The organism is Bacillus sp. AFS041924, assembly GCF_002577195.1.
Lineage (GTDB): Bacteria > Bacillota > Bacilli > Bacillales > Bacillaceae_G > Gottfriedia.
The window spans coordinates 57,672-115,342 of record NZ_NULG01000025.1 but is presented as its reverse complement, the minus strand read 5'-3'; the positions used below and the strand labels follow the sequence as shown (position 1 = coordinate 115,342).

Annotated in this window: 41 protein-coding genes and 1 riboswitch (2 of these 42 cut by a window edge); of the genes, 35 read left to right on the top strand and 6 right to left on the bottom strand. The window is 33.1% G+C overall.

What is annotated here, in order from left to right; translation table 11 throughout:
* On the bottom strand, nt 1-247 hold the beginning of the coding sequence (gene secA2 / locus COC46_RS09270; protein ID WP_098809429.1) for an accessory Sec system translocase SecA2. The gene continues 2,138 nt to the left of window position 1, outside the view; the window shows 247 of its 2,385 coding nt (coding positions 1-247); the start codon lies at nt 245-247; the stop codon falls past the left edge of the window.
* A gap of 478 nt (nt 248-725) precedes the next feature.
* On the opposite strand from secA2, the gene COC46_RS09265 reads away from it, so the two are divergent.
* The 3 genes from COC46_RS09265 to COC46_RS09255 all read left to right on the top strand — a co-directional run bounded on the left by COC46_RS09265 (nt 726) and on the right by COC46_RS09255 (nt 6,049).
* Nucleotides 726-3,389, top strand: a complete 2,664-nt coding sequence (locus tag COC46_RS09265; protein WP_098809428.1) for an Ig-like domain-containing domain — start codon at nt 726-728, stop codon at nt 3,387-3,389.
* Nucleotides 3,390-3,588: 199 nt separating this feature from the next.
* The gene (locus COC46_RS09260; RefSeq protein ID WP_098809427.1) at nt 3,589-5,235 is read left to right on the top strand and encodes an outer membrane protein assembly factor BamB family protein; all 1,647 of its coding nucleotides are present in this window, start codon (nt 3,589-3,591) and stop codon (nt 5,233-5,235) included.
* 220 nt (nt 5,236-5,455) lie between these two features.
* Entirely contained in the window at nt 5,456-6,049 is a 594-nt protein-coding gene (locus tag COC46_RS09255) for a YARHG domain-containing protein (protein WP_255294856.1), read from the top strand.
* 172 nt (nt 6,050-6,221) lie between these two features.
* On the opposite strand, the gene COC46_RS09250 is transcribed toward COC46_RS09255, so the two are convergent.
* On the bottom strand, nt 6,222-7,607 hold the full coding sequence (locus COC46_RS09250; RefSeq protein WP_098809426.1) for a M48 family metallopeptidase: 1,386 nt from the start codon (nt 7,605-7,607) through the stop codon (nt 6,222-6,224).
* Between the two features lie 202 nt (nt 7,608-7,809).
* Here COC46_RS09250 and COC46_RS09245 point away from each other — a divergent pair, with 202 nt between their 5' ends.
* From COC46_RS09245 to COC46_RS09230, 4 genes are all read left to right on the top strand, one after another.
* Nucleotides 7,810-9,108: a TcaA 3rd/4th domain-containing protein gene (locus tag COC46_RS09245; protein ID WP_098809425.1), complete on the top strand. Its 1,299-nt coding sequence runs from the start codon at nt 7,810-7,812 to the stop codon at nt 9,106-9,108.
* A gap of 265 nt (nt 9,109-9,373) precedes the next feature.
* Nucleotides 9,374-9,976: a lysozyme family protein gene (locus tag COC46_RS09240; protein WP_098809424.1), complete on the top strand. Its 603-nt coding sequence runs from the start codon at nt 9,374-9,376 to the stop codon at nt 9,974-9,976.
* Between the two features lie 307 nt (nt 9,977-10,283).
* The gene (locus COC46_RS09235) at nt 10,284-12,695 is read left to right on the top strand and encodes an SH3 domain-containing protein (RefSeq protein ID WP_098809423.1); all 2,412 of its coding nucleotides are present in this window, start codon (nt 10,284-10,286) and stop codon (nt 12,693-12,695) included.
* A 129-nt stretch (nt 12,696-12,824) separates the two neighbouring features.
* Complete coding sequence (locus COC46_RS09230; RefSeq protein WP_098809422.1) at nt 12,825-14,480, top strand: Ig-like domain-containing protein; 1,656 nt, start codon at nt 12,825-12,827, stop codon at nt 14,478-14,480.
* Between the two features lie 472 nt (nt 14,481-14,952).
* On the opposite strand, the gene COC46_RS09225 is transcribed toward COC46_RS09230, so the two are convergent.
* Entirely contained in the window at nt 14,953-15,609 is a 657-nt protein-coding gene (locus tag COC46_RS09225; protein ID WP_098809421.1) for a sugar transferase, read from the bottom strand.
* Nucleotides 15,610-16,844: 1,235 nt separating this feature from the next.
* Between COC46_RS09225 and COC46_RS09220 the strand changes: the two genes are divergently transcribed.
* The 25 genes from COC46_RS09220 to COC46_RS09100 all read left to right on the top strand — a co-directional run bounded on the left by COC46_RS09220 (nt 16,845) and on the right by COC46_RS09100 (nt 47,989).
* Nucleotides 16,845-17,465, top strand: coding sequence for a YigZ family protein (locus COC46_RS09220; protein WP_098809420.1), 621 nt, complete (start codon nt 16,845-16,847; stop codon nt 17,463-17,465).
* A gap of 83 nt (nt 17,466-17,548) precedes the next feature.
* Nucleotides 17,549-18,592, top strand: a complete 1,044-nt coding sequence (locus COC46_RS09215; protein ID WP_098809419.1) for an LCP family protein — start codon at nt 17,549-17,551, stop codon at nt 18,590-18,592.
* Nucleotides 18,593-18,883: 291 nt separating this feature from the next.
* Nucleotides 18,884-20,053: a sensor histidine kinase gene (locus COC46_RS09210; RefSeq protein WP_098809418.1), complete on the top strand. Its 1,170-nt coding sequence runs from the start codon at nt 18,884-18,886 to the stop codon at nt 20,051-20,053.
* A gap of 172 nt (nt 20,054-20,225) precedes the next feature.
* The gene (locus COC46_RS09205) at nt 20,226-20,903 is read left to right on the top strand and encodes a response regulator (RefSeq protein WP_098809417.1); all 678 of its coding nucleotides are present in this window, start codon (nt 20,226-20,228) and stop codon (nt 20,901-20,903) included.
* Between the two features lie 299 nt (nt 20,904-21,202).
* Nucleotides 21,203-22,045, top strand: a complete 843-nt coding sequence (locus COC46_RS09200; protein ID WP_098809416.1) for a DegV family protein — start codon at nt 21,203-21,205, stop codon at nt 22,043-22,045.
* Nucleotides 22,046-22,762: 717 nt separating this feature from the next.
* Nucleotides 22,763-23,884, top strand: a complete 1,122-nt coding sequence (locus COC46_RS09195) for an ATP-dependent helicase ComFA (RefSeq protein WP_176545105.1) — start codon at nt 22,763-22,765, stop codon at nt 23,882-23,884.
* Complete coding sequence (locus tag COC46_RS09190) at nt 23,866-24,561, top strand: ComF family protein (RefSeq protein WP_098809414.1); 696 nt, start codon at nt 23,866-23,868, stop codon at nt 24,559-24,561. The genes COC46_RS09195 and COC46_RS09190 overlap by 19 nt, the downstream gene beginning before the upstream one ends.
* 166 nt (nt 24,562-24,727) lie before the next feature.
* Complete coding sequence (locus tag COC46_RS09185; protein WP_098809413.1) at nt 24,728-24,976, top strand: flagellar biosynthesis anti-sigma factor FlgM; 249 nt, start codon at nt 24,728-24,730, stop codon at nt 24,974-24,976.
* A 354-nt stretch (nt 24,977-25,330) separates the two neighbouring features.
* Nucleotides 25,331-27,151, top strand: a complete 1,821-nt coding sequence (locus COC46_RS09180) for an APC family permease (RefSeq protein WP_098809412.1) — start codon at nt 25,331-25,333, stop codon at nt 27,149-27,151.
* Nucleotides 27,152-27,426: 275 nt separating this feature from the next.
* Complete coding sequence (cspD, locus tag COC46_RS09175) at nt 27,427-27,624, top strand: cold-shock protein CspD (protein WP_056469532.1); 198 nt, start codon at nt 27,427-27,429, stop codon at nt 27,622-27,624.
* A gap of 266 nt (nt 27,625-27,890) precedes the next feature.
* Nucleotides 27,891-28,436: a ribosome hibernation-promoting factor, HPF/YfiA family gene (gene hpf, locus COC46_RS09170; protein ID WP_056469534.1), complete on the top strand. Its 546-nt coding sequence runs from the start codon at nt 27,891-27,893 to the stop codon at nt 28,434-28,436.
* Between the two features lie 213 nt (nt 28,437-28,649).
* Nucleotides 28,650-31,163, top strand: coding sequence for a preprotein translocase subunit SecA (gene secA / locus COC46_RS09165; RefSeq protein WP_098809411.1), 2,514 nt, complete (start codon nt 28,650-28,652; stop codon nt 31,161-31,163).
* Between the two features lie 140 nt (nt 31,164-31,303).
* Nucleotides 31,304-32,402 (top strand): peptide chain release factor 2 gene (gene prfB, locus COC46_RS09160; protein WP_098809410.1). Its coding sequence is split into 2 segments (ribosomal slippage): nt 31,304-31,375 and nt 31,377-32,402, totalling 1,098 coding nucleotides; the frame shifts between segments, so codons are not numbered across the junction.
* 376 nt (nt 32,403-32,778) lie between these two features.
* Nucleotides 32,779-33,657, top strand: a complete 879-nt coding sequence (locus COC46_RS09155) for a YitT family protein (RefSeq protein ID WP_098809409.1) — start codon at nt 32,779-32,781, stop codon at nt 33,655-33,657.
* Between the two features lie 67 nt (nt 33,658-33,724).
* A complete protein-coding gene (gene cccB, locus COC46_RS09150) occupies nt 33,725-34,057 on the top strand; it encodes a cytochrome c551 (RefSeq protein WP_369700037.1) in 333 nt (110 codons plus the stop codon).
* Between the two features lie 518 nt (nt 34,058-34,575).
* A complete protein-coding gene (gene ftsE / locus COC46_RS09145; protein ID WP_098809408.1) occupies nt 34,576-35,262 on the top strand; it encodes a cell division ATP-binding protein FtsE in 687 nt (228 codons plus the stop codon).
* Nucleotides 35,252-36,145: a permease-like cell division protein FtsX gene (ftsX, locus tag COC46_RS09140; RefSeq protein WP_098809407.1), complete on the top strand. Its 894-nt coding sequence runs from the start codon at nt 35,252-35,254 to the stop codon at nt 36,143-36,145. Before ftsE ends, ftsX begins: the two co-directional genes overlap by 11 nt.
* A gap of 135 nt (nt 36,146-36,280) precedes the next feature.
* Nucleotides 36,281-37,627 carry a murein hydrolase activator EnvC family protein gene (locus tag COC46_RS09135; protein ID WP_098809406.1) on the top strand — a complete coding sequence of 449 codons (1,347 nt, stop codon included), beginning with the start codon at nt 36,281-36,283 and terminating at the stop codon, nt 37,625-37,627.
* Between the two features lie 298 nt (nt 37,628-37,925).
* Complete coding sequence (locus tag COC46_RS09130; protein WP_098809405.1) at nt 37,926-39,389, top strand: catalase; 1,464 nt, start codon at nt 37,926-37,928, stop codon at nt 39,387-39,389.
* Nucleotides 39,390-39,568: 179 nt separating this feature from the next.
* Complete coding sequence (locus tag COC46_RS09125; protein WP_098809404.1) at nt 39,569-41,002, top strand: S41 family peptidase; 1,434 nt, start codon at nt 39,569-39,571, stop codon at nt 41,000-41,002.
* A 278-nt stretch (nt 41,003-41,280) separates the two neighbouring features.
* Complete coding sequence (locus COC46_RS09120) at nt 41,281-42,474, top strand: PDZ domain-containing protein (protein ID WP_098809403.1); 1,194 nt, start codon at nt 41,281-41,283, stop codon at nt 42,472-42,474.
* A 412-nt stretch (nt 42,475-42,886) separates the two neighbouring features.
* Entirely contained in the window at nt 42,887-44,251 is a 1,365-nt protein-coding gene (locus COC46_RS09115) for a PTS mannitol transporter subunit IIBC (RefSeq protein ID WP_369700040.1), read from the top strand.
* Nucleotides 44,252-44,272: 21 nt separating this feature from the next.
* Entirely contained in the window at nt 44,273-46,375 is a 2,103-nt protein-coding gene (locus tag COC46_RS09110; protein WP_098809401.1) for a BglG family transcription antiterminator, read from the top strand.
* A gap of 11 nt (nt 46,376-46,386) precedes the next feature.
* Entirely contained in the window at nt 46,387-46,824 is a 438-nt protein-coding gene (locus COC46_RS09105) for a PTS mannitol transporter subunit IIA (RefSeq protein ID WP_098809400.1), read from the top strand.
* A gap of 1 nt (nt 46,825) precedes the next feature.
* Nucleotides 46,826-47,989 (top strand): mannitol-1-phosphate 5-dehydrogenase, encoded by a 1,164-nt coding sequence (locus COC46_RS09100; RefSeq protein WP_098809399.1) that lies wholly within the window; start codon nt 46,826-46,828, stop codon nt 47,987-47,989.
* A gap of 80 nt (nt 47,990-48,069) precedes the next feature.
* On the opposite strand, the gene COC46_RS09095 is transcribed toward COC46_RS09100, so the two are convergent.
* Nucleotides 48,070-49,317 (bottom strand): helix-turn-helix domain-containing protein, encoded by a 1,248-nt coding sequence (locus COC46_RS09095; protein ID WP_098809398.1) that lies wholly within the window; start codon nt 49,315-49,317, stop codon nt 48,070-48,072.
* 384 nt (nt 49,318-49,701) lie between these two features.
* Between COC46_RS09095 and COC46_RS09090 the strand changes: the two genes are divergently transcribed.
* Together COC46_RS09090 and COC46_RS09085 are read left to right on the top strand one after the other, a co-directional pair.
* Nucleotides 49,702-53,781, top strand: coding sequence for a S8 family serine peptidase (locus COC46_RS09090; RefSeq protein ID WP_255294855.1), 4,080 nt, complete (start codon nt 49,702-49,704; stop codon nt 53,779-53,781).
* A gap of 116 nt (nt 53,782-53,897) precedes the next feature.
* A complete protein-coding gene (locus COC46_RS09085) occupies nt 53,898-54,719 on the top strand; it encodes a hypothetical protein (protein ID WP_098809396.1) in 822 nt (273 codons plus the stop codon).
* Between the two features lie 161 nt (nt 54,720-54,880).
* Here COC46_RS09085 and rluF read toward each other — a convergent pair whose 3' ends face one another.
* Nucleotides 54,881-55,588, bottom strand: coding sequence for a 23S rRNA pseudouridine(2604) synthase RluF (gene rluF / locus COC46_RS09080; RefSeq protein WP_098809525.1), 708 nt, complete (start codon nt 55,586-55,588; stop codon nt 54,881-54,883).
* 216 nt (nt 55,589-55,804) lie between these two features.
* Nucleotides 55,805-55,906, top strand: a riboswitch (purine riboswitch).
* A gap of 87 nt (nt 55,907-55,993) precedes the next feature.
* Between rluF and COC46_RS09075 the strand changes: the two genes are divergently transcribed.
* Nucleotides 55,994-57,295: an NCS2 family permease gene (locus tag COC46_RS09075; RefSeq protein ID WP_098809395.1), complete on the top strand. Its 1,302-nt coding sequence runs from the start codon at nt 55,994-55,996 to the stop codon at nt 57,293-57,295.
* A 60-nt stretch (nt 57,296-57,355) separates the two neighbouring features.
* On the opposite strand, the gene COC46_RS09070 is transcribed toward COC46_RS09075, so the two are convergent.
* On the bottom strand, nt 57,356-57,671 hold the 3' portion of the coding sequence (locus COC46_RS09070; RefSeq protein ID WP_098809394.1) for an APC family permease. It continues 1,022 nt past the right edge of the window; the window shows 316 of its 1,338 coding nt (coding positions 1,023-1,338); the start codon falls outside the window, past its right edge — the gene reads right to left on this strand; the stop codon is at nt 57,356-57,358.

Below are 57,671 nucleotides of genomic sequence, written 5' to 3'. Positions count from 1 at the left end.
CATCATAATGGCGCATGCCTAGTACGCGCTTTGATGCTTCTCGGACAAGGGCAAAAGCATCTATTTTAATTTCTTGTATAGTTGCTTCATGATTAGCAATTTTTTGTTTCAATTCGTAAGTAAATTCACGTAAAGCTTCATTTGTTTGGCCTTCATAGAATGACTCTTTAGAGTTTATCTCTAAAACAATTTTTTCGTAATCCTTTAATTTCCGATTGCCAATAATTTTTTGCAAAGTCTGGATCAAGGTGTTCCCTCCTAAGCTGGTATTCTATTATTTTAAATGTATCATAAGTTGTGGGAGACTCGAGTTATTAATGGTGAGAATTTATTGAAAACAATGAAAAATGGAATTGGCTACATAAATATTTTCGACATAAATGAAGATTTCTTAAATGAATAAGTAGTACCAGCTCATGCCCTTTTTAAAAATTATTTGACAAAAAAAGTTCAAAAATAATAAAACTCCTTGATACATAAGGGGTATTCACAAAAAAACATTTGAATTTGTGATGTTTGTAACAAATTAGACCTATTTGAAGAAAAAAAGTCTATTTCCCTGTTGTATACTAGCGTTGTGAAAAAAACTAGAAAAAAAAGTTAATTTATCCATAATTTAACAAGTGTAAAATATGGTGGATTAATCATCTTAGTTTAGTTTGGCAGCAAGAAAGCAAGTTAATACTTTTTTATTCTAGATAATAAGCTTAGGGAGGAACTCTGGAATGGCATTAAACAAAAATAAAAAAATGATTACTACTGCTTTAACGGCTGCAATGGTAGCATCAGCCGTAGCTCCTGTTGCTGCTGCTGCTCAAACTGTAGTTCAAACAGCTGAGAAAGCTGTAAAATCGTACGAAGGTGTTAATGTAACAAACCCTACAAATGCAAAAGCAGCAGAAACGAAAGAAAAAGCTGCTAGAACCGCAGTTGCAAAATTAACTTCTTCAAAGTATAAAGCTACTAAAGTTAAATTATTAAAACGTATTGATAACAAGAAAAAGGCAATTCAAGTTGTTGTAACAAAATACAATGCTGCATTAGCAGCTGTAAAAAAATATGAAAGCTTTAATGTAAAAAACCCTACAGATGCTAATAAATCAGTAGCGTTAAAGAAATCTGCAGTAAGTGCAGTTGCACAGTTACGAGATTTAAGTAAGAAGGCTTCATTAACTTCTTCTATTACTAAAAAGGAAAAAGACATCCAAAGTGTTGTAACAAAATATAATGCAGCTGTTGCAGCTGTGAAAAAATATGAAAGCTTTAATGCAACAAACCCAACAGACGCTAATAAATCAGCAACGCTAAAGAAATCTGCTGTAAGTGCAGTTGCACAGTTACGTGATTTAAATAAAAAAGCTGAATTAACTACTTCTATTAATAAGAAAGATAAAGAAATCCAAGATGTAGTAAGTAAATATAACGCAGCAACTGCTGCTGTTGTAGCGTATGAAGCATTAACTTCAGATGATGCTGTTAAACTGAAAGCAGCTAAGGATGCAGTTTCAAGTTTAAAAGATAAAGCTTACCAAACAGAATTAGAAAATCGAATTTTAGCTCAACAAGCTAAGTTGGCTATTCCTACAATTTTGAGTGTGAATGCAGTTAATGCTTCACAAATTGAAATTAAGTTCAATAAGTCTGTAGATTCATCAACGATCTTTGACTCATATGGAAATCTAATTTCTGGAATTGTAACGATAAATAGTCTCGACTCTATTCCTGCCGGGTCTCTTACAGGTGAACTTAGTGCCGACGGAAAAACATTAACAGTCACCACTTCATCAAAACTTGATAAACGTTATGATGTCATTATTGATAAAGTTAAAGCTACAGATAAAGTAGATTTTGCTAAAAAAACATTTACAATTACAGCTTCAGATCAAATCCGTCCTACTTTTGAAGGAGTGACATATTTACCGAACGGAAATGCGACATTTACATTTAGCGAACCGATCGATGCGACGACTTCACAAATTGCAACCGCATTATCTGTAGCTGGTCCTACAAGTTTTACAATTAATGCTAGTGATATTACTTTATCAACAAATAAAAAATCATTCTCTGTAACTCTTCCAGCTGTAATGAATAAAGATCAAAACTATACTTTTACGATTACTGGACTGAAAGATTTTGCAGGAAACTTATTAACACCAAATCCAATTCCTGTTACAGTTGTTAAAAAGGATGTGGACTCAGTAAAGCCAACAGTAACAGCCGTTACTTCAGTTGGCGTAGGTAAAGTTGCTGTTACTTTCTCTGAACAAGTAAATGCTTCCGGCGCTACATTAACTGTAAATGGAGTATCTGCCGATATAATAACTTCAATTGACACAAGTAAAACTGTCGTTACATATAATTCTTCAAGTTTAGCTGCAGGTGTACAAAGCCTCGTAATTGGTGGGGTTAAAGACATCGCAGGCAACACGATGGATGCAGTAACGAAATTAGTGGAAATTACTACAGATCGAACAGCTCCACTATACGTAAGTCAAAGCATTAAAAATGTTGCTGGTCAGCAGTATCTTGTTTTAAATTACAATGAAGATGTAACTGTGGATACTACAAAATCAATTAAAGGTACTTACGTAGGTTCAGATTATATTACAAGATCTATTTCACCATTAACAGGAGATTCTAATCTAATTAATGGAGCAGACGGTAAATCGGTTGAAGTAAAATTACCTGCATTACCTGGGGACTTTACATTTGAACTGCCGGTAGGATTGGTTAAAGATACTGCGACTAATTCATCTGCTGCTGGAATCGTAACATTCAAACTAGGAACAGCAGTTGATACAACAAAGCCAGTAGTTTCTGATGTTGAACAAATTAATAACAAAATTCTTGTTAGCTTTGATCGCGAAGTATCACCTGCATCTGCATTAAATCTTTCAAATTACGCTATAGAAGGAATTTCTTCACCATTTGAAGGAACAGCAATTTTTAAAGGGGATGCAAAAACAGTTGAGCTTACATTAAGAGCAGATGCTATTACTACTACTGGGGATCGGATTTTCACTGTTCAGAATGTAGCTACTGGTGCTGGAGCAGTAATGGTATCAGATGTAAAAGCACGTAACTTTAAAGAAACAGTTCGTCCAACTGTAATCGCAGCAAGAGTTATTGATTCAACTCATATTGAGGTGACATTTAGTGAGGCGATTAAAGATGGTAATAATGTAGGAGCAGATTTAGATGTATTCCAAGGTGCTAGTACAACAGCATTAGCTGAGACTGCAGAGAGCATTTCAGGGAATAAGTTAATAATTCAGCTTGCTTCTCCACTTTCTACTTTAAGTGGGCTTCAGGTTAAAGCTCAAAGTACAATAGATATTGTGGATCTGAACGATAATGTTGTAAACTTAACTAGTTTTGCTATCCAATAATCTTTAAAATTACGATAATTCATTTGATAATATGAAGAAAAAGCTCTATTGTGAGAAATCTCAGTAGGGTTTTTCTTTTTTATTTTAAGTAAAAATAACTACAAATTTTCATATTATGACAAATTAATTACTTCCTATTTTATATAATCTTAGTAGTTTCATATAAATAGTCTACTAAGATATGAGGGAGAGAACTTAATTGAAGACAAAGATTGGTGTAATCTTTTCTGCTGCAATTCTTTTAACTGGAATATTTAGTTCACCATCGTTAAAACATAGAGACCCTAAAAATGAAACAAATTTAATAAAAACTAATGAAGTAAATGCTGCAACAAATCAACAGAATAGTAACCAAACACTTCAAAAAACTGCAACAAATCAACAAAATAAGTGGGAACCACTTCAACTGAACCCACTCTCAAGTAGTAAAAATTTAACTTATAATTTCAGTAATAGTACAAAAGTATTTACCAAACCATTCCCGGAGCAGTATCAAACCGTTAACGGAATCCTGAGCTTTCGTGGTGGACCGTTTCGAAATAATGCTTCAATGGGAACAACGAGTGTTTCAAAGCAAAAACTAGTTAAGAGTTGGTCTTTCCAAACGTCATCTTCATCAGGATGGGGTGGAGGATCGGGATGGACCGGTCAGCCCAGTGTAATTGAATGGAAACCGCAAGAGCAAAAGATAATGAATTTATATTCTCCATTTAAAACGAAGTCAAACTTTAAAGAAGTAGTTTATGGTTCTTTAGATGGAAGAGTTTATTTCTTGGATTTGGCAACAGGTAAGAAAACGAGAAATCCAATAAATATTCAAAATCCAATTAAAGGTAGCGTGGCTCTTGATCCACGAGGATATCCTCTTTTATATGTTGGACAAGGCATACCACAAACCGGAAAAATTGGAATGAGGATTTTTAGTTTAATTGATGGATCTCAGTTGGCATTTATTCCTGGAATCGATTCATATTCATATCGTGGTTGGGGAGCTTTTGACGGCTCCGCGTTATTCAACCGAAACGATGATGCAATGTTAGTTGGAGGGGAAAATGGATTAGTTTATTTCATAAAGCTAAACACAAAATATGATCCGAAGGCTAAAAAGATAAAAATTTCTCCGGTCATTTCTAAATATCGATATAAGCAGAAGGATAATTCTTACCAAGGTATTGAAAATTCAGTTGCTGTATTTAAAAATATTGCCTATTTTGCAGATAACGGTGGTGGTATTCAAGCTTTAGACATAATTAAGAAGAGGCCGATTTGGGTGAATAATGCATATGATGATACTGATGCATCAATTGTGATAGAAAATTTTAATGGTACACCATTTTTATATACCGGTTCTGAAATTGATAAACAAGGCACTAAGGGCTACGCTCGTATTCAAAAATTAAATGGATTAACTGGTAAAGTAGTTTGGGAGAAAAAGATACCAGGCTATTCGATAAAAGGTAATCATCCTGTTAATGGCGGTTTGTTAGCAACACCAATTGTGGGAACAGGACCGTTAAAAGGACAAGTCATTTATAATATATCAAGATATAAAAAGATAAGTGGTGGCCTATTAATTAGTTATGATACCGTTACGGGCAAAGAGAAATGGCATTTAGAATTGCCTAATTACGCGTGGTCTTCTACAGTAGCAGTATATACAAAAGATAAAAAAGCTTACTTAATTCAAGGAGATTCAGTTGGTAATTTGTACTTAATTAATGGTACAGGAAAAGTCGTCAATAAGATAAACTTAGGTGCTAATATTGAAGCATCACCAATTGTAGTCGGCCAACAAGTCATTGTGGGGACTAGAGGTGGTAAATATATTAGCGTTAATATACAATAAATGATAGTAGTGAATGATCCCTAATCCTTTTATGGAACTAGGGATTTTTGTTTGTTAATAAAATTTTTAAATACTAAAAAGCTAATATCTTTTTTTAACGGTCTTTTCAATTGTGTTAATAATAGGTTAAACTTCTATTAAAATAGTAGGATTGTTCTAAATAGATTAGATAATATGGTGAACTTATATAATGATAACTGTATTAGAGGAGTGAAAAATTTTGGGTTATAAGGCAGAAAATAAAGTTGAAAGTCGTTCAGAACATAAAAAACTAAAGAATAATGTAAACGGTTCTAGTAATAATCGATATTTATCATTATTACTTTCAATAGCTGGGATATTAGTAATAGGAGCTACGGCTATTTTTTATGTCTATCCAAAAATAATGAGTGAAGGCGATATTCAACCGAAAAAAGTTACTAAAGAGACTGTATCCAGTATAGATGTAAAAAAAGAGACAGTAAGTGAAAAGACAAATGAAGTAAAATCTAAGAAAGTTACTAAAGATGCTACAACTAAAGATACTGCAACGAAAGAAACTAAGAATACTGATGAGAAGAAGCAATCAACAGAATATGTATTACCAGATAGTAATAGTCGAAAACTAACGAATGCGGATCTAAGTAAACTATCTTCAAATAATTTACGTATAGCAAGGAATGAAATCTATGCTAGACATGGTCTTGTATTTAAATCAAGTGACCTAACGATTTACTTCACTTCGAAATCTTGGTACAGCCCAAATCCAGCATATAATGGTGCTTTAAATGAAGTGGAAACATATAATTTAAATTTAATTAAATCTATGGAGTAGTGAATACCGAACTCAAAAAAGAGACTTTAGTTCAATGTATAGAGTCTTTAGATAAAGAAAAAGCAAAGTTCAGTATATTGAACTTTGCTTTTTGTATATTCCTAGCATGTTTCTTCCTATAATATAGTTTCTATGAAATAAGTTTCTATGAAATAAGTTTCATGTTTCCATTTTATAGCTTTATTTCGCTTCCTTGATTATTAAACCAGTTTGTAATTTTTTTTGCACCATTTTCTTCTGCAACTTCTCTTAATGTCATTCCATACACATTTTTTACTGATAAGTCTGCACCTTTCTTAATTAGATACACGAATGTTTCTAAATCATCTACTTCATAGATTGTATTAAAAATAGGCGTTTCTCCATCGACGTCTTGTTGGTTAATATCTGCTCCGTATTTTAATAGTAAGTCAATTGCAGCCTTGTCTCCTAAAGAAGCAGCAGCGTGTAAGATTGTCCAATCATCGGCATCTCCAATTGAAGGATCAGCCCCATTATCAAGTAATAATTTTAACATTTCTAAGTCAAGATGGTCTTCATCAGTATAAGTAGTTGTATAAATAGGGGATTCATAATCACCATTTAACTCATTTACGTCTGCACCCTCATCGATCAACTTTTTAACTTGCTCGAAATCGTTATCAAGTACTGCCTGTGTTAATGGGGTTTCCTCTCCAGCTAGATAACCTTCAACAAATGATTTCGCAAATGGAATTGCCTTTTCAATTAATAACCCTGCACCAATTATAACTCCTAATGACAGTGCGAATACAATTGCTACAATTCCGTATACGCGTTTTGATGTTTTAAATCGAATATTGTTTTCTATATTATTAAAATGATACAAGGCGTTTAAACGTTTAGGTAAAGTCGGGTGAGACATAAATTTTTCACTTAACCAAATCATAAATCCTTTTTCGTTGCTACTATTTAACATGTATTCATGCTGGTCAATTTTTTGAAAGTATTTGCGGCCAACTGCAAGCATTGTTAGTGCTTGAGTTGATGCTTCAAAATCATTCACATAATAACTGGCCATTCGATCGCTTGTATATTCACATGCACGAGCATAAGCTGAACCTAAAAAAGGAATCCAATTTGCTGGTAATACTACAGCTTGTTTAATAATATGATTGCGTTTAATATGTGCAAGTTCGTGCGCAATAACAAAATCAATTATTTTAGGGTTTGATTCAATCTCTTCGAATAGATCTGAATATAAAACAATCATATTTCTTCCAAAGAAGCGTGTTGCAAAAGCGTTTAACAGTCCGCCAGATTGAATTACATAAATGTCTGGTAGAAAGTAGAAGCCCATTTCTTTTGAAATTTCTCTTGTTCGAAAATAAACTTCTGGAAACTGTTTTTCGGTAATCTTTACACCATTTGTTCGAACGTGAGCAGTAAAAACAAAATGAGCAATTAGTGGTAAGATAACTAAAACACCTATAATAATAAGACCAATACCGCTAAAAATAAGCACTAAATAGAGTGGAATGCTGGTAATTAAAAGTAGTATAAAATAAATCGTTTCTTTACGATTAACTAATGACTTCAATCTCTCTCCTCCTATGACTCAGTTCTTATAGTTTAACAAGTAATGACTTGGGGTGTCATTCATTTATTTTAGAAGAAACGGAACTAATTACTTCCACTTAAAGTGTTAATAAAAATTCTTTTTACCGTTTAATTAAAAAATAGTATGATAGACTATAGTTTATTTATTTTAGAATGAAAATTTAAGGGGAAGTTAACAATAAATGAAAACTCAATTGAGAGAACAAAATTCGTTATCAAGAGCGGGTATACGAACAATGCGAAAAAATCGAATACCTAATTTAAATAGAAAATGGTTGTTTTTTTTAGTACCAATTATTGCGATCATCATTACACATTTAACTTTAAGTTATTTAAATTCACCTCAAAGATTAGTAAAGACATTTGAAAAGAATGTATCAGATAATAATTATAAAGAAGTTACTCGAATGTTACAAAAAGGTGGTACTCAAGCATCTTTAGATGAAGAATCAGTCATTGCATTTATGGATTACATGAACAGTACTGAGTTATTAGATGAAGTAGATGAAATGGTTCAAGATCGTAAAGTAATTAATAGCCAGTTAATAGATGGCCGTGGTAATCATATAATTACAATTAAAAAGAGTAGTAAATTTTTAGGTATCTACCAAACGTATTTAATAAGTGCAGAACCATTTGAACTAAAGATTACATCACCGATTGACGATGTCGAATTAAAATTAATCAATCAAGTTACACACTTGAAAAGTGAAGAATATGAAAAGACATATCACAAAATTTTACCTGGTAAATATACTTTGGGTGTTTCATATAAAGGTGCTTATAGTGATGTTGAAGATTCTGTGAATATAGATTTTTCAGCTGCTTCAAAGAACAAGTTATCTCAGGAATTAACCTTTAACGTTAGTTATGTCCAAATATACTCAAATGAACCTGAAGCAGAGCTTTTTGTTAATGGAAAAGACACTGGGAGGAAAATAAGTGAACTAGATCGATTTGGTCCATTTTTATTAAATGGTCAAACTGTTATTCATGCTGAAATTGAAAAGAATGGTGAATTATTCAAAACGGATGGTATCCCAGTAACTGGAAAATATATAGATTTAATGTTCGATTCACCGATTGAAAATACTGATCAGACAGATGATAAGGATGGTTTCTTTGCAGGACTTAAACGATTTTTTGATAAGTACTTACCAAGTCCAAAGCCTTCATCTGATTTAGAGGAAACACAACTAATCAATGGATTATTTAATCAAAATGGCGAAGCCTTTTTAGATTCAAAGGAATACCAAGATAAAATTAAGAAAAAGAATACAACCCAAAAGCTTGTTAGCTTTGCTATGAAAAATTCAAAGCAAGATGATTCGGGTATGATTATCACAACAAATGAAAAGTACGAAATAACAGATAAAAAAGGCAAAACAAAGATGAAATCATTTGAAATTACTTATCATTTTTCAAGAGAAAATGATGAGTTAAAAATGGATCGTATTGTGGAAGTAAAAGAGATAAAGTAGAGGAGAGTCCAACATTAAGTTGGACTCTTTTTTTGTTGATCTGGGTTATTGGGAATTGATATTGAAATAAGCTTTCAGATAAAAGGGGGCTAACTCTTAATCGTAATTGAGCTCGATGTTATTAAATTCTGATTAAAACAAATATTTCTTTTTTCACATTTTAATGTCAATTTTATGTAGTTTTATCACATTGCTTTTTTAAATATGAATATTCGATATAATGTATTAAAGATTAAATGTTTGGAGGTAATGAAAAAGAATAGAAATGTTAAAATTTATAAAAAGACTTCTTTTATTTACACTTCTAATGTCAGTTATAGGATTATTTGCGATATATCGTTATTATTTCCAGGACGTGTTGAAATACGAGTCGCAAGTATATACCGAATTGAAGACGTTTGATTTAGTGGAATACACTCCTTTATTACTAGGTCTTATGATGCAAGAAACAAAGGGTAAAGGGAAAGATCCCATGCAGGCTTCAGAATCACTAGGACTTGCGAAGGATAGTATTCAAGATGCATCAAAAAGTGTTCAACAAGGGGTAGCACATTTTAAAGATGTTTATTCCTACGGTAAAAAACAAGGCGTTGATTTACAGACTATAATACAAAGCTATAATATGGGAATTGCATATATTGATTTTGTAAAAGCACATGGTGGTAAACACTCTGATCAACTTGCTAAAACTTATTCACTATCGATGGTAGAGACAAATCCTGAGCTTTACACATGTAATAATAATAAGAAAAATTTCAGATATCCATATTGCTATGGAGATTTCACATATAGTGAAAAAGTAATGAAGAAAACAAAGTATTTTGAGATCTTAGTCCCACTTAAACATAATATAGTAGGAAAACCATAGTCCATGAAGAAGAGATAAATTTCTTCTTTATGGATTTTTTAACTTTTTTTTTAGAATTGTATCAATTTTATTACAAAATGGTTTTCGTTTCGGTCATACGAAACAAATTCCTTTTTTTACCGATATAATAATAGATAAAATAACTCAAATTCTGACAATTTATGACTTATAATTAAATTTAGTGCTTATTTTTACTCAATGCTTTTTAGAACTTATTTATTTATTTAATTTTTTGCTAGTTTAATAGAATTTGATTGTTTTATTCACGGTTTAAATGTAAAAACGGTAGGAAAGGAAAGTTAGATTCATGAAGCAAATGGGAAGAGTACTTTTGGTATCAACAGGCATTTTAGTCGGGACCTCCAACATTTCCTGTACTAATATTGGTTTGGAAACATCGACAGCGAGCGCAGCAATCGTAAATATTAAAACGAATTATCAAACAACTGCAAATCTCAACTTAAGACAAGGGGCAGGTACAACCTATAAGACACTTTTGACGATTCCAAAAGGAAAAGTAATTACTGCTACACAAAGAAATGGTAATTGGTACAAAGTGACTTACGGTTCAAAAACGGGCTGGGTAAGTGGTTTGTATTTAAAGGAATATTATAAATACACAACTCAAAGTACGGCTTATTATTTTACAAATAAAACTACAAAGCTATATTCAACACCTGATACAAAAAAAGCTGCAGTGTATTCTGTAGTTATAAATAATGGATTTAGTAGTACTCAAAAAGTAGTAAATAGTATTGGGCAAACCTGGTTCCGTGTTAGTTATAATGGCAAAACTTTATATGTAAATAGTACTGATGTTACGAAAAGTGCAATAGCTACATTTGCTCAGACAAAATATAAAGCTATTAAAAATACAAGTTTATATCAAACATATGGTATTTCATCTAAGGTATTATCAAATATTCCAAGCGGTACGATTGTTTCTTCTTCAAAACGAGTTGGGAACTGGTATAACGTTACAATTAACGGTATAACCGGATATATTTATATAAATGACTTTACAAAGGTTAATGAAATAAATTATGAAACAACTAGTACTGCGTATTATTTTACGAAAGCAGTTACCCAGTTATATTCAACTCCAGATGCAACGAAACCTGTGGTAGCTACAGTTGATGGAGATAATGGTTTTGCTTCAACTCAAAAAGCGACAGATTTGCTTGGGAAGTTGTGGTATCGAGTAAATTACAATGGACAAAATCTTTATGTTAAAAGTGAAGATGTAACTACAAGTAGCTTCACGACCTTTACTACAACAAAATATAAAGCGCTTAATGGAACTTATGTATACCAATCGTTTGGCAATTCATCCAAACAACTTACTCAAATCCCAAAAGATGCAGTTGTATCAATTAGTAAAAAAATTGGTAATTGGTACTGGGTAACTTATAACAATGAAGGAGGCTATGTACGAGCAAGTGATTTTAGTAAAGTTGATGTTGTAACGATTACGAATATAACAGATACGACCTATATTACGACTTCTGAATTAAATTTACGTCAAACATATGATGCATCTTCGCCGGTACTTACAGTAATTCCTATTAATAAAGTTTTAATCGCAACCGATAAAGCATCAAACAATTGGTACAAGGTTAGCTATAATGGGAAAACAGGATATGTTTCTGGCTCATATATTGAACAAGTAAAAACCGGTGATCCAATTATTTCAAGAGATAGTTACCAATTTATTGATCTACGTACACCATCGCCAGTAACCGCAGTACAAATTAATAACTATATTACAAATAATGTAAAAAGCGGCGCAAAGAGCATTTTGACTGGGCAAGGACAATTATTTGTTGATGCTGGGAAAAAATATGGTGTAAATGCACTTTACTTAGCAGCTCACGCAATCCATGAAAGCGGATACGGTACATCTCAAATTTCATTAGGAAAGTATAATTTATTTGGCTTTGGTTCATATGATGCAACACCATATATAGCATCATACAAATTTATGAGTGTCCAAGAAAATATAGATTATATTGCACGCTCAATAAAATCTACTTACTTAAATCCAAGTAACTGGAAGTATCACGGTGCATATCTTGGGTTTAGTACAAAAGATATGGCAAATACAAGAATCGATGCAGCGAGTGAAGGGATGAATTTCTATTATGCAACCGATCTAAACTGGGGTAAATTAATTGCCCAGCATATGCAAAATATTCTTCCATTTGATAAAGCGTATTATGATAAAGCTCAGCCAAATACAACGATTCCTAGTAGTCCATCTACTCCTGTCGGTAGTGATGTATTCCCTGCTAATATCCAAGCGGTAGCAAAAGGAAACATCGACCTGTTTAATGCAAAAGGAGATACGACTAAAGTAAAATCGATTACGGCTGGTGCAGTTTTCCTTCTTCTTGAAAAAACAAATGATTATTGGATTAAAGTATCTATTGATGGAAAAGTGTATTGGACGAATAGTATTAAGTTAAATGCTTATACTCAAAAATTAAGCGTTAAAAACTTAGGCAGAATTACAACTGATGGATTAAACGTTCGTTCATCTGCAACTACTACTGTGAACAACGTAATTGGTACACTAAATCTTAATAACTATGTAAGCATTGTTATAAATACTGATGGTTCTTTAACAATGGATAGTACAAAAAAATGGTATAAAATCCAATTAGCGGACGGTAGCTATGGCTGGATTTCTTCAACTTATGTTAGGCAGGAATTAAAGTAATAAAAAAATGGCTCAGAGCAAAATGAGCCATTTTTTTTTTAGAGATTTATAGACAATAAGAAAGCTAATTATTGAAATATGATAAGATAGAATTATTGTTTACTATTTAGGTAGATTGGAGAAGATAAAATGAAGTCTTTTTTTCTAAAATTTGGCTTAACAACTGCTTTAACAGTAAGTTTATTTAATGGAAAAGCTAGTGCTGAAACAAACACAGATTGGGCTTCAAAGTGCGACGCAAGTAATACGGCAATCCCATCAAATCAACGAACAAATTGTTTACTGACTTATGCTGCAATCAATGCTGATATTCCACCTGAGGTAGTAAAGGCAGTTGCGTTAAATGAATCTGGTTGGGATCAAACAAAAGTGTCACACGATGGCGGAATTGGTATTATGCAAATTACAAATCAACCAAGATATGATCAGCAACGATTAAAAGATGATATTGCGTATAATATTCAAGCTGGATTGGAGATTTTAAACGAGAAATATAATTTGAAAAAAGGAGATGGCTCCTACTTGTTACCAAGAATTAATGGTGCAAATCGTCATATTATTGAGAATTGGTACTTTGCTGTAATGGCCTATAATGGAAATGTACCTGCAAATAGTCCATTAAAACAGGTCGATGGATCGGTAAATACAAATGCTTATCAGGAAAAGGTATTCCGAGATATAGAAAGACAAAGTTATTTAAGACTTGATGATAAGACACCACCGGTTTTAGCTAAGTATCCATTTAAAACGTCGGATTTTGAATATAATACGAATAGCAGCGCTCCAATTATTTTCAAAATTCCTCTTTATACAATCAATGAAGGGCTTCATGAATCACCGCACTTCATGAAAAAGGGAGACATTGCGTACGTAACAGTGGATGGTGCTAAATTAAGACCCGAACCAAATACGACGGAAAGTTCAACTAAGCCAACGCCAGAAAAACTATCAAAATATACTACATTAACAATCTATGATGAATTTCAGTTTGATTCAAAGAGTCGCGACAATCAATTTGCTTGGTTTAAAGTAAAAAAATCAGATGGTAAAATAGGATTTATTTCATCAGCCTACATCACGAAAAAAAATGATTTAACGAAACCATCTGTATCTGGGGTTACCAATGGTAAATTCTATAATAAAGATGTAAAAATTCACTTTAACGAAGGAACTGCGACATTAAATGGATCACGTATTAAAAATGACTATTTAGTTACAAAAGCAGGAAGTTATACGCTTGAAGTGAAAGATTCGGTGATGAACACAACGATCATCAAATTTACAATCGATAAAACTAAACCTGCTATACCTACTATGAACTCTGTTTCAGATCACTCTACTACTGTAACGGGGACGGCTGAAGCAGGTTCTACAGTTAAACTATATATTAATCATAAGTTGCAAAAAAGCGTAACAGCGGCTTCAAATAAAAGTTATAAATTTGCAATTGCAAAACAGAAAAGTGGAACTACAGTTAGTGTAACTGCTACTGATAAAGCAGGAAATGTAAGTTCAACAAAGACTTTAACAGTATTAGATAAGACGGCACCTGCTCTTCCAACTGTTAATAAAGTTTCATCTAAATCTAGAGCTGTAACGGGAAGTGCGGAGAAATATGCTACAGTGAAGATCTACAGGGGCAGCACACTGATTGGTCAAGGTTCAGTTTATTCAAGTGGTAAATTTTCTGTGGCTATTAAAGCACAAAAAACAAATACTTATTTAAAGGTTTATGTAATTGATAAGTCAGGAAATAAGAGTGTACGTACAATTAAAGTTGTATAATTGTTTAAATACGATGCAATAAGAGAAATTCTTATTGCATTGTTTTTTTGTATTTTTTGATTGGTAAATCTAGGGGAGAGAAGTGGAAATATTTTTTTACATAAAATTAATTTAATTTGTTATTAATAATGTGGATAACTTGTGAATAAAAATAATATTTATCGACAGGGTGGAAGGTTTATTATTTTTCATTTTGGAAGAAATTTGTCGTATCTTTATATTTCCTCGTTAAAGTTGTGAATTTATAAACATATAGTTTGTGGACAAGTATGGAATGTTATCCACAAATTGTTAATAAGTTTTTAAAATTGTGGGTAATTTCCGGAATTTAAAATGTTTTTTTATCTCAATCAATATTTTATTTTTATTCTTGGCTATTTATGAAGAAATTAAAATGACCTTTCTCAATGAGAAAAGGTCAAAGATGTAACTATGCATTTTAATAAGGATATTTTGAACTTGTCTACGTTAATTAACGAGCACCTTCACCAGTTAAGACAACTTTAATTGTTTTAAACATGATTTGAATGTCCAACATGATTGACTGATGTTCGATATAGTGTAAATCCAAAACTAATTTCTCTTTCGGTGTTAATTCGTACCCACCGTTTACCTGAGCCCAACCAGTTAACCCTGGCTTGACTGTTAAACGATTAGTAAAACCTGGTACCTCATGATTAAATTTTACTAAAAAAAACGCTCGTTCTGGTCTAGGACCAACAAGACTCATATCACCACGTAAGACATTCACAAACTGCGGTAATTCATCGATACGAGTTTTTCGAAGGAAGTGACCTAGTTTTGTAATGCGGGGATCATCCGTACTAGCCCATTGTGGTCCATTTACCTCCGCATCCAAACGCATTGTTCTTAACTTGTAAATATTAAAAATTTTCCCGTTTAATCCAACTCGTTCTTGTATGAACAGTGCTGGACCAGGAGAATCAATTTTAATTAATGCAATAAAGAACAAAACGAAGGGCAAAGAAATAACAAACGCGAGCGACGCAAAGACTAAATCCATCGTTCTTTTTATAAATGAATAAAATATACTTTTCTTTTTTAATGACTCAAATTGTTGAATGGAATAGCGAGTTTCAACTTTTTGTTGAGTATTCTGTAAGGCCATTTAAACACCCCAGTTTATAGTTTAGGCCCATCTTTGCAAGTGCTTTGCAACATGTCCTAATGTATAACGTTTACGTTTTATAACATCATAACAATTATAAATGTTCGCAGAAAAAAATCAAATTATTTTTATGTTACAAGCTCATTACTCCACATAATACAAGGGTACCTTACACTTATAGTGTGTGCAAGAATGATTTATTAACAGCATTACAATAATTAGTAATTAATCATCAGCTAATAGTCCAGGTCGACTTTTTAGGTATTATTATTTTAACTTAAAGTAAGTTGGGAAATACCTCGCTTTATAGGGATTTTCCAAAGGAATTCAAGATTTCCAAATAATTTAATTTTACTGCTACTTGTCTTCTTTAAGATAAATTTGTTATAAAATACTGCAGTTAACTTTATATTCTTTAATCAAACGTTATTGTATAAAAATAATCTTAACGATTACTGTATGAAGTGATGACAGAGGATTCGTGTAAAAACAGTTCTATATAAATTATGTTAGATTTTTTTATTAACAACATGTCTTAGAATATTTTTATTACTAAAAATTCAATCAAATATGTAGTAACAATATTTTGATGATTTTCCTTAAAATGTATTATTAATCAATTTAGGGATTCTATACGTTGTCTATTCATAAGAAAATAAGTATGCCGCCAATTATCAACTCCCTCTCCATTTTTAGTTCAAGATTTTCAATTTTTAATTGCCGCATTATTAAGCTTATTACCGCTTAAGAAATATGATTCTAATATTTTTCATATTTAGAATAATCTTCAACCTCTGACAAATAGAGGTAACGTAAACTCTTGCATTAAAATTTTAAATTGTTAAATGAAAGAATAAGTTGATTACATGGAATGGACTAATGATGAGATGATTTTGTCTTCTTAGTTTTCAATATTGTTACTTTTAGGTTAAATTGAGTGGAAAACTCTTGATGTGGAATCAGACTTTGTATAGATTTCTTTATATGTATAAGTAGGAAATGTAGTTGCTATATGGATGAAAAGTGTCTTGCCTTATCAAAAAAGGATTATTTATGATTTTTTAGATATCCTTTAAATTAATTCCTCATTCTTAATGTTACTGTATTCATTCTAGTCAGTAAATACTTACTTTTGAAGAATATTAGTGTTTTTTAAGGAACGGATTTAATAATTGTAGTAATATATTGAAGTGAGTCGAAATTTTGTATAGTTTAGTCGAAAGGTTAGGTGTTAAATGCTAGCAAATTATTTCACAGTTCGTGGCTTTGGCAGTCATGAGATTGAAATCGAAAAATCGAAATTTATTTGTTATATAAATGAAGTAAAAAATGAAGCTAATGCACAGCAATTCATTTCAGAAATCAAAAAAAAGCATTTTGATGCATCTCACAATTGCTCTGCATATTTAATTGGTGAAAATGATGAAATTCAAAAAGCCAATGATGATGGCGAACCAAGTGGAACTGCCGGGGTCCCGATGTTAGAAGTTTTAAAAAAGCGAGGGTTAAAGGATACCGTTGTTGTAGTAACAAGGTATTTTGGCGGGAAAAAGCTTGGAGCGGGAGGGTTAATTCGCGCTTATGGACAAGCAGTTAGTGAAGGGTTAAATTTTGTTGGGATTATAGAACGCTCTTTAGTTAAAGTAATGAATATAAAGATTAATTATAAATTATTAGGTAAAGTAGAGTTCGCTATACGAAACTCACACTATCATTTAGAAAATATTATCCATATGGATGAAGTAAGCTTTGAACTTTGGATTAAGATTGATGAGGTTGACATTTTCAAAAACTGGATGATTGAGTTAACGAATGGTAGTTGCCAGATAAATGAAAGTATTGTTAAATACATGTAGTCTTGCTTTTTTTAATAGTAAAATTTTTGACTAATTTCAAATAGAACAATCATACTAATTTTAAAGGAGGTCTATTCGAACTTATGAATCAGAATTATTCTCGAAAATCGGCCAAGAAAAGAAGAAAGAAAAGAAGAGGCTTACTTCGTAGATTATTATTACTAATCATAATAGTGGCCTTAGTATTTGTAGGATATAAAGGTGTTAGAACATATTTAGAATTAAATAAAGCAACAAAAGGTGAAGATATTTCTTCAAACTTAAGAAATGAAAAAGTTAAAATATCGAAAGATCCTATTTCAATTCTCTTCTTAGGTATTGAAAATTATTCAACTGGTGGAAAGGGTGGACGAACTGACTCGATGATCCTTGCTACTTTTAATCCAAAAAAGGAAACAATAAAAACAATGAGCATTCCACGCGATACATATGTTAGTATCCCAGGGCACGAAGAAAAAACTAAAATAAACCATGCTTATTCATATGGTGGTTTACAATTAACAGTTGATACAGTTGAACAATTCTTAAATGTACCGATCGATTATTACGTAACAGTCGATTTTAATGGTTTTAAAAATATAGTTGATGCAGTTGGTGGAATTGATGTAGATGTACCATTTGACTTCTGGGAGAATACAGACACAACACCAAGAGAAAAAATTTACTTTACTAAAGGTATGATGCATTTAAATGGTCAACAGGCATTAGCATATTCTCGTATGCGTAAACGTGACCCACGTGGTGATTTTGGACGTGAAGAAAGACAACAGCAAGTAATTCAAGCGATATTAAATGAAATAAAATCACCTCAAACAATCTATAAAATGGATGATTATGCGAAAGTGTTTAGTAAAAACATTAGTACGAATATGAAAATGAGCGGTGGTATTTCACTTGCGAAGCATTTACCTAATATCGGTGAAAATGATTTAGAAACAATTAAACTAAAAGGTCATGATGATACGATTAACGGTATTTATTACTATGTTCCGGAAGATGAGAGTGTAAGCGAAATTACTAGTAAATTCCGTGTTCACTTAGGTTTAGACAAACCACCTGCGACAAGTACGACTAATGAAATTAATTCAAGCGATAGCTCTGAAACCGAAGATAGTACTAATCAATAAATAGGTAAAAAGCTGATTCTTTTGCGGAATCAGCTTTTTTTATTGGGTATATCGTAATATATTTGTAATAGTTGTTAACGTTGTGTTAATGATGTTATAGAAAGGTGTGTATTTTTTAAAATTTATAATAAAATAACAATATATATTGGTAATATAAGGTTTGTATCGGAAAATATAAAAATTTTTGCTTATTTTAAATTTTTGTACAATTATAATCCTAATTACATTATAATATTAAATATACATAAATTTATTAGTCATTTAGTAATAGGCTAATGGGGGAAATGGTGAATGACAGCTAGGAAAATGGACAATCAGACACTAGATGAGATCATGGATAACATGCTCACATCTGTTATAGATAGTAAGTCCCATGTGTTTGAAATTGTTGAAGATACTCGCTCTGAATATGAGAAATTAAGAGCAGAGCTTGAAGAAGTAAAGCTACAAGTAGTAGAGAAGATTGAAAATACGGCTAAATTAGATTTATTAGTGAGAGCGGCACGGCAAAAATTAGCGGAAGCAGAAGTGGATGGGGATTATAATACAGAATCCCAAGTCAAGGATACATATGAAATGATTCAAAGTATCCAGGATCAGCATTTTCTTTCATTAAAAGAAGAAAAGATTCTAATTCATCGTAGAAAAGAATTAGAAAATAGACTTCACACTTTGCTAGAGAAATTACAAAGAGCCGAATTGCTAGTTGCCCGTATTTCAATTGTACTAAACTATCTAAATACAGACTTTAAGCAAGCTAGTCATTTACTTGAAGATGCTAAACAAAAACAAGAATTCGGCTTTCAATTGATACAAGCACAAGAAGAAGAGCGCTTAAAGTTATCTCGTGAAATTCATGATGGACCAGCCCAAACGCTAGCCAGTGTATTAATGCGTTCAGACTTTTTAATTAAAACGTATCGCCAAAGACCAGAAGAAGATGCAAGAAAAGAACTTGGTGATATGAAGGAACAGGTCCGTAGTGCACTTGGAGAAGTAAGAAGAATTATTTACGATCTACGTCCAATGGCATTAGATGACTCAGGATTAGTTCCAGCTCTAAATAAATATTTAAAATCGCTCGAATCGTATAAACATATTGAAATTAAATTTGAATATAGTGGCCAAAGCGAAAAAAGACTTAATTCAAAGTTAGAAGTAGCAATTTTTAGGTTAGTCCAAGAGGCAGTTCAAAACGCATGTAAGCATGCTGAACCATCAACGATTTTTGTGAAATTAGAGTTTTTAGGAAAGAGAATTAACGTTTTAGTTAAAGACGATGGTGTAGGTTTTCCTGTTGAAGGAGGCCAAAGTGAAAACTCATTTGGATTAACAGGAATGAAAGAACGCGTAGAGTTGTTAAACGGTGATTTTAAAATCGAATCTAAACTAAACATTGGAACGATCATTCGAATCACTTTAGATGTAGAAATTGAGAATGCGTTAAACTTGAAATTCTAAAAAAAAACGTCTGAAAATTTTTAAAAGTAAAATTTTATTTCGCGTTTTTGGAGATTTGCGTCGAAACTATCAATAATATATGGTAAAATATACAATAATTTATATAAAATTACCAAATTTTACAAATTTCGATAGATAGGCAAACTAGAATAAATGGCAGAGGAGTATTTAAATGAAAACTAGAATTGCAATTGTAGATGATCATAAATTGTTTCGGGAAGGAATTAAGAGAATCCTAGATTTTGAAGAAAGTTTTGATGTTGTTGCTGAAGGTTCAGACGGTACAGAGGTAGTAAGTATCATGGATCAACATCAAGTAGATGTATTTATTATTGATATTAACATGCCGACAATGAACGGAGTAACTGCTACAAAAGCATTACTAGAAAAACATCCTGATGCTAAAGTAATCATATTGTCTATCCATGATGACGAATCATATGTAACTCATGTTCTTAAAGTGGGTGCAAGAGGCTATTTATTAAAAGAAATGGACTCAGATACACTTATTGAAGCGATTAAAGTTGTGACAAAAGGTGGATGCTATTTACACCCGAAGATTACTCATAATCTAGTAGAAGAGTTTAGAAGACTATCATTAAAAGAACAATTATTCAAATCACGTGAAGTAGAAGTACGTCGTCCATTACACTTACTTACTAGAAGAGAATGTGAAGTACTTCAAATGTTAGCTGATGGTAAAAGTAACCGAGCGATTGGTGAAGCTCTTTTCATTAGTGAAAAAACTGTCAAAAACCATGTAAGTAATATTTTACAAAAACTTGAAGTAAATGACCGTACTCATGCTGTAGTTACGGCAATCCGTAACGCTTGGGTAGAAGTGAAATAATTAGAGTAACAGAGTAGAGTATCAATTTGATACTCTATTTTTAGTTTGTAGAAAAATCAAAAGATATTTTCAGATTGATCTAAACTCGAATAAAGGTTCGAATTGCTGATAGTCTGCACTCAGTTTTGCTTTTCAATAGATTGGGTTTTAAGTATAATGGTCTTTCTAAGCCTAATAGAATTGTCGAATAGGCTCAGAGTAAAGAGAATAAAATACAATGATTTTACATTGTTTGTTGTGTAAAATAAAACTATTAAAATATAGTTAAACCTTACTATTTTGTAAGAAAGGATATTAAAATGAGAACTGCAATTGTTACAGATAGTACATCTTATATCCCTAAGGAAATAAGGGATTCTTTAGATATACATATGTTGCCACTTAATGTAATCTTTGGAGACGCATCCTACCAAGAAGAAGTAGAACTTACAGCTGAACAATTTTTCTTAAAAGTCCGAGAACAGAAAGATTTGCCAAAAACATCGCAGCCCGCCTATGGCACGATTATAGAAAAATTCGAACAGCTATCAAAAGAATACGATGCTGTAGTTGCGATCACATTATCAAGTGGAATTAGTGGAACGTATCAAAGTATGGTTACAGCTGGATCGATGTTCGATAACTTAGAGGTAGTTGCTTATGATTCAGAAATCAGTTGTATGGTCCAAGGGTTCTATGTAATTGAGGCAGCTAAAATGGCCCAAAATGGTGCAGCACCGACTGATATCGTCTCACGTTTAGACGAAATAAAAAAATCGGCAAATGCCTACTTTATGGTTTATGATCTAGCGCATCTTCAACGAGGTGGAAGACTTTCAAGTGCACAAGCATTTGTAGGAAGTCTACTACAAGTAAAGCCAATCCTAACATTCGTAGACAAACAAATAGTAGCTTTTGAAAAAATACGAACTGAAAAAAAAGCAATGAAGAGAATCACAGATTTATTCGGCGAAGTTGCATCAAAAGGTGAAAAAATGAAGGCAGTTGTTATTCACTCCAATCGTGAAGAAGATGCCCAAAAATTAGTCCAACAACTACATGAAACATATCCAAATGTTGAATTAGAAATTTCATATTTCGGCCCAGTAATTGGGACACATCTTGGTGAAGGTGCCCTAGGTTTGGGATGGTATGTAGTTTGAGTAGAAGCTCCTCTAGTAGGGGCTTTTTTGTTTGACTTTGTTGAGAAGTTAAAAGTAGTGAATCGTAAATAACGTCTTGAAGGATTATCAGAACAGCGAACTTCTAACAAAATGGTATCTTATCTAAATTGACACAAAATATCTGAATTGCCGACAAGAAATTTTCACTGCTACTCTTATCGCTAGTAACTGATTGAATGTAATATTTATATATGAAGAATAAGACTACTAACGGGGAGTGTAAACTAATTAAATTTCTATAGTTACTGATGCTTGTCTTTCCTATGATTATTACACTGGATTCGACTTAGGTATAAAACAAAATATTCGACTGTTTGTAAAACGGATTTAAAAAGTTGATGAAAGTAACAGTAATTGGTGACAAATAAATAATGAATAGAGTTAACGATGATAATATGTATCCGAGATGCCTATTAACATGGGGATCTTTTTGTTTTATTCGTTCAAACAATCAAAAAAGAAAGTAGGTAAAAAATGGACAAATTTTCTGGTAAAAAACTGCAACTTCTCCCCACAATTAACACTCAAGAAATTCCTCTAACAAGTAAAATAATTCAAGCAGTTCAAAGAGTCAAATCGCGTTATCAATGCTTTCGATGTGGTAATCAAAATCAACTTTTTTTTGCCTCCCATTACTGTGCTAAATGTTCATCACATTGTACGTATTGTCGTAAGTGTATCATTATGGGGAAGATGATGACTTGTACAAAAATTGTTATTAATGAAGTTGATTTGGAATTTGGTGATACGATAACTGGACTCGAATGGGATGGTAAACTTTCACCTCAGCAAAAAGAAGCTTCTTTGAAAGTTGTTGAAGCTGTAATTGAAAATCAGAATCTGCTTCTTTGGGCAGTTTGTGGTGCCGGAAAAACAGAAATGTTGTTTGAAGGAATTGAAGCTGCACTTTTGCAAGGTAAATTTGTTTGTATTACAACTCCTCGAGTAGATGTGGTTTTAGAATTAGCAATCCGATTCAGGCAAGCCTTTCCTTCAATTTCAATTGCGGTACTTTATGGAGGAAGTGAAGATGTTTGGAATCGTAATAGGATAACGATTTGTACAGTTCATCAATTAATGAAATTCAGGCACACCTTTCATTTACTAATAATAGATGAAGTCGATGCTTTTCCTTATAATATTGAAACCCACCTGCATTGGGTGGCGAATGAAGCAAGAACGATTATTGGTTCCACAGTTCAGTTGACTGCTACTCCCTCTACGGATCAACAACAGCTTGCATTAAAAGGCAAAATCAAAAATGTTATGGTCCCCGCAAGATATCATCGGCAACCTCTGCCAGTACCAAGCTTCGAATGGATTGGTAATTGGCGTAAAACAATCCGTAAATCACAAAAACTCCCAAATGCTCTAGAAAAATGGCTAAAAAAATTAATCCAAGAAGACTGTCCGATCTTTCTATTTATCCCGTCAATTAATGAAAGTGTTTTTATTGAGGAGGCAGTTAAAAAGATAACAGTTAAATCAGCATCAGTGCATAGTCAAGATCCAGAAAGGCATGAAAAAGTAACTGCATTTCGAAATGGAGATATTCAGGTTTTAATTACAACGACAATTTTAGAACGAGGCGTAACGATACCGAATAGTCAAATTGCAGTGCTTGGTGCTGATGAGGAGATTTTTACTGAAAGTGCGCTCGTACAGATTGCAGGAAGAGCTGGTAGACATAGTGATTATGCGAGTGGTGAGGTTATCTTTTTTCATCACGGAATTAGTGAAGAAATGGCTAAAGCTAAAAAACAAATTCTTTTAATGAATCATTTAGGGGTTAAGAAAGGTTGGTTAGATCGAAAATGATCTGTGTGTATTGTGGTGTACAATTTGTTGGGAAGTTTTCATTGCATAAATTGTTTTTTCAAAGTAAGGAAACAGTATGTTCGCAATGTTTAACGAAATTTAAAAAAATAGCTGGTCCAGTTTGTGAGACGTGCTGTGGTTATATTAATGATAATCAAAAGTATTGTCAAAATTGCATAGAGTATAGGAAACTAAATCCAAATAAGCCATTAGTTATAAATAAATCCATTTTTCATTACAACGATGAGATCAAAGAATGGTTAAATTATTTTAAATTTTGTGGTGATGTTCAATTAGCCTCATTATTTGCTGAGCATTTGAGGGAATACTATGAAAATTCTTTCGAAAATTATAAAATAGTTCCAGTGCCGTTAAGTGATGAAAGGTTAAAAGAGAGAGGTTTTAATCAGGTAGAAGTGCTCGCTCAACATGCTGGTTTAAAATTTACAAATTGTTTAAAGAGATTGCATACTGAAAAGCAAAGTAAGTTAAATCGATTTGAAAGATTAAGTCGAGAACAAGTATTTTCTTTTTGCGGGCAAGAAAAAATCGATAATGAATCGATTGTATTACTTGATGATATTTATACTACTGGTAAGACAGTACGAGATGCTGCAGCAATTCTATTTCAAAATGGTGCTGCAAAAGTGAATTCCCTTACGCTAATACGTGCATAAATGTTAGTTGTTTGTCGTGTGAAAAAGGACTTAATTTTACAGAGAATTTTACCGATATAAATGATGTGCATTTGAAATAATAGTTCAAAAAAACTAGAAAAATCTTACATCCTACATAAATAATGAAGTGACGAGGTATAACACGATTAACGATGAGGTGAGAAAAATGAAGAGTAACACATCTACTGAAGATAATATTCATTTAGATCAAAACAACTTAAAAAAAGATAAACAAGAACAAGTAAAAAAAGAAGAAATCTCCCCTCAGGCGAAAGATGTTCAAATCGAAGGTCAGTTAGTCGCAACACGGGATGAACGTATACAGCGGTTAAAAAAACAAGTCGAAGAAGGGACATACAAAGTTAAACCAATAGAAGTGGCTGAGAAAATGCTTGATTTCTTTAACAAAAAATAAAGTTTTTACTAGGGGAAAAGGATCAATAAATTATCCAATATTAAGTTGATATAGAAGTAATAAAAAAGATGAGGGGACTTAGTAATATGCTAAGTCTCTTCTATGTTTAGAGAAGGAATTTATAATTAAACTTCTTCCAGATTTAATACATCTTTCAATTGAAGTGCTATTTAATTAATGTGGTATTTCATTTTATTGTATTTTAATTTGATTTAGAGGAAAGTTAATATTAATTATTTTGACAAAAACATAATAAATTATTGGAAAGATTTTCTTTATAAATCACACAATTTCTTATAATAATGTGATAAACTCAAATAGTTTAGTTTTTACTTTTTATGTAGAGGTGTACATATGTTATCGATTTTAAAACGATACTTAATTGGTAAACCACTTAAGTCGACAGAATTAAGTGAACAAAAGTTATCGAATACGAAGGCATTAGCAATTCTTTCTTCGGATGCGCTTTCTTCAGTAGCATACGGTCCAGAACAGATTTTGATCGTGTTAACGACGGTTGGGGCGGTTGCATATTGGTATTCGGTTCCGATTGGTATAGGTGTTTTGATTTTATTACTTGCATTAATATTATCATACCGCCAAATAATTTTTAGCTATCCTCACGGTGGAGGCGCATATGTTGTTTCCAAACAAAATCTCGGTGTGGTTCCGGGTTTAGTTGCCGGTGGATCCTTATTAGTTGACTATATTTTGACAGTAGCTGTTAGTGTATCAGCAGGTACGGACGCGATCACATCCGCCTTTCCGATATTACATTCTCACACAGTCTTTATCGCTGTTATTTTGGTTATTTGTATTACAATTTTAAACTTACGTGGATTAACTGAATCTGCTTCAATTTTGGCATATCCAGTTTATTTATTCGTTGTAGCACTTGTTATTATCATTATCGTAGGTTTATATAACGTTTTTACAGGCCATGCACCACAAACACCACATTCAGCTATAGGTACGGTTGTTCCAGGAATCTCCCTATTTATTCTTTTAAAAGCATTTTCATCTGGATGTTCTGCTTTAACGGGTGTAGAAGCGATTTCGAATGCTATTCCGAACTTTAAGGAACCTTCTGATAAAAATGCAGCAAAAACATTATTGATGATGGGTTCTATTTTAGCAGTACTTTTCTCAGGAATAATGTTTTTGGCATACTGGTATGGAATTGTACCAAATGCAGAAGAAACGGTTATGTCTCAATTAGGTTCAGATATATTTGGACGAAATATAATCTATTACTTCATCCAAGGTACAACAGCATTAATTCTTGTATTAGCAGCCAATACTGGATTTTCAGCATTCCCATTACTTGCATATAACTTAGCAAGTGATAAATTTATGCCTAGAATGTATTTACTTCGAGGAGATCGTCTAGGTTACTCGAATGGTATTATTACACTTGGAGTAGCTTCAATTTTACTTATTATTGCTTTCCAAGGGAAAACAGAAGAATTAATTCCATTATATGCTGTAGGTGTATTCGTACCATTTACACTTTCTCAAACAGGTATGGTTATTAAATGGATTAGAGAAAAACCAGCAGGTTGGTTCCCGAAATTAATTGCAAACTTCGTTGGAGCATTTATATCAGCAACAGTATCAATTATTTTCTTAACAACTAAATTAAATCAAGTTTGGTCAATATTTGTTTTCTTACCATTAATTGTTATTCTATTCTTAAGAATACGGAAACACTATGAAGCAGTAGGTGACCAGTTAAGATTGAATAATGATATTCCTGAAAAAATTAACGGGAATATTATGGTTGTCCCAGTTGCCGGGATTACAAAAGTAGTCGAACGTACTATGCAATATGCTCAAGGTATTGCTGATGAAGTCTATGCTGTCTATATTTCTTTTGATAAAGAAAGTGAAGAGCAAATGCGACAAAGATGGGAAGCATGGAATCCAAATGTTAAACTAATTGTTGTTCATTCCGAGTATCGAGAAATTACTAGACCACTTTTAAAAGTAATAGATGAAATGGAAGCTAAAGCACATGAAAACGGCTTTGAAATTACGGTTTTAATACCACAGTTTATTACGAAGAAAAACTGGCATAATGTTTTACATAATCAATCAAGTTTATTATTACGTGCGTATTTACTTCATAAACGAAGCGTTATTGTAACTACAGTACCTTATCGATTTAAGGTTTAAATGCCAGGATTAAGGAAAAACATCAATTGAAAGATTAAAATCATTTGATAGGAAAAAAGATTTAAATTTCTTTCTAAAAAATTAGGAAAATAATAGTGGGACAAGTCAAAGGGTAAGTGAATAAGATAAATAAAGAAATAATTAGAATTTTTCGTTATTTGTCGAATTCGCGAAAAAAAAGGCGATAAGCTACTTTTGACTTGTCCTAGTTTCATGATGTATAGTTGAAATGTGGAGAAGATTCACAAGTTTTCGACTGAAGGGAATGGATTTGAATGCAAGGTAAAGTAAAATGGTTTAATGCAGAAAAAGGTTTTGGATTTATCGAACGCGAAGATGGAGATGATGTATTCGTACATTTCTCAGCTATCAACGCTGAAGGTTACAAATCTTTAGAAGAAGGCCAAGCAGTTAGCTTCGAAATCGTTGAAGGTAACCGTGGACCTCAAGCTGCTAATGTGACTAAAATTTAATTTTTTCCGTTAATAAGTAAGTATTTGCTTATATAGATTCGGACCACGAGGGCTTACTCATTTGAGTAAGCCTTTGTTTGTTATTTGGAAAAAATTTTTAAGAATGTGGTTAAAAACATAATCGGATCTATACGAATAAAGTTCGAAAAATAGACAAAGAGATTTCTCATATTTGACAAAAATTTCATGGAGGAATTACAGATAGAGGTGTAGAATATAAGTATGACAGCTTTCATTTTTGGAGCTTGATGAAGGAGGAAACCCATATGATGCTAAACATCCGAGGCGAAAATATTGAAATTACTCCAGCAATTCGTGATTACGTAGATAAAAAATTATCGCGATTTGATCGTTATTTTGACGAAGAATTAACGGCGAGAGTTAATGCGAAGGTATTCCACGACAAGCAAAGAATTGAAGTAACTATTCCTGGAACGTATATGTTATTACGTGCAGAAGAAGAGCATGCAGACTTGTATGCAGCTGTCGATTTAGTTATTGACAAACTAGATCGTCAAATTAGAAAACACAAAACAAAAGTGAATCGTAAGTTAAGAGAAAAAGGTTCATTAAAATTCATGTTCGCACCATCAACTACTGAATCTGCAGTTGCAGTAGAGGAGCACGAAAACGATATCGAGTTAGTTCGTACAAAACAATTTGATTTGAAACCTATGGATGCAGAAGAAGCTGTATTACAAATGAATATGTTAGGTCATAACTTCTTTGTATTCTTAAACGGTGAAACAAATAAAACTAACATCGTTTATGCTAGAAAAGATGGACGATATGGCTTAATTGAAGCTAAATAATATTAAACAAAATAATAATAAAAGGACTAAGCTAAAGTATTAGCTTAGTCCTTTTTTGGTTTATATGATTATTTTCGAAAATATTAAATAATTCTAATAGAACATTCTCACATAAGGTTGTCACTTATCTTCATTTAATGATAAAATTAGAAATAGTATCTAATTACTTAATGACATTTTAGTTTATGACTTTAAAATAGAGGAGCGTTACGAATGCTTGGAATGATAAAAAAGGTTTTTGACCTTAATCAGCGACAATTAAATAAAATGCAAAAACAGGTTGATCAAGTATTAGCTTTACAGGATCAGTATGCAAAGTTATCTGATGATGAACTTAGAGGCAAGACATTTGAGTTTAAAGAGCGCATTCAAAAGGGTGAAACTCTTGATGATATTTTAGTTGAAGCGTTTGCTGTAGTTCGTGAAGGTGCTACTCGTGTACTTGGTATGACTCCATATCCAGTACAGCTATTAGGTGGAATTTCTTTACATGAAGGTAATATCTCTGAAATGAAAACTGGGGAAGGTAAAACCTTAACTTCTACTTTACCAGTCTACTTAAATGCATTAAGTAGCGAAGGCGTTCACGTTGTTACAGTAAACGAATACTTAGCTAGTCGTGATGCTCGCGAAATGGGACAATTATATGAATTCTTAGGACTTACTGTAGGTCTAAATTTAAATAGTATGGATCCTGATGAGAAGCGTGAAGCATACGCTTGTGACATTACGTATAGTACGAATAATGAATTAGGTTTCGATTATTTACGTGATAACATGGTTGTATACGCAGAACAACGCGTACAACGTCCATTAAACTATGCAATTATTGATGAGGTTGACTCAATCTTAATTGACGAAGCACGTACACCGTTAATTATTTCTGGACAAGCGAAACAATCTGCACAAGCTTATATTGCGGCAAATGCTTTTGTTGGCATGCTTCAGTTAGACAAAGATTATACGTATGATGTAAAAACAAAATCAGTTTTATTAACTGAAGATGGTATTTCACGTGCGGAGAAAGCCTTTGGCGTTGAAAATCTATTTGATTTGAAAAATGTTAATTTAAATCATCATATTACTCAGGCATTACGTGCTCATGTTACAATGACACATGATGTAGATTATGTAGTGCAAGATGGTGAAATTGTAATCGTTGACCAATTTACTGGTCGATTAATGAAAGGTCGCCGATACAGTGAAGGTCTTCACCAAGCGATCGAAGCTAAAGAAGGTTTGAAAATCCAAAATGAAAGTATGACGCTTGCAACAATTACTTTCCAAAACTACTTCCGTATGTACAAAAAGCTTTCTGGTATGACGGGTACAGCTAAAACTGAGGAAGAAGAATTCCGAAATATTTACAATATGAATGTTCTTGTTATTCCTACGAACCGCCCAATCGCTCGTATAGATAAACCGGATCTAGTATATAAATCAATGAATGGTAAATTTAATGCTGTTGTTGATGAAATCGTTGAGCGCTACAAAGCTGGGCAACCAGTTCTAGTTGGTACAGTTGCGATTGAGACTTCAGAGTTGATTTCTCAACTACTTAAACGTAAAGGTATTAGACACGAAGTATTAAATGCGAAAAACCATGAACGTGAGGCTGATATTATCGCGTTAGCTGGCCACCGTGGAGCAGTTACGATTGCGACAAACATGGCTGGTCGTGGTACAGATATTAAATTAGGTGAAGGTGTTCGTGAACTTGGTGGTTTAGCTGTTATTGGTACGGAGCGACATGAGAGCCGTCGTATTGATAATCAGTTACGTGGTCGTTCTGGGCGTCAAGGTGACCCAGGTGTGACAACTTTCTATTTATCAATGGAAGATGAATTAATGCGCCGTTTCGGTTCAGAAAATTTATCAGCTATGATGGATCGTTTAGGATTAGATGATTCTCAACCGATTGAAAGTAAAATGGTTTCACGTGCTGTTGAATCTGCACAAAAACGTGTTGAAGGTAATAACTTTGATGCTCGTAAACAATTACTTCAATATGATGATGTTTTACGTCAACAACGTGAAGTTATTTATGCTCAACGTTCTGAAGTTATTGATTCAACTGATTTACAACCAATCGTTAAGAATATGATTGAAGGCACTATTAACCGAGTAGTTCAAGCTCATACTCCAAACGAGCAGCTTCAAGAAGAGTGGAATTTAGAAGGAATCATTGATTTCTTAGAAGCAAACTTATTAAATGAAGATGAAATTACCGTTGAACAATTACGTGTAATAGAACCAGATGAAATGGTTGAATTAATTCAAAAAATCGTATTCGAACGTTACGAAGAAAAACAAGTAGCTTTACCAGTTGAACAAATGCGTGAGTTTGAAAAAGTTGTATTATTACGTACTGTTGATTCTAAGTGGATGGCTCATATCGATTCAATGGATCAACTTCGTGAAGGTATCCATTTACGTGCATATGCTCAAATCGATCCATTACGTGAATATCAAATGGAAGGCTTCGCAATGTTTGAAGAGATGATTGCTTCTATTGAAGAAGAAGTATCACGTATTATTATGAAAGCTGAAATTGAAGCTGACGTAGAGCGTGAAGCTGTACAAGGTGAAGCAATTCATGTAAGTAATGATGGTGAAGGTGAAGGTAAGAAAAAGCCAATCGTAAAAGGCGAAGAAATTGGTCGTAATGAAGATTGTCCTTGTGGCTCAGGTAAGAAGTATAAAAACTGCCACGGTAAAGGAATCTAATAAAATAGAAACTATATGAAAAGGGGCAAGGACAAGTAGGTATTAGGAGTTGGAAGTAACTTTCAAAAAGTTACTCTTACTTTACTACTTGTCTTTACCTGCTTTTTAATGTTCGTAAAATTTAATCGAGGTGTTAAGTAATGGAATTAGTAGAAGTAAAGCAAGAATTAGAAAAGATGGCGAAACGCCTTCAAGCATTTAGGGGGTCTCTTTGACGTCGAAACAAAACAAGCAAGATTAGAAGAGCTTGAAGCGTTTATGTCAGAGCCGAATTTTTGGGATGATCAAAAAGCAGCACAAGTAGTAATTAGTGAAGTAAGTGGTTTAAAAGAAGTAATCAATGAATTCAGTGATTTAGAAGAAGGCTACGAGAACCTAGAAATAACTTATGAATTAGTTAAAGAAGAAGATGATAAAGAGTTATTTGATGAATTAGTTTCTGAAGTGAAAGTACTAACAGTTAAGTTAAATGACTTTGAGCTTCAGTTACTTTTAAGTGAACCATATGATAAGAATAATGCAATTTTAGAACTACACCCAGGAGCGGGTGGAACAGAGTCACAAGACTGGGGTTCTATGTTATTACGTATGTATACAAGATGGGCTGAAAAACGTGGATTTAAAGTGGAAACATTAGACTACCTACCAGGTGATGAAGCTGGTATTAAAAGTGTAACTTTAGCAATTAAAGGGCACAATGCATACGGGTACTTAAAAGCGGAAAAAGGTGTACATCGTTTAGTACGTATCTCTCCGTTTGACTCTTCTGGTCGTAGACATACTTCATTCGTTTCATGTGAAGTTATGCCAGAATTTAATGAAGAGATTGAAATTGAGGTCCGTACTGAAGATTTAAAAATTGATACGTACCGTGCAAGTGGAGCTGGTGGTCAGCATATTAATACAACTGATTCAGCAGTTCGAATTACACATGTTCCAACTAATACAGTTGTTACATGTCAGTCAGAACGCTCACAAATTAAAAACCGTGAAGCTGCAATGAAAATGTTAAAGGCAAAACTATATCAACGTAAAATAGAAGAGCAACAAGCACAATTAGATGAAATTCGTGGAGAGCAAAAAGAAATTGGTTGGGGAAGTCAAATTCGTTCATATGTTTTCCACCCTTACTCAATGGTTAAAGATCATCGTACAAATGCTGAAGTAGGTAATGTACAGGCAGTAATGGATGGTGGACTTGATCCATTTATCGATGCTTACTTACGTTCGAAAATTTAATTTTGAAAAATGGGCTGATAAGATTGGAGAAAACTTCATTCTTACCAGCCTTAATCTTTGGGGACTGAAGAGGTATTTTTTATCATTCCCATTCAGATTTCTGTGAAATTTAGCCTACAACATCTTCTATCTAGAAGATGTTATTCTTATGAGCTTTTTCTCTGGGGATTAGTAAAGAACTGACTTACTAATATGAAGGAGTTACTTGAATCATATTTATTTTTAGTTTGTTTGACAAATGTGAGAAAGTAAATTTTGTTTATGTGTAATTAAATCTTATTGATTTTTTCATAATAAAAAATAGAGAGAGTATCCAATAATAAGGATATAAAATAGAAAAGTTTTCGATAAGTGAGAAATTTTGAGGGGGATAAATTTGAAAAAGGTAAGATATTCAACTGCTCTAACTGTAGGGTGGGGAAAAACGTTTTTTGAGTATTTCTTTGTTTTAATTGGTTCTGCAATTATTGCGATCACATTTTGTGTGTTTTTATTACCTAATCATATTGCTTCTGGTGGTGTAAGTGGAATCTCGACGATTCTAAAGAGTACGATGGGATTTAATCCAGCATTTGTGCAATGGGCATTTAATATCCCTTTATTTATTGCAGGTGTATTCTTCTTGGGTCGTCAATTTGGTGTAAAAACATTAGTTGGTACCATTTTTATTCCGTTAGTTGTTTATTTAGTTGATTTATACAATATAGAGCCTGCAACTGATAATCCTCTTTTAGCATCTATATTTGGTGGACTATTTATTGGTTTAGGCTTAGGAATCGTTTTCCGTGGAAAAGCATCCACTGGTGGAACGGATTTGGCAGCTCAAATTGTTCATAAATATACTGGGTTATCGCTTGGGATATGTGTAGCATTTATCGATGGTTTAATTGTACTTACATCTGCAATTGTATTTAATCTTGAAAGTGGAATGTATGCACTGATTGCACTTTTTGTTACGAGTAAAACAATCGATTTAGTTCAAATCGGTCTTGCTAGATCAAAAATGGCACTTATTATTACTTCTGAAGTGGAGCTTGTAACAAATGCAATTGTACACGAATTAGATCGTGGCGTAACTAAACTAACTGGTGTTGGCGGATATACAAATGAAGACCGTTTAGTATTAATGTGTGTATTAGATCAAACTGAATTTTCTTCTCTGCGTGATATTGTACAAACCATTGACCGACAGGCCTTTATTACAGTAGTAGATGCAACAGAAGTTCTTGGAGAAGGTTTCACAAATTTGACATAAAAAGGAAAAATAAATACTTTTATTAGTAGTAGACTATAGTTAAGGGATTTTTAAAGGGGCGATTTTTGTGAAAAAGCTACTTCTTGCTTGTATAACAGGTAGTATGCTGTTAACGATTACAGCATGTGGTTCAAATAATAATAATGCAAGTAAAAATAAAGATTCAGGTGAGCCAGTATCGGCTGCTAATGGAGAAAAGTTATTTAAAGAAAGTTGTGCTAGCTGTCATGGTGGTGAGCTAGAAGGAATAGTTGGGCCGAGCTTAAAAAAAGTCGGAGCGAAATATTCTGAAAAGGAAATAGAAGATATTATTCATGACGGTAGAGGATCAATGCCTGGTGGGGTTGTTCAAGGAAACGACGCAAAAAGTATTGCGAAATGGCTCGCTACTAAGAAGTAAGATGTTTTTATTATCTAAAGTGATCTTGAAGTAAATTCTATGAAGTTAATGTGGGAAAAGTAGACAAGCAGGTGCTTCGTTCACTATTCTTGAGACAGGTTTAGATAAAAGAAAAAGAAGTAAGGATGGCCATTAAAGGTCATTCCTTACTTCTTTTAATGTCTTATGTTTTTCTTATTCTTTTCCATTGCATAGACTTACTGTGTTTTTAAACAGAAAGTTTTCTTTTTATTAGAAAAGATCTGTTTCTTTTCACTTTAATTACGTTTATTCCATTTTTTGTTAAAATTTCTTATGGAATGACCTAAATTAATATTGACTATTTATCAAAATGTAACATAAATTTATCAGTTTTGACATTTTTTAAGTGTTATAATAGAGGAGCTTAGCTGAAATTATCGAAATATGTAAATAGCAGGCGAAATAATAAAAACAAAACTAGTTAAGTATAATTTCATCCAGAATGGAACTTATATGGTTCGATAGAAGAAAAGGAACAAAAAATTAAGGAGAATGTCATGATTGAGTTAAAAGATGTTTATAAGACGTATCCTAATGGTGTTCTTGCGGTAAATGGCATTAATGTAAAAATTCGCCAAGGTGAATTTGTGTATGTCGTAGGGCCAAGTGGTGCCGGAAAGTCGACATTCATTAAAATGATGTATCGTGAGGAAAAACCATCAAAAGGTTCGATCTTAGTTAATGGTGTTGATTTAAGCCATATGAAGGATAAAAAGGTTCCAATTTTACGTAGAAATATAGGGGTAGTTTTCCAAGACTATAAGCTGTTACCGACTTTATCAGTTTATGAAAATATTGCATTTGCACTTGAAGTTATTGAAGAAAATCCGAAAACAATAAAGAAGAGAGTAATGGAAGTACTTGACCTTGTTAAGTTAAAACATAAAGCTCGATTCTTACCAACAGAGCTTTCTGGTGGTGAACAACAACGTGTTTCGATTGCTCGTTCTATTGTAAACAAACCAAAAGTAGTAATCGCCGATGAGCCAACGGGTAATCTAGACCCAGAAACTACATGGGAGATTATGGATATATTTAAAGAAATCAACGACCGTGGAACAACTATAGTAATGGCGACACATAATAAAGATATTGTAAATACGATTAAGCGACGTGTTATTGCAATTGAAGCTGGTAAAATTGTACGCGACCAAGCGAGAGGAGTGTACGGTTATGAAAGCTAGAACTGCAAGAAGACATGTTCGAGAAGGACTTCGCAGTTTAAAACGAAATGGTTGGATGACGTTTGCATCTATCAGTGCTGTTGCAGTTACTTTGATGCTTGTTGGCGTGTTTTTAACTGTCATTTTGAATGTTAACCATATCGGTACAACTTTAGAAAAAGATGTTGAAGTACGTGTATTAGTCGATTTAACAGCAAATAAGAAGCAGCAAGCTGCTTTGAAAGAAGAAATTCAAAATTTAGATCATGTAACGACTGTTAAGTTCTCGTCAAAAGATCAAGAATTAAACAATCTAATCAAAAGTATGGGAGAAGACGGGACAGCGTTCAAATTGTTTGAACAGCAAAATCCATTAAATGATACTTATATCGTAAAAACAGATTCTCCAGAACAAATTGCACCTGTAGCCAAAAAAATTGAAGGCTTAAAATATATTGACGAAGTTATTTATGGTAAAAAGCAAGTACAAAAATTATTTAATGCGGTATCAGTAGGACGAAACATTGGTATTGTACTGATTTTTGGATTATTATTTACTGCTATGTTCTTAATCTCTAATACAATCAAAATTACAATCATGGCAAGACGCCGTGAAATTGAGATTATGAGATTAGTAGGGGCAACTAATAACTTTATTCGTTGGCCGTTCTTATTAGAAGGTTTGCTTTTAGGTGTGTTAGGGTCGGTTATTCCAATTGCTCTACTATTAACTGGCTATAAAGTCATTCATAATATGCTAATGCCGAAATTAGCAGGAACAATGTTTACATTACTACCTTTTTCACCGTTTGTTTACCAGTTATCTGCTATTTTAATAGGTATTGGTGCAGTAATCGGTATGTGGGGTTCTGTTATGTCAATTCGTAAGTTTTTACGTAAATAAGATAAATTTTCATTTACAGTTTTATTGTATTAATAATGTAATGCGATTGATAAGCCCTAGTTCCCAATTTGACGTCAGTTTTTAGTTGATACAGGTACTAGGGCTTTTCTATATACATATAAGGAGGGATCTTAGATGAACAAGAGAACATCATCGAAAGTAATAACGATTATGTTATCTAGTACTTTCGTCATCGGTGCTATCCCTTCCGTTTCTTTTGCTGAAAGTAGATACCAATCTGAAATTAACCGCATCAAAGAGAAACGTAGTGAGGTTAAGGAGAAGACAGATGCAACTAACAACAAACTTGCGGATATAAAGCATGACCAAAGAGAAGTTGTTGCAGAGCTTGAAGAACTTGATGCTCGAATGAAAGTAACTAAGCAAAAAGTTAACCAAACGGAAGATGCAGTTAGCGATGGGAAAAAGCAAATTTCAAAACTAAAGGAAGAAATTAAGTTTATTGAAGAACGTATACAGTCTCGTCAAGAATTATTGAAAAACCGTATGCGATCACTTCAAAAGGCTGGGGGAATGGTGTCGTATATAGATGTCATTTTAGGAGCTAATAGTTTCGGAGATTTAGTTCAACGAATGAGTGCTGTGCAAACTATTATGAAGGCAGACGAAGACATTATTAAGCAGCAAAACCAAGATTTAAAAGAAGTTAGTGATAAGAAAGATGATCTGACTGTAAAACAAGCAAAAATGGAAAGAGATTTAACAAACTTAAAAAGCTTAAAAAATCAGCTTGAAAGACAATTAAGCAAAAAGAACAAATTAATGGCTTCCTTAAAAGAACAAGAAAGTGAAGCTCATGAAGATGCTTTAGACTTAGCTGAACAAGATCAAATCTTAGCAGGTCAACAAGCCGCAATGCAAAAAGCGCTTGAAATTGCTAAGAAGCAAGCTGTAGAAAGAGCTGCTGCAGAGGCAAAACGTAAAGCGGAAGCTGCAAAGCGTCAGGCAGAGGCTGCAAAAGCGAAAAGCAAGCCATCTACAAGTTCAAACCATTCAAGTGGATCTGGAAGTTCTACTAGTTCAAGTGGTTCTGATAATACTCCATCTGTGTCTAGCGGTAACTTTACAAGACCAGCAAACGGTTATATTTCTTCTGGGTTCGGACAACGCTCATTTGAGGGCGGAGAATTCCATGAAGGTATCGATATTGCCTCAGCAGGTACCGTACCAGTTGTATCAGCAGGTGATGGAGTTGTAATCCGTGCCTATGTTTCATCTTCTTATGGTAATTGTGTATTCATTACTCATAATATAGATGGACAAGTATGGACAACAGTATATGCTCATTTAGCTAGTTTCAACGTATCAACTGGACAATCTGTTTCCAAAGGTATGCAAATTGGTTATATGGGGAATACAGGGCATTCTACTGGACAACATTTACACTTTGAACTACATAAAGGTGAATGGAACTATGGTAAAACAAATGCAGTAGATCCTATGAAATATATTAATTTTTAATTTATTAATAACCTATCCTGAATAGTTGGGATAGGTTTTTTTATTTCTCTCAAATAAATATGGCTACCGGAAATAAAAAAGAAGAAGCGCAATTAAAAATGGAAATTCACGATTGAAAATACCAATATCGCACATCAGAAGGTCCATAGAGGTAACAATATTCTTTATGGATTTTATTTAGTAAAATAAAATAATTACTAGTTTATAATAATTATAATTTGATATTGATTTTCATTATAAGTTACCTTATTATATAATTATTACTAGATTATAATAATTATAAATAAGGAGATATGAAATGACAAATAACCGATTAACAACAAATCAAGGCGTGCCAATTGGCGATAATCAAAATTCACTTACTGCAGGACGTAGAGGTCCAACTTTATTAGAGGATTATCAATTAATTGAAAAACTAGCTCATTTTGATCGTGAAAGAGTACCTGAACGTGTTGTACATGCACGTGGAGCTGGGGCATATGGTATTTTCATCACTAAAAATAGTATGAAAAAATACACGAAAGCTAAATTTCTACAAGATGCTGATACAAGAACACCAGTATTTGCTCGTTTCTCAACAGTTATTCATGGCATGCATTCTCCTGAAACACTGCGTGACCCCAGGGGATTTGCTGTAAAATTCTATACTGAAGATGGGAACTATGACTTTGTCGGTAATAATCTACCAATATTCTTTATTCGTGATGCAATGAAATTCCCTGATATGGTTCATTCATTAAAACCAGATCCAAGAACAAATTTACAGACACCTAATCGATATTGGGATTTTATGTCACTAACGCCTGAGTCAACAAATATGTTATTACATGTTTTCTCTGATGAAGGTATTCCAGCGAACTATCGTCAAATGAGAGGTTCAAGTGTTCACGCATATAAATGGGTAAACGAATATGGGAATACTGTATATATAAAACTTCGTTGGGTACCAAAACAGGGGATTGAAAATCTTTCAATGGAAGAAGCTAGTGAAGTTCAAAGTAAGGATTTTAACCACGCAAGCCGTGATTTATATGATTCAATTGAAAACGGAGATTTTCCTGAGTGGGATTTATATGTTCAAGTATTAAATCCAGCAGATATGGATGATTTCGATTTTGATCCATTAGACCCTACAAAAGATTGGTTTGAAGATGTGATTCCTCGTCAATTTGTTGGAACGATGATCTTAAATCGAAACCCAGAAAACGTATTTGCTGAAACAGAATCAGTTGGATTTAATCCTGGAGTGTTAGTCCCCGGTATGCTACCTTCTGAAGATAAGTTATTGCAAGGTAGACTATTCTCTTATTCAGATACACAAAGATATCGAATTGGAGCAAATTACATGCAACTTCCTATTAATTGCCCATTTGCTAAAGTAGCAAATGGCCAACGTGATGGTCATATGCCTATTGGTCAGCAAACACACCAGATTAATTTCGAGCCAAATAGCCATTCAGATACTCCAAAAGAAGATACTGACTATGTTGAAGTAGCTCAGCCATTAAATGGTGTTTCTGAGCGTAAAAAAATTGAAAAAACAAATGACTTCGGGCAAGCTGGAGAAGTATGGAATAGATATAGTAAAGCGGAGCAGGATGCTGTAATTAAAAATATTAGCGCGGATATTTGTGACGTGGATGAAAAAATTAAGCTTCGTGCAGTTTGTAACTTCTATCGTGCAGACGCAAACTTAGGTGAGAGACTGGCAAGTAAGTTAGGGATTGATTTAAGTCCATACTTGCAACATCTTCCGAAATAAATTAAACTCTTCTAATAAAAATTTATTAAATTGTGTTCTACTTGCAAACATAAGTGATACAGGCTTATCATATAATAGAACAGAAATAGCATCGCACGTCTGTGTGATGCTTTTTCGGCTACATACACTATTTAATAGATTGGTACGTTCTAAAGTGAACGAAAAATAGGAGGTTCTGTATGAATCGTAAAACAACGGCTCTACTTGCAACAGCAACATTTGTTGTTGGTATGGGGGTAGGTACATTTGCATTTAATGATGGTACAAGTACGATTGTTTCGAAGTTATCAGAGAGTAAAGAAATAAAAGCTTCTGAAGATCAAAATATTGCTAAAATACAAAAGGCTTATGAAATTATTGCTAATCAATATGTGAAAAAAATCGATCCTGATAAATTAACTGAAGGCGCAATCCAAGGGATGGTTACAACTTTAGATGATCCATTCTCTACTTATATGGATGGAAAGACAGCTAAACAATTCCATGAATCATTAGGTTCATCTTTCCAAGGAATTGGAGCGGAAGTTTCTAAAGATGGAGAAAAATTAATTATTGTATCTCCGATTAAAAATTCTCCTGCAGAAAAAGCTGGACTGAAACCAAAGGATGAAATTTTATCAGTTGATGGTAAAAGCGTAAAAGGTTTATCTCAATATGATGCGGTATTAAAAATCCGTGGTAAAAAGGGAACAAATGTAACGATTGAAGTACAACGTCCAGGAGTTCCAGACCCAATTAAATTTACAATTAAACGCGATGATATTCCGATGTATACAGTGTTTAGTTCAGTGAAAGATGTAAACAACGAAAAAATTGGCTATATTCATATTACTTCATTCAATGAAAAAACGGCTGATGAGTTTAAGAAAGAGTTGAAAAAGGTAGAGGATCAAAATATCCAAGGTCTAACAATTGACGTTCGAGGAAATCCTGGTGGTTACTTGCAAGCTGTTGAGGGCGTTTTAGAAGAATTAGTTGTAAAAAATGAACCATATTTACAAGTTGAAAATAGAAATGGCCAACGTGAAAAGTACTACACTAAGTTAACGAAAGCGAAACCATATCCAATTGATGTATTGATTGATAAAGGAAGTGCATCAGCAGCTGAAATTTTGGCAGCGGCATTAAGTGAAGCAGGAAATTATGAATTGGTTGGAGAGAAATCATATGGTAAAGGTACTGTACAATCTACATTAGATTTCAAAGATGGAAGCAATATTAAGTTAACACAGTTTAAGTGGTTAACTCCAGATGGTACTTGGATTCATAAAAAAGGTATTAAACCAGATGTTGCTGTAAAACAGCCTGATTATTTCTACGCAACACCAATTGATAAAAAGAAAACATTTAAATTTGATGACAATGATGAAAATATTAAACAAGCTCAAATTATGTTAAAAGGTTTAGGATATGATCCAGGACGTCAAGATGGATATTTCAGCAAGCAAACAGAGACCGCAGTTAAGCACTATCAAGAAGCTGTTGGAATCACAATTAACGGAAAAATAGATCCATTAACTTCAGAAAAACTTGAATCTTCGTTAATTGATAAAATTAAAGATGAAAAGAATGATCTTCAGTTAGAAAAAGCTTTAGACATGGTAGCTCAATAATAATAAGTTAAAAGGACGAGGTTAATTCGTAGTTAAAGCCCAATAATTTGATTTTTGGACTAAGAGGACGAATTTTATTTCGTCCTCATTTGACATAATTCCCGGGAAATAGATTCAAAATTACAATCTATGCAGGAGTTTTAAATTGGGATGTCGAAAGTACACTTTATGTAGAAGTGTGCTTTTTTATTGTGTTTTAACATATTCTCTTTGAAAAACGATCAATAAACCGATAACATAAGTATATCAATCTATTAATATAAAAGGTGGTGAGTGTTATGTGGTCAAATTTGTTTTCTGAACTCTTAGTTGGATTAGGTAAGCTATTTTTAAATCCATTTACTTATATATTTTTTATCGCATCAATTTTCTGCGGCAATTTACGTGTAAAAAGGGAGCGTAAGCATTTTTCTGTCCGAAATTTTAATGTAACTTTCGAGTGGAAGACTTCAATAGGGTATGGATTATTTATTGGTTTAATTCTTTCAGTAGTATCTTTGGTAGCTGGAATTAGTATTCCAATCGAAATGGTTTATTTACTAGGTGTATTAACGATCATTTGTGCACTCCTTTTACAATTCAGGTGGATGTCACCGGCTTATCTTATTGGATTAGCATTAGTAGCTCTTCCTTTATTGAATAGAGGTCAAGACTCGTTACCTTTATTGAAAAATTTTGTTCCAAATGATATGAATGCAATGCTTCCTGCTATAACAATTCTATTAGCCTTATTGTTACTGGCTGAAGGGATATTAGTTCAGCGAAACGCTGCAAATCATACAACTCCTTTATTTATTGAGAGTAAACGTGGAAAAAGAGTAGGGGCACATGAGGCAAATAGATTATGGATGGTACCTTTATTCTTATTAATACCGAATGGTTCGATTATTAGCGATTATTCATGGTGGCCTACACTTGCATTAGGTAATAGTGGCTATTCAATTCTTTGTGTACCATTTGGAATTGGATTTTACCAACTAATTCAAGGAATGCTTCCAAAAGAATCAATTAAGCTTGTCGGTAAACAAATCGTTTCTTTAGCAATTATCGTTTGTTTAGGTGGAATCTTAAGTTGTTTTATTGGATTTATTGCATTTATAGCTGTTGCGATTGCTGTAGTAGGAAGAGAAGCTATTAACTATATTCATAAAAATAAAGATAGTAATACACCATCATACTTTACTGTTAAATCAAAAGGCCTTATTGTACTAGGAATATTACCAAACTCTGTTGCAGATAAAATGAACATTAAGGTTGGCGAGAGCATTACAAAAGTAAATGGACAAAGCGTCTCAACAGTTAATGAATTTTATGAAGCACTACAAATTAATCGTGCGTACTGTAAATTGGAAGTAATTGATTTTAATTCGGAGATCCGTATTGCCCAATCTTCTGTCTATGAAGGTGAACACCATGAGCTAGGATTCTTATTTCCAGAAGAAGAATCTAAATATAGTGGTCAGGTTGGCTAAGGGAAAAACCCTACGCACTAAAATTAAAAGGAACCTATTCATACTTTGAATAGGTTCCTTTTTTTATTTGTTTTTCTTAAATATTAAGTCAGTTAGGGCTTAAGTTGTGAGTCTTCAGTAGTAATTATTAGATAGGTGGAATGTCATGTTTTTAGGAGTGATAAGAGACCTATTGCTCGGTTAGGGGAAATCTAGCATTCTATTAAAAGTAGGAAGTTAGGAAATAGCTAAGTCCTCTTTTAAATTTGTCACGTTACTAGGTGACAAATACCAATATTCATTTCATTGTATTGGTACTGTAAGCGTTTTATCATTTGTATATAAGCTTTATAGGGGAGGGGAAAATTTGAATACAGATAAAAATAATAATATAAAAGTAAAAATTCAACGCTTTGGTAGCTTTCTAAGTGGCATGGTAATGCCCAATATTGGAGCTTTTATAGCATGGGGATTAATAACAGCACTATTTATACCAACAGGATGGATACCTAATGCTAAATTAGCAGTTTTAGTAAGTCCAATGATTACTTATTTATTACCACTTTTAATTGGTTTTACTGGTGGAAGAATGGTGCATGATATTCGAGGTGGAGTTGTTGGGGCTATTGCAACAATGGGAGTAATTGTTGGTGCAGAGATGCCGATGTTCCTAGGAGCTATGATCATGGGACCACTTGGTGGTTTGGCTATTAAGAAATTTGACCAGGCTATACAAGGAAAAGTTAAGTCAGGATTTGAGATGTTAGTTAATAATTTCTCAGCGGGTATTTTAGGAGCTATTTTAGTGATAATTGGGTTAGTTGGTGTTAATCCAGTAGTATTTACATTAACTGAACTATTAACTAGTGGCGTAGACATGATGATAAAAGCAAACGTCATTCCACTAGCTAACCTATTTATTGAACCGGCAAAAATCTTATTTTTAAACAATGCAATTAACCATGGAATTTTAAGTCCAATTGGTCTTGAACAAGCAAAATCAGCTGGCAAGTCACTATTATTCTTACTTGAAGCGAATCCAGGACCAGGCTTAGGCGTATTATTAGCATATACAATATTTGGAAAAGGTACAGCTAAACAAACAGCACCAGGGGCAGTAATTATTCATTTCTTAGGTGGGATTCATGAAATTTACTTCCCGTATATTTTAATGAGACCTCTATTAATCTTATCGGTTATCGCTGGTGGTGTAGCGGGTACATTTACTTTTAATATTTTAGGCGCAGGACTAGTAGCAGCAGCTTCTCCAGGTAGTATTATTGCAATATTAGCAATGGCTCCTAAAGGTGGATACTTACCAATTCTAGCGGGAGTATTAGTTGCGACGGCTGTTTCATTTATTGTTTCAGCGGTAGTTTTAAAATCATCTAAGTCAGTTGCTTCCGATGGGGATTTAGAAAGAGCAGCTCAGAAAACGCAAGAATTAAAAGGGAAAGAAAGTAAAGTAGCTAGTTTATTACAGACTGAAAAAGAAGTGGCTAGTTCTCTTGGTATTGATAAAGAAGTGAAGAAGATTATTTTTGCCTGTGATGCAGGTATGGGATCTAGTGCAATGGGAGCATCAATCTTACGAAAAAAGGTGAAAACAGCAGGCATAGAGTTAGAAGTTACGAATGTAGCAATTAATAATTTGCCAAATGATGTAGATGTTGTCATAACTCATAAGGATCTAACTGATCGAGCAAAAGCAAAAGTACCAAATGCGGTTCATATCTCAGTGGAAAACTTCTTAAACAGTCCAAAGTATGATGAATTAGTGAACTCTTTAATAAAATAATAAAATTTTAAAGAGGTATATATGTATATATCAGCAAGAGAAAGAGAAATCATTAGTTTGTTGTTGGAAAATCCGAATGGCATGAATGTCCAAGAAATTGCTGGGAATCTAAATGTTAGTGGCCGAACTGTGCAACGAGAACTAAAAGGAATCGAAAGCATTGTTAGTACTCATAATCTTTTATTAAAAAAAGTTTTAGGCTCCGGAATGTATATTGAAGGGTCACCTGAGCAAAAAAATGAGCTTCAAATAGCAATCTTAAAAAGTGGGCAGGAATTTACTCAAAAAGAAAGACAAGAGTTAATTCTATGTTCCTTATTGAAAGAACCGAAATCTATTAAACTAAGCGCACTAGCAAATGATTTACACGTTACTGTTGCAACTGTTAGTAATGATCTTAATAAAGTAGAAGAGTGGTTGAAGGACTTTGATTTAGATCTGATAAGAAAGAAAGGGTATGGTATTGCCCTACTAGGCTCGGAAAGAAAAAAAAGAAAAGTCTTAGGACATTTGATCGCTCAGCAATTAAATGAATATGAGTTTTTATCCGTTATGGAAGATGAATATGAGACAAAGAATAGTCTCTCAAATGGTTTATTAGAAATTATAAAACTAGAAAAACTCACCATGATTGGAAAAATGATTCGAGATATTGAACAACGATTACCTTACTCTCTGGCTGATAGTGCATTTATGACATTTACCATTCACTTATCTTTAGCCATCGAAAGAATTATTCAAGGCGAATTAATAAAAATGGATGAAGTTGTTCTTGAGGAGTTAAGTATCACTAAGGAATTTACGATTGCAGACCAGATTGTTCAAGAATTAGAAGAAGTGTTTAAAGTTAAGATCCCGACTGCTGAAAAAGGATATATTACAATGCATTTATTAGGTGCAAGGCAACGTCAGGAGAAAAATGATTGGTTTAAAGAAAGTAGTACAGAAATCGTAGTAGGGTCAAAAAAGTTAATTAATCTTGTATCAAAAGAACTTGAAATAAATTTTGAAGAAGATCAGGCCTTATTTGAAGGGTTAATTACTCATATTGAGCCAGCAATTTATCGAATTCAAAAAAAACTAGATGCTAATAATCCTTTGGTAAGTCAAATTCAAGAGGATTATCCTGCGCTATTTAAGATCATTCAAGAAGGGTTAAAAGTAGCTTTTCCATCGATTGTTTTTCCGAATGAGGAAGTCGCTTATCTAGTACTACACTTTGGTTCATCCCAAGTAATCTATGAGAACAGTAAAGAAGTTAGAGCGCTTGTATTATGTTCGAGTGGAATTGGCTCTTCTAAAATGTTAGCAAGTCGAATTAAAAAAGAGATAAAAGAAATTACCGAGATCGAAGTTTCGTCATTAGCAAACTTAAAGAATATTCAATTTGAACAGTATGACATTATTTTATCTACAGTTGAAATGCCAGGATTTTCAAAAAAGTATATTACTGTGAATCCCTTATTGCCAAAGGAAGAAGCGGAGAAAATCCGTGAGGACATAAAACGTAATTCACTTACAACAGAGGCATCACGATTAAGAAAGCTTCATAGTAAAAAGTTGCAAAAGCAGATCAAACTAGAAACGCCAGAATCAATTAAACAAAATTTAGAAGTAGTTCATCAATATTCAGAGACTGTACTTCATATTTTGAATACATTTGAAGCGATTCCTTTACTGTTTATTCCAACCTCATCAATTTTGTTATTGGAAGTATGCAAACAAGCGAACGCTAGGGGATTAATAGGAGACTATTTTGAGGTAACAAATCAACTAACTGAAAGAGAAAAGAAGGGTGGCCTAGGGATACCCGGAACTAGCATTGCATTGTACCATTGTCGTTCAGAATATGTCATGCAACCAGTATTCTTATCCTTTATGCTTCATGAATCGATGGTAGTAAAAGCTATGGATCAATCTGCAGTAAAAATAAATACGCTACTTTTATTACTCGCTCCAATTGAACTACAGACGGGTCAATTAGAGGTATTGAGTACAATTAGTTCAACAATAATTGAGGACGAAGAATCAACGCGAATTTTTACATCGAATAACTATACGGGTATTTATAATAAATTAAGCTATGCATTATATGGAAATTTACAGAAAAAATTTAAGAATTGAGGGATTAATAAATGATTCAGACAGTATTACCAATAGATAATATTTTATTAAATGTAGAGGCAAAAACAAAAGAGGAAGCTATTCGTTTAGCGGGAAGTGTTCTAGTAAAAAACGGATATGTAAAAGGAAATTATATTGAGAAAATGATTGAAAGAGAAGAGTCTTTAACAACTTATATGGGGAACTTCATTGCGATTCCACACGGAACGGAGGAGTCAAAGCAAGAGGTCATTTCTTCTGGTATATCGATTCTTCAAGTACCTAATGGAGTGGATTTTGGAAATGGAAATATTGTAAAAGTTATTTTTGGTATAGCGGGTAAAGATAATGAGCATCTTGATCTATTATCTCAAATTGCAATCCTTTGTTCAGAGGAAGAAAATGTACATAAATTGGTCGCAGCTACATCCAAACAGCAACTAATCTCATTGTTTAGTGAGGTGGACTAAGATGTTAGCCATACATTTTGGTGCAGGAAACATTGGTAGAGGTTTTATTGGACAATTATTGCATAAGGCAGGATATGAAATTTGTTTTGTTGATGTGAATGATGAAATAATTGATCAATTGAATAATAAAAGGGCATATTCTGTTATGCTAGCGGATAGCACCCAAGAAAGAATGGTAATAACGAATGTAAGAGGTATTAATAGTGTAAAAGATCCTCAAGAAGTAGCAAAAGTAATTGCCCAGGCTGACATCGTAACAACTGCAGTAGGTCCATCTATTCTTCCGAAAATAGCAAAACTAATTGCAGATGGACTAATAGAGAGAATTGAGAATTCGGATAAAGCCTTAAACATAATTGCATGCGAAAATATGATAGGTGGAAGTACTTTCTTAAGGGATGAAGTATACCTAAACATGACAGAATCTCAGAAGAAAAAAACTGAACAGTCGGTCAGTTTTCCAGATGCAGCAGTGGATCGTATCGTACCAGTACAAAGTCATGAAGATAAATTATTAGTTGCAGTTGAACCATTTTATGAGTGGGTGATTGACCAGTCAAAAATGATAGGTGAGGTTCCGGCAATAGATGGTGTGACTTATGTAGAGGATTTGCTTCCTTATATCGAAAGAAAACTATTCACGGTAAACACTGGTCACGCAGCGACAGCTTATTTAGGAAATTTTTATGGATACAACACGATTAAGGAAGCGATTTCTGATAAGGGTATTCGAAATATAGTTACCGCAATATTAGATGAAACTGGTAAATTATTAGAAAGAAAATATAACTTTAATCCATATGAACATAATGCTTATGTTCAAAAAATAATTGGTAGATTTGAAAATGAATATATTTCTGATGAAGTATCCCGTGTTGCGCGTTCTCCAATTCGTAAACTAGGAGCAAACGATCGTTTTATTAAGCCTTTAAGAGAGTTAATGGAACATAATATAGTGCCCAAAAATTTAATTAAGGCAATTGCAGTTGCACTATTCTATAAAAATAAGGATGACTATGAAGCAATTGAACTACAAGGATTTCTCAAAGATCATTCTGTGGAAGAGTTATTCATTAAATATTCAGAATTACCAGAACACAAAACATTAATTAGTTTAATTATTAGTGAATATGAGCAGTTAGAGAAAGAATTACTGATTCATTAATTCATTAAGCTGATTTCTAAAAATAAAAGGGACAGATTATTCTTTATAAGTCTGTCCTTTTCATAAATATATATATTTTCCTAATGTTCGTTAATAAACATATCTCCAGTATGTACTGCTTTTTCATATTGCTTTGTCTTAACATAATAGTTGTAAAGTAATTTAGCATATTTATTTGCATGCGTTACATGATGGTGACTCTTAAAGAATGGAAATGCTTTTTGTTCTATGTAATCGTAATAGTCATCATATTTTTTGTTAAAACGTAAAAGTAGAATGTTAAAAAGAATTTTATATAGCTCATTCGTAGCTTTTTCTGAAAGAGAAAGTCCTTCATTTGCTTGTTCTAGCAATTCATTAGTTGATAAGATCTTGCCTTCTTCGGCATTATCCAGATAGTTATACAAACGGTTTAAAAAAGGTAATGCTTGTTTATCGGCATCTTTAATTGACTTTTCATAATAAAAATGTGCTTGTTTATAGTCTTTTTTCCAATAATACATCAGACCTAAATTATGAAGGATCAAACCTCTTTTATCTAAAAGACCTAAGGCTTCACTATGCTCTATTAAACTTTCATATCTTTCTACGATTTCTTCAAAATCCAACTTGGTACTATCCTTTAATTGTATTAGCATTAAAGATTCCGCTAAAATTGCTCTGGCATAATTATTGGTTTCAATAAAATATCTATATGCTTTTTCTCCATAGAAGTAAGCCATAACATTAGATTTAGTCCAATGATAAGCTGAGCCAAGATGGTAATAAAATTCTTTATTTCCATATTCCTCTATATTAATTTGTTTTAATTCTTGTAGTGCACATTGTCTACTTACATCTTCGAATCGGTGATAAGTTTCTAAATAGTATATTCCTTTAACATGATGAAACAAGTTCTTTTCATAAGTTGACATAGAAGGAGTTTCAATTTCGATTCGTTTAATAATGCGATGTACTTTTTCCATATTCTTACACAGAATAAAGTATCGGGCTAATAAAAGCTGATAATAAATCGCATAGTTAGATGCGCTAATATAGTGTTTGTTTTCTAATTCCTCTTTTATCTTTACGACTTCTTTCATTCGTTCTAATATGATCGCATTGTGCCATTTTTTTAGTTTATTTTCGATTTTTTTAACAGTAGCAATTTCTTTTTCGATGTCAATTTGGAGACGTTGAGAGAACAATTGAATAATTTCTTCAGAATATTTGGTTTCCCCTCTTTCAATTCTACTAACATGAGTAGCTGTACAAATGTCCTTTCCTAAATCCTCCTGAGTTAGCCTAGCTTTTTTGCGGTAAAATTTTATGATTTCTCCTTCTAGCATACGTTCTCTCCTTTTTTAATCCCAGTTGACTTATCTTGTCGTATTTTCGCTTGTAATAAAGCTATTTTTATACTAAGTTTAATATCTTTTAAATACTATGAAACTAAAAAATAGATTGGCTCTATCTATCTAATATTTGATTATAACTTGTATTAAATAAAGTCAAATACTTTCGGTTCAAATTAAAAATAACACAAGTTCTATTCGTAATTTCATGTTTTTTTATTATTTAATGAAATTTTATTTCACAATTCAATAATTTTAGGAAAAAAACCTACAAAATAACCTAAAATTCGATTAAAAATAACACAATATGCTTTTTGCACAAATGGGCTTACTATAATAATAGTAAGAATTTTTAAACTATATAGAGAAGAATGGGGTATGAAGAATATGAAGGCAAAAACGGCAGTAAAGCAAACAGCAGTACTTGCTCTTTCGACAAGTCTGCTTTTTTCACCTTTTAGTATGAGTTCTAATGTAACTGCTAAAGCGTCAACTTCTAAAGCAGAGGAAATTTTATCATCACTTACAGCAGAACAAAGACAAGCATTACAGCAATTAGAATTAAATAATCAAGAGGGACTACAAGGCTTTCAAGAAAATGAACTAGATTCTGATAAAGAAATTTCAGTTATTGTTCAGTTTCATTCAAATCCTAGTAATGTGGCTGTAATTAAAGCAGCAGTTGACGGTAAGTCATTAACAAAAAAATCAGCACAAACACAAGTAGACCAAGAGCATGCGACTTTTAAAGCGGATGTTGGAAAAATTGTAAAAGTGAAAGAAAAGAAAAAAGCACCAGTTATTACTAGAACTTATAAAACGGCATTTAACGGTGCAGCTATTACACTTCCAGCAAATGAAGTTAAGAATCTTTTAAAGTCCGATGCAGTAAAAGCAATTTATAAAGATGCTACTTTTAATGTCGATCCAATTAAGACAGATGTTCCAAAAGATGTAGAGCGAAACATTACGACTTCAGTCGAAAGTCTCCCTTATCTAAAAGTAGATCAGCTTCATAAAGAAGGGATTACTGGAAAAGGTATTAAAGTAGGTGTTTTAGATACAGGTATTGACTATAACCACCCTGATTTAAAAAGTGCTTACAAAGGCGGATATGATTTTGTCGATAATGATAACGATCCGATGGAAGCAACTTATAAAGACTGGCAAGCATCAAATAAGCCTGAAAGTAACGGAAGCAGTGTTTATTATACTGCTCATGGTACACATGTATCAGGGACAATTGTTGGACAAAATAAAAATGATAGCGAAGTATCGGTAGTAGGTGTAGCTCCAGATGCCGATTTATATATGTATCGCGTTCTTGGCCCATATGGAAGTGGAGCAACTGAAGGGGTACTTGCGGGGATAGATAAAGCAGTTCAAGATGGCATGGATGTCATTAACCTATCACTAGGTGCAAAGGCTAACGATCCATATTACCCAACTAGTACAGCTGTAAACTATGCGGTATTAAATGGCGTAACAGCAGTCATTTCAGCAGGTAATAGTGGACCTAATGCTTATACACTAGGCTCACCAGGTACAGCAGCTTTAGCTCTTACGGTTGGAGCAAGTACAGTTCCTACTTCTTTATCAATGTTTACAGGTAAAGTAGCAGGAGGTTGGAATACAGATCTTGTTAGCATGGCTAGAAGTTTCGCTGATAACTTTACTAGTTTAGAAGGGAAATCTCTTGAACTAGTAGATGTTGGTTTAGGAACAGTAGATGACTACAAAAATAAAAATGTTGAAGGTAAAATTGCCTTTGTTCAAAGAGGAAATTTTGCCCTTGTAGATAAAGTAAAGTTTGCAAAGCAAAATGGGGCAAAAGCTGTCATTCTGTATAACAATGTGGATGGTCATGTTGGGTATAACTTAGGTGAAGCTACAGAGTATATTCCTGCATTTTCAATGACGAAGAAAGCAGGAGAAGAGTTAAAAGCTAAAATTGCAAACGGAAATACGACGTTTACATTTACAGATTTAAAGGAAGGTTTAACTGAGGGAGATAAGTTAGCAGACTTTAGTTCAAGAGGACCAGTTAATGGTAACTTCCAGATGAAGCCAGAAATTACAGCTCCTGGTGTAAGTACCCTTTCTACGGTTCCATCTTATATAACAAACCATGATACACCGGAAGACTATAAATATGCGTACGAAAGAATGGATGGAACATCAATGGCTTCTCCATTTGCAGCTGGTGTCGCAGCTTTACTATTAGGAGAGAATCCAAATCTTGAGCCAGCAGACGTAAAATCAATTCTTATGAATACTGCTGATAAACTAAAAGGTAATTATAGTGTATATGAGGTTGGCGCAGGCCGTGTGGATCCATTCCAAGCACTTCACTCTCAAGTTGAGATTCAAGTACAAGATGAGACACTAATTCCTTTTGGTAATCAATTAGTAAAAGCAGAAAATAAAACAGGTGGGTTAAACTTTGGCAAGCAAGTAGTTAAAGAAGGCACACAATTAAAAGTTAAAAAAGATATTGAGTTTACAAATAGTGGAAGTAAAAAGAAAACATTTGATGTGAAAGTTGTAGATAATGCAAAAGGTACAAATGGATTACAAGATAACGGTGTATTAGTAGATGTAGCAAATTCAATTAAGCTAAATGCAAACACTTCTAAAACAGTAAAAACAACAGTAACGATTCCTTCTACAGCAAAAAAAGGTTTTTATGAAGGCTATCTTTTAATGACAAATAGTGATGATCAAACAGAACAATACCGTGTACCATTTAGTTTCAGGAAATCGGATGAAGGCTTTGATAATTTAACATTACTAAATCATGCTATCACTCCAGATGCATATAATCATGCTTATGACAGTTACCGTTCACCAAGTGCTTTATTACAGTTTAACTTAGGTTCACCAGTTGATACGCTAGACGTAATTTTACAAGACGGAAAAACAAATGAAGATCTTGGATTAGTTGGTACAATGAATGTGAATGGTTACTCACCAGATGTTAATTACTTCCTAAAAGCGTTTAGCGGTACTTACTACAAGTTTACTGGCAATAAAACACGACCTGTTTCAACAGAAATAAGCGTTGCAAAACCAGGGCATTACAAACTAAAATTTGTTACTACTTTACCAAATGGCAAACAGAAAGTTGATAGTAAAGATAGTGATGTATTTATCGATATTGAAACACCTAAAGTAAAAAGCTCATTAGATAGTGACTCACCTTTTGTTGAGTACAAGCCTGGTCAAAAAACAGTTCCTTTTGAAATGGAAGTAAAAGATGCAGCTTTAGAGGAAATGCAGAGGGTTGGTATTAATCTAGACGAAACATCTAACTTTGCGGTATATACGTATGGATTACCAGTCCCTCAAGGTCCAATTCATATGGACAAAAACGGTAAGTGGACAGAAGAAGTAGGAATGAACGAAGGTACTCAAGTTCAGTCGTTTAACTTAATTGGATATGATGCAGCTGGTAATCAAGCGAATTGGAAAGAGTATTACTTTGTTAAAGAAGGTACACCAGTTACATATGCTAAACATAATGTAGAGCTAGCTAGATCTGGAGATGTCCTAACTGCCTCTCTAGTATTAGATAATTTGCAAGGTACAAAAGAAGTAACTTGGAATTTTGATGATGCACAATCTGCAGGTATTCCTTATGTTAATCTTGTAGATGCACAATTAACTGATAAATTTAAAGATAAAGCTACTATTCAAGTAACTGGCAACAAAATTAAAGTAACATTTAAAGAAGCAAATGAGTTTGATCGTGCAGAAGTCGTAAATGTAAAAGTAAAAGTTCAAGAACAACTTTTTTATCCAATAGGATACATTAACCCATCAGCTACAATTGTCGATGCGTCTAATCAATCAGTAAAGCTGTTAAATGCAGGTAAACGATTCCAATTAAAATCAAAATTCAACCGAGTGCAAGTGAATCTTACTCCAGAAGGATACCTTGTGCAAGTAGAAGGGCAACCACCATATTTAGGAAATCGCGACTGGACAAAAGTAGAGGCAACATTAAAAGTAACTAATGGTAATTATAGCTTAGATGCTTCTAACAAGATTAGCCGTGGTAAAGTTAATCTTGAGCCACTTCCGCTAAACAAGGATGCATATACATTTAATGTTAATGTTCCAGGTCACTTTATTTCAAAACAAACTAAATTGTTTGGTTTTGAATACAAAGGTCAATTATATGGGAAAGCAGATTCAATTAACATCAATTTAGTTGCTGGAGACGTAAACCAAGACAACGTAATTGATGTTCAAGATGCACTTTATGTACAAACTTATTGGGGAACAAACAATCGAAGCGCTGATATTAATTTTGATGGAACAGTAGATGCAAAAGACTTTGCATTTGTTGAAAAAAATTACTTACAACAAAATGCTTCAGTACAAAATGCACCAACTCCGAAAAAGAAATATAATAACGCAACGTTAGAAACAATTAAGAGTGAATTAGGCTTATAATCTTATATCCCATTGAAGCTACTATTAATATTAATTAATAGTGGTTTCTTTTTTATGGAGAATTTAAGTCATACACGTATTCCACATATGCCCATAAACTAAACTAGGGTGATAATATGTTAAGAAATCAAATGGATATAAAAATGTACCATCAAAAATACTTTCGTCCATCGTGTTTGCCCGCATTAAACCTAAGACTCAATTCTTATAAGTTTTTCGAACCTTTTTATGATAAAACGCATGATCAAATTCAATTACCAAAGGAACTAACCAATACTGCTGAAGATACAATTATTAACTATTTTAGTATTTTGAGAGAAGCAGAAAACATGTCCAGGCGAAGTTGTGGAACAGTAGGTCAAGCACGATTGCCATTTCCAATTGCCTATAATTTCTTATCAGAGAAGTATCAAAAAAGATATAGCTATGATGATTATTTTCATTCATTTGCTGGAATTGGTCATACGAGTTTAATCAAGCTTTGTTGGATACCAGATATTAAAGGGGGGATAAAGTTCTTTTATGAAATTGAAACAATTGAATCATTCAAAGATAGTAGAGCGGAGTATTTTGGTTATTCATATGGGTTTATTAAACTGATTCATGAACAAAAAGGCTATCGAATTTCAGCTATCGAAAAATTTTCGGAAGACTTTTTATGTGCACCGTACCATGGCTGGGACCATGATGCAGAAGCAGCTGTAGATGTGAAGTTTGGAAACTGGTGTAAGCTAGTTAAAAAAAGGCATCCGACAATACAAGACGGTTACGTTAAATATATTTATTTTGATGGCAATGATGGGGCTGACTACTGCCTTTTATTTTTTACATTAACAAACGGAACCGACATCGAAATAGCCCAATTCAGTAGAGCTGGAAATGGGGATTGGAAACAGATCGACTATAAACCAGAACATCATTGTTTAACAGAAAATTAATCGTCTCTACTTTAAAGAGAAAAGGAGACCGTCTATGAGCAAGATAGTTTCATTATCTTGCTTAATGTTGGCAGCACCCTTTTGTTGAATTAGAAAATGCATATGTTTCAATCGCGTTAAAAATGAGGGTGTCATATAATGGGACACCCCCGTATTTAAATTTACCATTCATTTGGCTCATAATTTAAGTCGCGAAACAGTTGAGTCTTTTCTTTCTTACTTAGGTCTCTCCATTGCCCAATTGGTAGATTACCTAGAGTGATATTCATAATTCGAGTTCTTTGAAGACGATATACTTCATATCCTAGAGCTTCACACATACGTCGAATTTGACGATTTAAACCTTGTGTTAAGATGATTTGGAAATCGTATTTTGAAAGCTGTCTTACTTCACATGGTAATGTTTTTGTTCCTAATATTTTTACCCCTTCTGACATTTTTTTTAAAAACTCAGGAGTAATTGGTTTGTCCACAGAAACAATGTATTCCTTTTCATGTTTATTTTCTGCTCGTAAAATTTCATTTACAATATCACCATCATTTGTAAGGAGAATTAAACCTTCAGAGTCTTTATCGAGTCTTCCGATATTAAAGATTCGTAATGGGTGGTTCACTAAATCGACAATATTACCTTTAACCCCTTTTTCAGTTGTACTTGTGATACCTACGGGTTTATTCAATGCTATATAAACATGATTTCGAGCCAGTCTAATGCGTTCGCCATTTACAATGACTTCATCACCTGGTTCAACTTGGTCGCCGATTTTGGCAATCTTACCATTTAATTTAACTCTTCCTTCACTTATTAGCTTATCCGCAGCGCGTCTAGATGCTTTTCCAGACTCACTGATAAATTTATTTAAACGAATTTTAAACAACCCCTTAAATTCTAAAATATAGTTTCAGAATAACATAAATAGCTTTTTAATGAGAATACCATTTGACTAATAATAGAAGGTACTTTTTAAAAGATGTTGATTTAGGAATGATAACTATTATTTTAACCAGATTAAACGATTTATTTTCTAAATTATATAACAATAATGTTTTTTATTGACAGATTGTAATGTCGGTCGTAAGATAAATAAAATATATTAATATTTTCTCATATAAACTTGAAAATAAGGTTCAAGAGTTTCTACCTAGCGCCCGTAAATTGCTAGACTATGAGGAAGAGCTTCGGATTTTTATTTTCTACACAATGTAAAACTGCCTGCTTTTTCTCATGAAAAGCGGGCAGTTTTTTTATTTTAATATAATAAAGGAGTTATTGCATGTTTCAACTTAAAGAACGTAATACTTCATTTAAAATTGAAGTATTAGCTGGATTTACTACATTTTTAACATTGGCGTACATCATTATTGTCAATCCTATGATCCTAAAGGATGCAGGTGTACCATTTAACCAAGCATTTTTGGCAACTATTTTAGCAACAGTTATTGGTACATTAACAATGTCGTTAATAGCTAATTATCCAATCGTTATTGCACCTGCAATGGGGTTAAATGCCTATTTTACATATTCTGTAATTGGTGGACATGATCTTCCATATGCAGTAGGTTTTTCTGCTGTTTTTATTACCGGCCTTTTATTTTTATTATTATCATTAACATCATTTAGAACAAAATTAATTCAGGCAATTCCAGCTAACTTAAAGCATGCTATTGCTGCGGGTATTGGTTTGTTTATCACATTTATTGGCTTACGTTTATCTGGTATTGTTGCAGATCATCCGACTAATCTAGTTCAAATTGGTGACTTTAGTAATCCTAAAGTAGCTCTTACGCTAATAGGTTTACTAATAACAATCGTATTTATGGCACTTAATTTAAATGGTGCACTGTTCCTAGGTATGATTACGACAGGTCTGATTGCATACTTTACAGGTCAATTAAATTTTGCAAATGGTTTTGTGGCTATGCCTCATTTACCTGATGGGGTACTAGTATACAACCCAATTAACTCTATTAAGGATATTATTGAATATGGGCTTTATAGTGTAATTTTCTCCTTTTTACTTGTCATGTTATTTGATACGACTGGAGCCTTACTAGCAATTGTTAAACAAGCTGGACTTTTAAAAAAGGGAAAGTTAGAAAAGGGTGGAAGTGCATTTTCTGCTGACTCAATCGGTACAATTGTTGGTGCAATGTTAGGAACTAGTCCGACTGCAGCAACAGTAGAATCTTCTGCAGGTGTTGGTACAGGAGGAAAAACTGGCTTAACTTCACTTACTGTAGTCTTTCTATTTGTAATCGCCGCATTCTTTAGCCCAATGATTGGTTCAGTATCAGAAGTTGCCGCTATTACAGCACCTAGTTTAATTATAGTTGGTTGCTTTATGATTAAAAGTATATCGGAAATTAAATGGGATGAATTTGAAGAAGCATTCCCAGCATTTTTAGTTATCGTTAGCATGCCACTAACATCAAGTATTGCGAACGGAATTGCCTTAGGCTTTATTGCTTATCCTATAATGAAAATCGTAAAACGTAAATTTAAAGATGTACACCCGTTTGTTTATATTTTCGCAGTATTATTCTTAGTTCAATTAGTATTTTTTGCACATAAATAAAAAAAGCAGGTGAAAAGATTTTAAAGTCTTTTTGCCTGCTTTTTCTTTCCATTGCTTTTATTAACTTGCTTTATATGTTTCATCACTTTTAATATTTGACTTTAGTTTCCAATAAACAGGTAAACCAATAATGGCAATACCAATTGAAACTAGTGCATCGATTGGTGCATGTATAATTGTACTAACGATGATGTAAAGTGTGCCCAAAATCGCTACAATCGGAGTAAAAGGATATAAAGGCACTTTGTACAATTTCTTTCCGCCTTTATCTTTTTTACGTAAAATGAAGATTGCATTAAATGCTAGTCCATAAAATAGAAAGACTGCAAATATAGCCATATCAGAAAGGCGATCTGGATTCCAGAAAACCATCATT

Bases quoted from the DNA above. Each gene is read 5' to 3' on its own strand.
- COC46_RS09125 (WP_098809404.1), top strand. From the start codon at position 39,569: ATGAATCGTAAAACAACGGCTCTACTTGCAACAGCAACATTTGTTGTT.
- COC46_RS09185 (WP_098809413.1), top strand. From the start codon at position 24,728: ATGAAGAGTAACACATCTACTGAAGATAATATTCATTTAGATCAAAAC.
- COC46_RS09180 (WP_098809412.1), top strand. From the start codon at position 25,331: ATGTTATCGATTTTAAAACGATACTTAATTGGTAAACCACTTAAGTCG.
- COC46_RS09205 (WP_098809417.1), top strand. From the start codon at position 20,226: ATGAAAACTAGAATTGCAATTGTAGATGATCATAAATTGTTTCGGGAA.
- COC46_RS09230 (WP_098809422.1), top strand. From the start codon at position 12,825: ATGAAGTCTTTTTTTCTAAAATTTGGCTTAACAACTGCTTTAACAGTA.
- COC46_RS09115 (WP_369700040.1), top strand. From the start codon at position 42,887: ATGGTAATGCCCAATATTGGAGCTTTTATAGCATGGGGATTAATAACA.
- COC46_RS09085 (WP_098809396.1), top strand. From the start codon at position 53,898: ATGTTAAGAAATCAAATGGATATAAAAATGTACCATCAAAAATACTTT.
- COC46_RS09195 (WP_176545105.1), top strand. From the start codon at position 22,763: ATGACTTGTACAAAAATTGTTATTAATGAAGTTGATTTGGAATTTGGT.
- COC46_RS09265 (WP_098809428.1), top strand. From the start codon at position 726: ATGGCATTAAACAAAAATAAAAAAATGATTACTACTGCTTTAACGGCT.
- COC46_RS09220 (WP_098809420.1), top strand. From the start codon at position 16,845: ATGCTAGCAAATTATTTCACAGTTCGTGGCTTTGGCAGTCATGAGATT.
- COC46_RS09120 (WP_098809403.1), top strand. From the start codon at position 41,281: ATGTGGTCAAATTTGTTTTCTGAACTCTTAGTTGGATTAGGTAAGCTA.
- COC46_RS09075 (WP_098809395.1), top strand. From the start codon at position 55,994: ATGTTTCAACTTAAAGAACGTAATACTTCATTTAAAATTGAAGTATTA.
- COC46_RS09215 (WP_098809419.1), top strand. From the start codon at position 17,549: ATGAATCAGAATTATTCTCGAAAATCGGCCAAGAAAAGAAGAAAGAAA.
- COC46_RS09110 (WP_098809401.1), top strand. From the start codon at position 44,273: ATGTATATATCAGCAAGAGAAAGAGAAATCATTAGTTTGTTGTTGGAA.
- COC46_RS09105 (WP_098809400.1), top strand. From the start codon at position 46,387: ATGATTCAGACAGTATTACCAATAGATAATATTTTATTAAATGTAGAG.
- COC46_RS09235 (WP_098809423.1), top strand. From the start codon at position 10,284: ATGAAGCAAATGGGAAGAGTACTTTTGGTATCAACAGGCATTTTAGTC.
- cspD (WP_056469532.1), top strand. From the start codon at position 27,427: ATGCAAGGTAAAGTAAAATGGTTTAATGCAGAAAAAGGTTTTGGATTT.
- COC46_RS09200 (WP_098809416.1), top strand. From the start codon at position 21,203: ATGAGAACTGCAATTGTTACAGATAGTACATCTTATATCCCTAAGGAA.
- COC46_RS09130 (WP_098809405.1), top strand. From the start codon at position 37,926: ATGACAAATAACCGATTAACAACAAATCAAGGCGTGCCAATTGGCGAT.
- hpf (WP_056469534.1), top strand. From the start codon at position 27,891: ATGATGCTAAACATCCGAGGCGAAAATATTGAAATTACTCCAGCAATT.
- COC46_RS09240 (WP_098809424.1), top strand. From the start codon at position 9,374: ATGTTAAAATTTATAAAAAGACTTCTTTTATTTACACTTCTAATGTCA.
- COC46_RS09225 (WP_098809421.1), bottom strand. From the start codon at position 15,609: ATGGCCTTACAGAATACTCAACAAAAAGTTGAAACTCGCTATTCCATT.
- COC46_RS09095 (WP_098809398.1), bottom strand. From the start codon at position 49,317: ATGCTAGAAGGAGAAATCATAAAATTTTACCGCAAAAAAGCTAGGCTA.
- COC46_RS09135 (WP_098809406.1), top strand. From the start codon at position 36,281: ATGAACAAGAGAACATCATCGAAAGTAATAACGATTATGTTATCTAGT.
- COC46_RS09210 (WP_098809418.1), top strand. From the start codon at position 18,884: ATGACAGCTAGGAAAATGGACAATCAGACACTAGATGAGATCATGGAT.
- COC46_RS09090 (WP_255294855.1), top strand. From the start codon at position 49,702: ATGAAGAATATGAAGGCAAAAACGGCAGTAAAGCAAACAGCAGTACTT.
- ftsX (WP_098809407.1), top strand. From the start codon at position 35,252: ATGAAAGCTAGAACTGCAAGAAGACATGTTCGAGAAGGACTTCGCAGT.
- ftsE (WP_098809408.1), top strand. From the start codon at position 34,576: ATGATTGAGTTAAAAGATGTTTATAAGACGTATCCTAATGGTGTTCTT.
- COC46_RS09100 (WP_098809399.1), top strand. From the start codon at position 46,826: ATGTTAGCCATACATTTTGGTGCAGGAAACATTGGTAGAGGTTTTATT.
- COC46_RS09245 (WP_098809425.1), top strand. From the start codon at position 7,810: ATGAAAACTCAATTGAGAGAACAAAATTCGTTATCAAGAGCGGGTATA.
- secA (WP_098809411.1), top strand. From the start codon at position 28,650: ATGCTTGGAATGATAAAAAAGGTTTTTGACCTTAATCAGCGACAATTA.